This is a genomic window from Pseudodesulfovibrio sp. lm2024, from assembly GCF_051175575.1.
Classification (GTDB): Bacteria; Desulfobacterota; Desulfovibrionia; order Desulfovibrionales; family Desulfovibrionaceae; genus Pseudodesulfovibrio; species Pseudodesulfovibrio caledoniensis.
Window position 1 is genome coordinate 3,398,954 of the sequence record NZ_CP195092.1, and the last position, 56,547, is coordinate 3,455,500.

Consider the following 56,547-nt stretch of genomic DNA (forward strand, 5'->3'; position numbering starts at 1 on the left):
GCGCGACATCATCCTGCGCCAGGCCGAGGACAACTCCCGCCTGCTCGTGGCCGGGACCGCCGGGCGCATCGACTCGGTCCTGTCCGGGGTGCGGAAGGTGGCCGAAAACGTTGCCTTCTCCCTGGAGGACGCCACCCTGTCCAAGCAGGAGATCCTCGAGCTGAACCGGCGGGTGCTGGCCAACAACCCCGAGATATACGGCATGGCCATCGCCTTTGAGCCGTACACCCTGCAGCCCGACAAGCTCTATTTCGCGCCCTACTACTTCCGCTCGGGCGGGCGCATCGGCTTCACCATGCTCGGCGACGCCAAATACCGCTATTTCTACATGGACTGGTACCAGATTCCCAAGGAGCTGGGCCGCAGCGCCTGGACCGAGCCGTACTTCGACGAGGGTGGCGGCGGCGTGCCCATGGCCACCTACTCCGTGCCCTTCTACCGCACGGTGGACGGCAAGACCGCGTTCGCGGGCGTGGTCACGGCGGACATCTCCCTGGCCTGGCTCCAGGAACTGGTCGGCTCCATCAGCCTGTACGACTCGGGCTACGCCTTTCTCCTGTCGCGGCACGGCACCTTCATCACCCACCCGGACGAAAAGCTGGTCATGAACCAGACCATCTTCTCCCTGGCCGAGGAGCGCGGCTCGCGGGAACTGCGCGAACTGGGCCAGCGCATGCTCTCGGGCGAGGCCGCGTTCACGGACGTGGGCACGCTCCTGTCGCCCAAGGACAGCTACATGTTCAGCGACGGCCTCAAATACGGCGGCTGGTCCCTGGGCGTGGTCTTCCCGCGCGACGAGATGCTGGCCGACGTCTTCCGCCTGTCCCGGTCCATGATCGCCATCGGCGCGGTCGGCTTCGTGCTCCTGGTCCTGATCACCGTGGGCATCGCTAGGCGCATCACCCACCCCCTGCGCGAGCTGTCCGCGTCCGCCCGCGAGATCGCCTCGGGCAACCTGGATATCAAGCTCCCGGAAATCCGGGCCAACGACGAGGTCGGCGACCTGGCCGAATCCTTCAAATACATGAAGACCTCCCTCAAGGAATTCATCCGCGACCTGACCTCCACCACGGCGGCCAAGGAGCGCATCGAATCCGAGCTGCGCATCGCCCGCGAAATCCAGATGGGCATCCTGCCCAAGCTCTTCCCGGCCTTCCCGGACCGCCGCGAGTTCGAGGTCTTCGCCTCCATCGAGCCCGCCAAGGAGGTGGGCGGGGACCTGTACGACTTCTTCTTCGTGGACGAGACCCACTTCTGCTTCCTGGTGGGCGACGTGTCCGGCAAGGGGGTGCCCGCCGCCTTCTTCATGGCCGTGACCAAGACCCTGCTCAAGGTCGTTGCCGAGCGCGGCCTGGACCCCGGCGACATCCTCACCCGGGTCAACGCGGACCTGTCCTCGGAAAACGAGTCGTGCATGTTCGTGACCCTGTTCCTGGCCATCATCGACATCGAGACCGGCGAGACCCGCTACGCCAACGCGGGGCACAACCCGCCCGTGTTCCTGCCCTGCGGCGGCGAGCCCGAGTGGATCCCGCCCTTCGGCGAGCCTGTGGCCGGCATCATGGAGGGCATGCGGTACTCCACCAAGACCATGACGCTTAAACCGGGCGACCTGCTGTTCATCTACACCGACGGCGTGACCGAGGCCATGGACCCGGACGGCGGCCTGTTCGGCGACGACCGGCTCATGGCCATGCTCTCCGCCGAACAGGAACCCTTCGCCCCCAAGCTGGTCAAGGACGTGGGCGAAGCCATCCGCGTCTTCGCCAAGGGCGCGGAGCAGTCCGACGACATCACCATGCTGGCCATGCAGTTCATGGGGAAATGCGAGCCCTGACCGCCAAGAAGATATAAAATTATCTAAATCGACACACTTATCCCCAACAGCTTGGGAAAACACCTTTTTCCCCACCAATCATGGTCCCCGTGCAGTGATTTGAGCCCTTTTCTGGCGCACTTTTTCCAAATTCCATTGACGAAAAAGGAAAAAACGCGCTAACTTCCCCTACTAGGCAGAAAATCCAACATGTGGGGGGTAAACATGTTCGAGAAGAATCTGACCAAGAAAATGCAGGACATCGTTCTGGAAGGACACATCCCGGCAAAAGAGGTGTCACGGGTGATCAAGAAGCCGTATTCCACGCTGCTTCGCGAACTCAATCCCTTTGACGCCCACGCCAAGCTGGGGGCCGAAACCATGTTCGAGATCGTCAAGGCGACGCACAACATCTCGGTCCTCGAATTCATGGCCCGCGAGCTGGGGTACACGCTCCGGCCGCTCGACGGGCTGCAACCGGCCAGGAAGAGCGTCAAGCCGCACCGCGTGCACGAGCAGGAGGCGACCATGTAAGACGGTCGCGTTCGGCGCAACGACACACTGCCCGGAGCGTGCACGCCATGCCCCGGGCAGTGATCCCTGAAGATCCGGTCGCCCGACGACCCTTTCATTTTGACTTTGCCCATCGATTGGTTTTTACTGTCTCAAGCAATCAAACGCTCCAAGGAGGAAGGGCATGTCCCAGGATACATTCAAAAAAGCACTCGCCGTCGGCCGTCCGCCGAACGTCGTCAAGAATTTCCCCAACTCGCAGGCGCTCATCGTCAGCGGCAAGGTCGTGGACCGGGCCATGCGCGCCAAGGGCCAATGCATGACCATCGCGGCCAACGGCCGGAACATTTTCATCATCGAAGGCGCGCTCAGGGCCGCCCAAAAGGCCAACGCCGCCATCATCATCGAGATCGCGCGCAGTGAATCCACCTACTGCCCGACCACCCTGTGGAATATCGCCCGGCGCGTGGACTACCTGTGCAACAAGCTCGGCATCACTGTGCCGGTGGCCGTGCACGCCGACCACTACTTCATGAAGAAATGGGACGACGTGGCCGAGGCCAAGGCCGAGATCCCGTCCGTGTTCGACTCGGGCGTGACCTCCATCGCCATCGACGCCTCGCACATGACCGACGACCTCAACCTGCTCGGCAACCTGGCCGTGTCCCCGTCCATCCCGACCTGGGCCGGCTACGAGACCGAGATCGGCGAGATCAAGGGCGAGTTCGGCCTGTCCAGCCCGGTGGAGGCCAAGTTCCTCATCCAGGGCCTCAACGCCCACGCCCTGTGCCCGGACTGGATCGCCCTGAACAACGGCACCACCCACGGCATCGAGGCCTCGGGCGAAGGCATCCAGGTGGACCTGACCGCCAAGATCCACGAAGCCCTCAAACCCTACGGCACCTCCGGCGCACAGCACGGCACCTCGGGCAACGACTCCGCCCGCCTGCGTGAGATCGCCGCCAAGACCGCCACCACCAAGGCCAACGTGGCCACCGCCCTGCAGATGATTTCCTGGGGCGTCAAGGTCAACGACTTCGGCAACGCCATCATGGACGGCGACCAGTTCGCCAAGGTCCCCGGCCAGGGCGTGGAAGACTCCCTGTGGGACGAGATGGTCGCCTACGCCGACGCCAACGGCATCAAGGGCGGCAACTACAAGAAACTCAACCTCGTCTTCGAACGCCGCTGGCTCGGACAGAGCGAATCCGTGCGCGACCGCATGGCCGGGGCTGTCGAGGACTTCGTCTACGACCTGCTGGTCAACGTGTTCAACGCCAAGGACACAGCGCCCATTGCCAACGACCTCATCCTCGAAGCCGGCTCCTACGACCTCGGCCCCAAAGTCGAACGGTTCGAAGACCCGGCCCAGTGGACCGAAGAAAAAATCAAGGCCCAGGCAGCCGCCATCGACACCGACAAGGGCCCCCACGGCGACTTCGACGACTAGATCCAGACCCGAAACACATGAAAAGCCCGCCCGGACCGACCGGGTGGGCTTTTTTTTGAAAAGCATACCGTTGACTCCCTATATGAGTAACGCTGGTTTGGAGTCGGCCTTCGACGGAAGTACCGGATGATTTCGCCTCCGGCAGCCCCCCCCTCCCGGCCTTTTGTGGAACATACCATCAAATGCCTTCCCTCCGCGCTGAAGAATAAAATATAGTTTTCACCAAAAAATCCGTCAAAATATGCTTTTTCGTTTTCAAAAAGGGAAATATCACCGGGAAAACAGCTCCAACTTCGAAAACCGCTTGCATTTCCCCTTCAAAAAAGTACCTTGCCCCAAACGGGATATGAGGCGGCTCCCTGCGATCACCTTCACGCTCCCCCGGCAGAGCGGCACCATACCCGAACAACGATTCCACAGCACAGTTCATCCCATCCGCGGCAATGCGGATATTGTTTTCGAGATAAGCAATGACCATGCGGGAAAGCAAAAAGTTCGAACTTGTCTTCAAGGACAGGATAGGCATTGTCTTCGACATCACAAAGCTTATCCAGAAACACAACATGAATATCATCTCCATGGAGGTCGAACAGGAGGATGGCTGCGCCAAGGTTGCTCTGGAAATAGACAACGCGGGCGACAGCATAGACAACGATGCGCTGCTGCCCCTCTTTTCCTCTTTGCCCGGCATCAGGAAACAGGGGGAATTGAACCGGCTGCCTCAGGAGAAACGGGAACTGTGGTCGCGCGTTCTCTTCGACTGGATGAGCGAAGGCATTCTCTCCGTGGATGCCCGGGGCATCATCAACACAGCCAACAGCGTTGCCTGCCGATTGCTGGGCCTCCCATACGAATCCCTGGTCAACACCCATGTCCGGGAGGTCAGTCCCGGCGATAACATTCTACTGGAATGCGTGGAAAAGAAGATTCCTGTCCGAAGAAGGAAATCCGTAGTCACCAGCACGGGGCGGGTGGAGTTCTACGGGTCCGCAAAGCCGATCCACAACTCGCTGGGAGAATTTGTCGGCGCGGTCCTGCTTATGAAGGATCTCAAGGAAGTCAAAGCCATGGTCGATGCCGTCATGGCCCCCATTGAAGTCAGCTTCGACGACTTCATCGGCGACACCCCGGCCATCAAAAACCTCATCGCATTCGCCCGGAAGACCGCCGAGTTGGAAACCACCATTTCCATCACCGGAGAGAGCGGAACCGGAAAAGAACTTTTCGCCAAGGCCATCCATTTCGAGAGCGGACGGACCGGCCCGTTCATCCCCATCAATTGCGCGGCGTTGCCCGAAGCCCTCATTGAAAGCGAACTGTTCGGCTATGTGAACGGCGCGTTCACCGGCGCCAAGACAAAAGGCAAGCCGGGGTTGTTCGAGGCCGCGCACAACGGCACCATATTCCTCGACGAAATCGGCGACATGCCGCTGGGGCCGCAGGCCAAGATACTCCGCGTCCTGCAGGATGGTTTCGTCCGGCGGATCGGCGGGGTCGAACAAATCCCGGTCAACGCCCGGGTGGTCACCGCCACCAACAAGAACCTGGGGGACATGGTCGAAGCGGGCGCATTCCGGGAGGACCTGTTCTACCGAATCAATGTGCTCAACATCCAGATCCCTCCGCTGCGGGAAAGGGTGGCCGACATTCCCCTGCTGATCGAATCCTTCCTGCGGCAATTCAACCAGAAACTGCAGAAAGAGGACCAGACCATCAGCAAGGAAGCCCTGAACCAGCTGCGCTCCTACGGCTGGCCGGGCAACGTGCGGGAGTTGCGCAACGTCATTGAGCGCGCCTCCATTCTCAGCGACTCCAGCGAGATCGCATCCGAGGCGATACACTTCCATACCAAGCCGCTCTGCTGCGGGCAGCAATGCCATCCGGTACCGCAAACCGTGCGTGAACGCCCCCTGAAAGAACTGGTCGGCGACTATGAAAGGAATATCGTGCTCAATACGCTCAACTCCACTTCAAGCGTTCGCCAGGCGGCGCGTAAGCTGGCGCTTTCCCACACCGCCCTCCTCAATAAAATTCAAAAATACAGGTTGTCCCACAAAAAAACCGCCTCTTTCTGGGAGTCCGTTCAGCCGTAATTGGCTGCCGGCCGCGCTTTCCCAGACTCCCCGGCTGTCCTTTCGGCATCCGCCTTCCACATGGCGCCCCCCGGCAACAAACCGCAACAAGTGGAAATAAAACGCACCACAACAAAACAAGTCCAACATTCCGGTGAGTTCCCCCCAAAAGTCACTATCGTTGGAAAGAATACGGACCACCCGGACGGCTGCGCACATTTGCTCAGCCGCCTTTTTCTTCATTGCAACAATCCGACATAACATGCTGAAATAAAATATTTTCAACACATCATCCCCCAAAGTCATCCGGCCTTCATTTTCATTGGCATGAGGATTGCCTTTGGAGGGAAGCCGTGGGCATTGCGGTCCTTCGCCCCGGCACCGGTCAACACCAACCACCCACCTTAGGAGGTACTACAATGAAAGTTGGAATCTTGAAGGAAATCAAATCCGCGGAAAACCGTGTCGCCATGACCCCCACCGGAGTCGAGGTCATGCTGGCGAACGGGCACGAGGTCATGGTCGAAACCGCCGCCGGAACGGGAAGCGGATTCCCGGATGAGGCGTATGCCGCCGCCGGGGCCGCCATCATCGACACCCCCGCCGAAATCTATGCCGCCGCCGACATGGTCATGCACGTCAAGGAACCCCAGCCTTCGGAATACGAACTGGTGCGCGAAGGCCAAATCGTCTTCACCTATTTCCACTTCGCTCCCGACGAGCCGCTGACCCGCGCCTTCATCAAGAACAAATCCGTCGCGATCGCCTATGAAACCATTGAAGGACCCGCCGGAGACCTGCCCCTGCTCACTCCCATGAGCGAGGTCGCGGGCAGAATGTCCATCCAGGAAGCGGCCAAATACCTTGAGCGCGACTTCGGTGGACGTGGGCTGCTCATGGGCGGCGTCACCGGCGTGGCTCCCGCCAATGTCGTGGTCATCGGCGGCGGTGTCGTCGGCACCAACGCGGCCATGATGGCCTGCGGCCTCGGCGCCAAGGTATCCCTGCTCGACATGAACCTGGACAGGCTCCGCCATCTCACGGAAGTCATGCCCAAGAACTGCTTCCCCATGATGAGCAGCCCCTCCCTGCTGCGCGCACTGATCCAGGACGCCGACGTGGTCATCGGCGCCGTGCTCGTGGCCGGAGCCAAGGCGCCCAAGCTCGTGACCCGCGAGATGCTCAAGACCATGAAGCCGGGCGCGGTCATCGTTGACGTCGCCATCGACCAGGGCGGCTGTTTCGAAACCTCCAAGGCGACCACGCACAAGGACCCGGTCTTCGAAGTCGAAGGCGTGATCCATTACTGCGTCGCCAACATGCCCGGCGCCGTGCCCGTCACCTCCACCATGGCGCTGACCAACGCCACCCTGCCTTACGCTCTCGAACTCGCCAACAAGGGCTGGAAGCGGGCGGCCACCGAAAACCATGCAATCAAGACCGGCCTGAACATCGTCAACGGCCAAGTGACCTACAAAGGCGTGGCCGAGGCCTTCGACCTGGATTACGTCCCGGTCGACGACGTCCTGTAGCGGGGCGGCGGTCATTCGCCAAAAGACATTCAACAGGAGTTCACAGCTGGAAATCCAAGGTCATGAAGCCAAGGAGATTGTATGGAGTTTTTGACGATACTGGATGGACTGGTAGGTAAAATCGGGGCGTTCGCCTGGGGCCCCCCCATGCTGATACTGCTGGTGGGAACGGGCGTCTGGCTCACGTTCGCACTACGCTGCATACAACTGCGGAAGTTGATGCACGCCCTTTATCTCGCCCTGGTCAAACGCAAGGAAGAAACGGACGAACCGGGTGACATCACCCACTTCCAGGCCCTGATGACCGCCCTTTCGGCCACGGTCGGCACGGGCAACATCGCCGGGGTAGCCACGGCCATCGCCATGGGCGGCCCGGGCGCTCTGTTCTGGATGTGGGTCACCGGCCTCGTCGGCATGGCCACCAAATACGCCGAGGCCGTGCTGGCCGTGAAATACCGCGTCGTGGACGAAAACGGCGAGATGAGCGGCGGACCGATGTACTACCTCGCCAACGGCTTGAAAATGCCCTGGCTCGGGGCCGTCTTCGCCTGCTTCGCCTCGATCGCCGCCTTCGGCATCGGCAACATGGTTCAATCCAATTCCATCGCGGAAGCGGTGCAGGCGACCTACCACATCTCCCCGATGGTCACCGGAATAGTGCTCATGGTCTGCGTGGGGATGGTCATTCTGGGCGGCATCAAGAAGATCGGCCAGGTGACCGGTTTCTTCGTGCCCATCATGATCATCTTCTACATGTGCGGTGCGCTGTATATTCTGGTCACCCACATGGCGGGTATCCCCGCCGCACTGACCCTCATCGTCGAGCAGGCCTTCGAACCGACCGCCGCCGTCGGCGGATTTGCCGGAGCCTCGATAATGCTGGCGATCAGGATGGGCGTCGCCCGGGGAGTTTTCTCCAACGAATCCGGCCTCGGCAGCGCTCCCATAGCCGCAGCCGCAGCGCAGACCAAACAGCCGGTGACGCAGGCCCTGGTGTCCATGACCCAGACCTTCATCGACACCCTGGTGGTCTGTACCATGACCGGGCTCGTCCTGATCCTTACCGGAGTCTGGTCGAACGGTATGACCGGCGCGAAACTGACGACCATGGGATTCGCCGCGGGCATGCCCGCAGGGGAACACGTGGTCGCCATCGGCCTGGTCCTCTTCGCCTACTCGACCATCCTCGGATGGAGCTATTACGGAGAGAAATCCATCGAGTATCTTCTCGGCGTCAAGGCGGTGCTGCCCTACCGGCTCCTCTTCATCTGTTTTGTCGGTGCGGGCGCCGTGGCCAAACTCAGCCTGGTCTGGAACATCTCGGACACCCTGAACGGCTTGATGGCCGTTCCCAACCTGATCGGCCTCCTGCTGTTGACGCCGGTGGTCGTTTCGGAGACGAAGCGGTATTTCGAGAAGGACGGCGAGCAGACGGAAAAGGCAAGCGGATTCTCGCAATCCGCCGTGTCGCAATCCGAGGAATAACGAAACCCGATACCCCGCCCGGGACGCACTTTCCGGCGGGGACAAAACATGCGAGACGGCTCACCGTACAACACGCGCCGTCTGCGGTTCCCACCACCTGATGGGAACATCCCCCATAAAAAAAACGGCGGACCCGAGGTCCGCCGTTTCTCTTTCTTCGTTAGCCCCTACCGGGGCTGGACCGACGCCGTGCTAGACGTTGAACAGGAAATGGACCACGTCGCCGTCCTTCATGACGTATTCCTTGCCTTCGACGCGAAGCACGCCTTCGCTGCGGCATTTGGCTTCGGAGCCGTGCTTGACGAAGTTGTCGTAGGAGATGACCTCGGCGCGGATGAAGCCGCGTTCGAAGTCGGTGTGGATGACGCCCGCCGCGCGCGGGGCCTTGTCGCCGTCATGGATGGTCCAGGCGCGGACCTCCTTTTCACCGGCGGTGAAGTAGCTGATGAGGCCCAGGGTATGGAAGCCGGTGCGGATGATCTGGTCCAGGCCGGATTCGGTGATGCCGTAGGACTCCAGAAATTCCCGATAATCCTCGTCTTCCAACCCCACGAGTTCCTCTTCCATGCGCGCGGAAATCTTGACGAACTCGGCGCCGCGTTCCTCGGCCAGGTTGCGCACGGCGGTCACATAGCCGTTGTCCTCGGTCAGGCCGTCCTCGTCCACGTTGGCGCAGTAGATGACGTTCTTGGCCGTGATCAGCCGGAGCTCCTTGAGCAGCTCGGGCAGCGCTTTGGCGTCGCTCTCGAAGGTGGACGCGGGCAGCCCCTGGTCCAGGTGGGCCATGAGCTGTTTGCCGGCCTCGATCTTCGGGGCCAGGGTCTTGTCGCCCTTGAGCATCTTTTCCATGCGCTCGATGCGGTTTTCGAGCACCTGCACGTCGGCCAGGATCAGCTCGGTCTCGATGATCTCGATGTCCCGCAGCGGGTCCACGGAGTTGGCCACGTGGATGACGTCGTCATCGTCGAAACAACGGACCACGTGCAGGATGGCCTGGGTCTCGCGGATGTTGGCCAAAAACTTGTTGCCCAATCCCTCGCCCTTGCTCGCGCCCGCCACCAGGCCCGCGATGTCCACGAAATCCACGGTGGAATTCTGTACCCGCTGCGGCTTGACCAGCCCGGCCAGGACGTCCAGCCGAATGTCCGGCACCGGCACCACCGCCTTGTTGGGCTCGATGGTGCAAAACGCATAGTTCGCGCTCTCGGCGTTCTGGGCCTTGGTCAGCGCGTTGAACAACGTGGACTTGCCCACGTTGGGCAGACCGACAATACCTATACTCAGCGACATGGATACTCCCAAAAAAAAGATTGCCGGAACACAACCCCGGCGCGGCCCACTCTTTACCCGTCTTCCCGGCCTGAGGCAAGTCGAGGGAGAGAGCGCCTCCGGCGGCCGGGGGAAGGGGGAAAGGAAACCCTTTGAAAAGGGCTTTCCTTTCCCCCTTCCCCCGGACCCCCATCCTCCTTTCCTTCATAAACTTTTTATTGCCGCTTCGCGGTGTTGGGAGCGCATGCGGGAGGAGGAATCGATGTAAGGAAAACTTGTTACAGTCAGGCGAAAAAGCACTTGGACAGGGAACCCGGCAAACTCCAATAAACACCCCCGCGATTCGGGCAGAGAAAACGGCGCACCTCTTCCGAAGAAGAAGCACGCCGTTCATTCCGTTTTCTCTGCCCGAATCGCGCAACCGGCACGGCGGAAGGCGTCCGCACGGCCCCGAGCGCAGCGAGGCGATGGGGGTCCAGGGGGGGCCTTGCTCCCTGGCGGGTGCAGGGCAGCGCCCTGCCCGATCGCTGCTGTCCTCATCCGTAGGGCTCGAAGACGCCCGCCCGGCGAGGGCCCGCCGGAGGCATCCCCTACTACCTACTCCCTCGGCCGCCTGGCCTCGACCGTCTTGCCGGGCTTGAGTTCATAGGTCTTGCCGAATATTTCCACGGGAACGACCTTGTCGCCCTGGTGGAAGGCGGTCATGTTCACGCGGTCCTGTTCGATGACCAGGTCGAACCAGATGGACCGCCACAGGAAGGACAGGCGCATCTCGCCCCAGTGCGCGGGCGGGTCCGGGGCCACCTGCATGGGTGTGGACGACAGGTTGAGCCCGGCGAAGTCCTGTTTGATGACCTCCAGGGTTCCGGCCATGACGCCGGTGTGGATGCCTTCCACGGTGGTTCCGCCCTGGGTGTCGTGGATGTCCGAGTCCATGGCCTCCATGAACCAGTCCCAGGCGATGTTGCTCGGGTAGATGTACTTGGCGATGACCGCGTGGACCACCTTGGACAGGGTGGAGCCGTGGCTGGTCCGTTTCTCGTAGAAGTCGTAGTTGTCCTTGAGCAGCTTGATCGGGTCCGGGACCTCGTGGCCGAGCTTGCGCAGGATGCGGGCCACTTCGTCGGGTTCGAGGATGTACCAGGTCATCAGGGTGTCGGCCTGCTTGGCGACCTTGTAGTTGTCCGGCGAGTCGCCCTCGGCCTTGAGGATGCGGTCCATGCGGTGGATGGAGTAGAACCGTTGCCGGTAGGAATCCCAGTCCAGCTCGGGCAGGCCCATGTAGCCGTCGAACTGACTGATGATCCCGTCCTCGGTCATGATGACGTTGAGCTTGGTGGTCATGTCGCGCCACTTGTCGATGTCCTGGTCGGTCAGGCCGATATGCACGCTGATCTGCTTTGCGAGCTTGGGCGGCAGGGCCTCCAGGATGAACAGCGCCTTTTCGAGGAGCCAGACGACCATGATGTTGGTGTAGGCGTTGTCCCGCACACCAGGTTCGGTCGCGCCGGGCAGCTTCTCGTGGAACTCGTCCGGGCCCATGACCCCGTCGATATGGTATTTGCCGGCGGCCTCGTCAAAGGTGGCGATGTTGCCCCAGAACCGGGCGATGTCGAGCATCAGCTCCGCGCCGTGTTCGCGCAGGAAGGTCTGGTCGTTGGTCCAAGACACATAGCGCCAGGCGTTGACGAAGACCGCGATGGACACGTGCCGCTGACGGCGGGACAGGTCCGGCCCCCAGGACTTGGCCTCGGGGTTGTAGTGGACCTCCTGGGTCTCCTCGCTGCCGTCGTCGGCTGTCTGCCAGGGGAACATGGCCCCCTGGTAGCCGTTTTCGCGGGCGTATTCGCGGGCCGCGTCCAGGCGATTGTACCGGTACATGAGCAGCGCCTTGGATATGTCCGGGAAGTTGGCGTCGTAGAACGGCAGGATGTAGACCTCGTCCCAGAATATGTGGCCCCGGTAGGCCTCGCCGGACAGGCCCCGAGCGGGCATGCCCGCGTCGCGAAGCGCGTTATGCGGGCTGGCCGTGACCAGCAGGTGGTAGACGTGCAGCCTGAGCACCCGCTGGACGAAGCGGTCGCCCTTGACCCGGATGTCGGCCTTCTGCCACAGCCCTTTCCAGGACTTGGCGTGCGGGCCGTGCACGCCCTTGAAGGTCTTCACAAATTTGAGCCCGTCCTGGCACAACTCGCGCAGGTCGCCCGGCTCGCGGTCGAGCGAGGTGCGCACGTAGACGAATTTCTCCAGGCCGTAGCAGTGATTCTCCTTTACCTGGACGCAGATTTCCTCGGACACCCTGGACCGGCTCTGGACCACCTCCTTGCGCACCTCGAGGGGCTTGCCGTCCTCGAGCATGCGGGTCTTGGCGGCCATGACGATCTGGTAGCGCGAGTGGGAGGTCTCCATGTGCAGGTAGATGCCTTCCCCGCCCTTGCCTCCGCCCACCCGGTTCAGGTGGCGGGTGTTCAGGCTGGAGTAGCGGGCCACGCCCTCATTGCTGACGTTGCCGTCCAGCGACGAGCGGAAGGTCAGCTTGGCGGCGTAGTTGAGCGGCGTGAAGTCGAACTGCAGGGCCAGCAGGTGCGGGTCGGCCATGGAGGCCACGCGCCTGGAGGAGATACGGGTGATGCGGCCCACCTGGTCGCGGACCACCAGATGGCGCTCCATGACCGCCTCGCGCATGTTCAGCCGGTGGGTATAGCTGAGTATCTCCATGGACAGGGGCGAGACGAACTCGCCGTTGCCGATCTTGAACGACACGGGCAGCCAGTTGGGGCAGTTGACCAGGTCGTTGTTCCAGATCTCGCGCCCCTCCACGTCGCTGGGGGTCTTGTTGAAGATGCCGGAGATGTAGGTGCCGGGATAGAAGTAATAGGACGAGCACTCGCACTCGTAGGCCCCGCGCGAGCCGAGATAGCCGTTGCCCACGCAGGTCAGGGTCTCGCGCAGCTTCTCGTCGCCCGGCTCGAAGCCGTGGTAGGTCAGGTACCACTCGTCCGTGGCCATGCCGGACTCGAACCACTCCATGAGGTCGTCCACGGTGATCTCGCCCAGATCGGACACGACCATGTCGGCCCCGAACCGTTTCAGCATCTGGCCGCCGATGTTCCGGGCCACGCCGAGCGTCAGCCCGAAGTTGCCCGCGCAACCGGCCTGGACGCCGGACAGGGCGTCCTCCACCACCACGCACTCGCCGGGCACAAGGCCCATCTTTTCGGCGGCCGTGACGAAGATGTCCGGCTCGGGCTTACCCTTGAGGTCCAGCTCGGCCGAGACCACGCCGTCCACGTGGGCGTCGAACAGGTCGGTCAGCCCGGCCAGCTCCAGGACGAGCATGCCGTTGCGGCTGGAAGTGGCCAGGGCCACGAGCACGCCGTTGCGCTTGAGGTCCTTGACCAGGGACACGGAGGTGTCGAAGACCTCGGGCCCCTGCTCTTTGAGAATCTCCTGGAAGAGCGCGTTCTTCTTGTTGCCGATGGCGCAGACCGTGTCGAAGCCGGGCGCGTCCTCGGGCGTTCCGGGGTCGAGGCGGATGTTGCGGGACTTGAGGAAGCTGAGCACGCCCTCGAAGCGCGGCTTGCCGTCCACGTAATTCTGGTAGTCGCTGGTGCGGTCGAATGGCTCGAACGGGGTGTTCGTCGCCTCGGCGTGGTGTTTCAGGAATTCGTTGAACGAGGCTTCCCACGCCTGGGCATGTACCTTTGCCGTCCGGGTGATGACGCCGTCCAGGTCGAAAACGACGCCCTTGAGTGTGATTGCTGCCACGGATCACTCCTTTGAATGTTGATTCTCCGGTGTCCGGGTCACAGGGTACCCAGAATGGTCACGAGCATATCCGGCTCGGGCACGATGAGCGCCGCGCCGGTCAACCCGGTCACCCGCTGCGCCAAATCCTGCTTGCGGGTCACGAAAATCGCGCGCGTCTGCGGCGACAGGCTCAAGGCCGCCTCGAGCATGGGTACGTCCGAGCCGGTGTCGCCGCAGATCAGCCCGACCCCGTCCGCCATGCCCAGGCCGAGCTCGTCGTTGAGGAACTTCACGCCGTCGCCCTTGTCGAAATCCTTGAGCCCCTCGCCCTCGGTCTCGACCGTGAGGATGATCTCCACGTCCAGGCCGGTGTCCTCGATACGGAAGTTGCGCTCGCCCGGGTCCAGCTCGGCCACCAGGGCTTTCAGGGTGGCCAGGAACGCCTCGGATTCGGCCTTGTCGATGGACCCGCCGATGTCCTGGCGGGCCACGGTGGACTGCCCGAACTTAAACTGCAGGCCCGAGCCGATAAGGGTGAACTTCTCGTATTCCGGCCGCCCGGTCAGGTCCGTCAGCCGCATGTTGAGGGCGTCCATGGCCGCCTGCTTTTCCGGGGTGATCTCCAGCCGCCGGATCCGGCCGTCGCGGTCCAGGCACTCCCGCCCCTTGGACGCGGCGTAGTAGAACGCGCCGTCCGGGTTGACCGAAATCTCAATCAGCCCGTCCAGGGGGGCCGAGGTCAGGATGACCGGCCTGTCCACGTGGGTCCGGGCGAAGCGGGTCAGAAAGACCGCGTTGTAGATGGACTGGATGGAGGTCAGGTAGCGGGCGCAGTAGTTGTTGACCGTGCCGTCGCGGTCCGTGACCAGACTGTCCAGGTCGGCCCCGCGCAACAACTCCCGGCCGCCTTGCACGTAATCGTCGAATCCGGGATGGTAATCGGCCAGCATCTCGAGGAAGGTCTCCTCGCCCTCCTCCAGGTAGAAGAGGTCCTTGCGGGCCTCGTCGATCTCGTAGCCCATGTCCAGGGAGATGGTCCGGCCGCCGCCCAGGCCGAGGCGCTTGCCACCCTCCTCTTCGGGCACGGCTTCCAGGGATTCCAGCAGGTTGGACAGGGATGCCGGGATGTCGCCGTCGACCGATTCCCCATTAAGGATCGCGGCCACGGCCCGCTTCCGGATATTTCGGGAAGCGGCCATGAGCGCGTAGAAATCCTTCAGTGTCTTCAGTTCAACCTGGTCGATGCCGGGCATCCGCCCTCCTTTTATTAGTATTCGAAACGCACGGTGTAGTTGATCACCTTCCCTTCCTTTCCGGCGGAGGGAACCACGCCCTTCAGGTCGAATTCGATGGTGCCCGCGTCCTTGGCCGCGTACGGGGTGTCCGCGTTGAGCACGGTCCACTGACCGGACAAGGCCTCTTCGAGCCGGATGTCCCTGGGCTCGGCCGAGCCGTTGCGCACCGTGATCCGCCAGCCGACCTCGGCCGCGTTCTTGCCGATGCGTTGGAAGCTGGTCTGCACGCGCTCCACGTTGACGTCGAACGAGCGGCCGATGACCAGCCGGACGTCCTCGCCGTCGGCCACATGGCCGATGTGGGCTTCGCCCGCCAGCAGCTTGGCGCCGCTGGAGTCGGGCATGAACACGCGGACCACGCCCGCAGGCATGGGCTTGCCCAGGTTGTTCACCTGCGTGTTGGTCATGAGCAGGGCCGACTCCACGCTCTGGGATATCTTGCCCGCACGCTGGCTCGGGGTGCTGCGGAAGCGGCTGGACAACTCGGTCTTGACCGGGACGTTCGCGGCCGAGAACAGACCCACCTGCTTGGAGCCGGAGGCCGGAATGGACACGTACCGGCCCGGATCATAGACGTGGTACTGGGAGAAGGACTCCTCGGTCGCCGGGGCCGGGGCCGAGTCCATGGCCATGCCCTCGGCCATCACGGCGTTGGCCCGCATGAGCATCTTGGGTGCCGCCGCGCGCTGCACGTCCCCGGCGACGAGGCGCAGGTCCGCACCGGAAAAAGCGTGGCCCGAGTTGTTGTCCACCGTGGCCCAGGCGTCCAGGTCCGCCGCCTTGCCGGACTGGGTCACGGTCAGATTGTAGTCCGCGCGCCAGGTAAGGCCGCCCATGAGATAGCTCAGGGCCACGTTCTTGCGCCCGGCGACCGTGCTGCGCGTGGTCAGGGTCAGGGTGGGCTCGGCGTCGAGCCCCTTGGGCATCTCGGGCAGGAGCAGGGCCTCGTACGAGCCCACGTAGACCTCCTTGCCCATGGAGAAGATGGGCTGGCCCGCGTTGGACAACAGCTTGGCCTTGCGCAGGATGCGCGCGTTGGCGTCCGACGGGTCGGGCAGGACCACGGACAGTTCCTTGCCGATGTATGCGTCGAGCAGATTGCCCGCAGTGATCGGCTTGTAGGAATACTCCACGTCCTCCACGGTCATGTCCGGGGCCGTGGCCCGGATGGAGGAGGCGTCGACCGTGGTCGGGATATCGGTGAAGACCACGGCGGCGGCGCCCTGAGGCAAGGTCACCACGCGGGATTCGGTCACCTGGGCCTGGCCGGAGTTGTACACGGCCAGCACCGATCCGGCGGCATGGGCCACACCGGCAAAGGGAGCAAGAAGAAAAAGCACTGCGGCGAGCAGTTGGACGGCGGGGAAAATTGGCCGATTCATCGGTCCTCCGGGGTTGAGTCGAGATTTCGCAGGGACAAAGTACCAGTGCCTAGCCTCCAGGATACACAGCCCCGGCCGATTTTGCAAAAATATAACAAAGAATATCACTACGGCCATCACGGTCCGGAAACCACGGTAAACCGCCATGCAACAGCATCCGATATCCCCTCTCCCGGCAATCCGCGCACCTATTTCCCATCTCGCAATCAGGAATGATTTCTGTTAGAAAAAAACCACATGAAGATTCTCATTATCGATGACTCCAAGGCCACCGCCAGCCAGCTGACCAAGATGCTGCTGGGCGCGGGCCATACCGACGTGTCGGACGTGGATTCCCTGGAACGGGCCATGCGCACCATGCAGCGCTCCGTGGCCGGGGATACGCCCGTGGACCTGGTGCTCATCGATCTCGACAACCACGACACCGACGGCATCGCCGCCATCCTGACGCTCAAGTCCCACCGCGAGTTCGAGGACATTCCGATCATCGCCGTGGCCCCCAACGACGGGTCCGACACGCTGGACCGCGCCTTTGCGGCCGGGGCCTCGGACTACATCGTCAAACCCGTGGGACGCACCGAACTGCGCGCCCGCGTCCGGTCCGCCCTGCAACTGCGCCGCGAGATGCTCAAGCGCATGTTGCGCGAACGCGAACTGGAGCGGCTGGCCCGCAAACTGGAGCGCATGTCCAACCAGGACGGGCTGACCGGCCTGGCCAACCGCCGCTGCTTTGACGACACGCTCATCCGCGAATGGGTGCGCAACGGCCGCGAAGACAACTCCCTGGGACTGCTGATGATCGACATCGACCATTTCAAGGCCTACAACGACGCACTCGGGCACGTGGACGGCGACGTCTGCCTGCGCGGCGTGGCCGAGGCCATCCGCGCGGCCACCAACCGGCCCGGCGACCTGGTGGCCCGCTACGGCGGCGAGGAGTTCGCCATCATCCTGCCCGGCACCGACTTCGACGGCGCACGGGTGGTGGCCGAAAACATCCATGCCAACCTGGCCAAATCCTGCATCAGCCACCCCCAATCCCAAGTGGCCTGCAACGTGACCGTGTCCATCGGCGTGGCCGCCACCGTGCCCACCTGCGACACCACCCCGGAACACCTCATCCAGGCCGCTGACCGCGCCCTCTACCAGGCCAAACAGTCCGGCCGAAACCGCACCGAAGCCATCTGCCTCCCCGACCCGGACCTGGTCCGGCAATAAGACCCGGGGAAAGGGGAAGAGGGGACCCTCTGCAAAGGGGCCCCTCTTCCCCTTCCCCCGGCCCCCCATCCCCATCTCCTCCCGAAACTCTTTATTGCCGCTTCGCGGGGTGGGACTTGATATATTGGATGTTTCCCCAATAAAACCGCTCACCTCGTAGAGCGACTCAGGTGCGCAGCCCCCGACAGCGGCTCTCGCCTCCTCCTTCTTGGAGCTCCCCGGTTGGCCCCGCCAACCGACGGCGGCTCTTTTCCCCACGCGCCGGCACGGGCCAAGGCTTTCGAGAGTGGGTCAGCTGTGCATTTTCTTCCTGAGGGCCTTCACCGCAGTGTAGCCGTCTACATGAGGATGAAAGCCCCCTGGAAGAAATGTGCGGATGGCCCTCTATCGGAAGCCGCGCAAAAGGAAGGCCGCGCTCCGGGGAAGGGCGCGGCCTACAGGGATGTGGGCGGGCGGCTGCAAGGATCAACCGACCGCGAGGAACTATGGGGAAGGACGAAAACTAGCGAAGGAAATGAATGGACAGGTAGCTGCCGCAGCAGGGGCAGACCTTGACCGGAGTGGTCCGGCCCTCGTCGTCGCGGATGACCGCTTCCCAGGGGATGAAGCCGTCAAGAGTGTACTGAACCATCAGCCGGTGACCACACTTGCAAAAACGTTCCTGCATGACTCTCTCCTTGCCTTGTACCGCGCCGAAGCGCGTGTGTCGTATTCGTTGACTGAACGTGACTCTTTAATAAACAAACCTTGGCTTTTGTGTCAACTAATATTTTACATTTTGTTGAGTGTTTTTCTACAAAATGTTTATTCAGAGAAACAGCTTTTAATTCCAGCAGGATACCAAAAAAGCCCCCGCAGCGCGACGCGCTGCGGGGGCTGGTTTCGGCATAGCAAAAAAGACTAGCGGTATTCCCGCGACGCCCACAGGATCTGGCCGATGACGCGCACGTTGTCGAGCTCGTCGCCGGACAGATGGATGGGCGAATAGTCCACGTTGTCGCTGCGCAGGACCAGGGTGCCGGGCAACCGTTCCACACGCTTGACCATGACCGTGTCCTCCACGCCCACGGCGTAGATGCCGCCGGACAGGACGTCGGTGCGCGACTGGTCGATGAGGACCATGTCCCCTTCCTTGATCTCCGGCTCCATGGAATTGCCGATGACCTCCATGAGGACCATGTTGGCCGGGTTGCCCCTGTGGGTCAGCCAGTCGGAGCGGAAGGAATAATACCCCTCCACCTGGCCTTCGGTCTCGAACGAGCCGCCGCCCGCGCAGAGCCGGGCGCGCACTTTGGGAATCTCCTCGTAGCACGCCCCGTCCTCGGCGGCGGCCGCCAGGGCGGCTTCGGGCCGGGGAAACCCCTTGCCCTGCTCCAGCCACAGCGGATTCAAACCGAACCGGGCGGACAGGTCCAGGATCCAGCGGGCGGGCACGGCTCCCTTGCGCTTGGCCAGGGAAACCGCAGCCCGGCCCACGTCCAGCTCGCGGGCCAGCTGGGACTGGTTCTTGATCTCCGTTTCCGAACAGAGTCGCTTGAAAAAGGCTTCAAATCCGTTGCTCATCGTTGCGCCTTGGTTAATGAATGTTGCTGAACGACTGTTTACTATTGATTAACCACACTGTCAACCATGGAAGTCATTTTTGTCGCCTGATGACGGACAAAAACAAAACATGCGGAAGGCGACGCCTTCCGCATGTTGGTTGTCGGGATAACGGCGCAGGCGCGCCCGGTCCGGACCCGGCCTAGATCAGATCCTTGTAGTCCATGGACGCTGCCGCCACGGAGCGCAGGCTGAAGTTCAGCTCCAGCCGCTCCACGCTGGCTTCTTCCAGGACCACCTCCACGGTCTGGCCCAGGAAGAAGGACTGGCCGGTGCGCTCGCCCACGAGCATCTCGCGCTGGGGCCAGTAGGTGTAGTAGTCGTCGTCCATGGTGGACAGCCGGATCAGCCCCTCGGCCATGACCTCCTTGAGCTCCACGAAGAAGCCGAAGTCGGTGATGTGCGAGATGACCGCGTTGAAGGTTTCGCCGACCTTGTCGCGCATGAACAGCACGGTCACGCGCTTGAGGATCTCGCGCTCCGCGTCCATGGCCACCCGTTCGCGGCCGGACAGATGATTGGCCACGTTGAGCAGCTTCTTGTGGCCGGGCACGGGCGCGGGCCCGACCTCGCCCTCGTGCAGTGCGGCCTTGACCAGCCGGTGGACCACTAGGTCGGCGTAGCGCCGGATGGGCGAGGTGAAGTGGGCGTACTCCACAGACGCCAGGCCGAAGTGGCCCTCGTTGTCCGGCGAGTACTTGGCCTGCTTCATGGAGCGCAGGAGCATGCGGTTGACGATGTATTCCTTGTCCGTGCCCTCCATGGAGGACACCAGCATCTGGAGCTTCTTGGGGGTGATCTCCTTGGGCATGACCACGGACTTGTCCGTGCGCGACAGCAGCCTGAAGAGGTTCTTGAGCTTCTCCTCGTCCGCCGGGGGATGGATGCGGAACATGCACGGCAGATCGCGCTCCACCAGGAAATGGGCCACGGCCTCGTTGGCCGCGATCATGAATTCCTCGATGAGCTGGTTGGCGAAGTTGCGCTTCTTGGGCCGGATGTCCTCGGTCTCGCCGTGCACGTCGAAGAATATCTCCGGCTCGGGCAGGTCGAAGTCCAGCGATCCGCGCTTGGAACGCAGGACATTGATCTTGCGGGCCAGTTCCTCGGCCAGTTCGAGCATGTCGATCAGGTCCGGGGCGATGGTCTTGCGGGCCTCGGCCTGCTTCTCGATGATCGCGTCGCGCACCTGGGAGTACGTCAGCCGGGCGTGGCTGCGGATGACCGCCGGGAACAGCTCGGTCTTCACCGTGCGGCCGTCCGGGTCGGTGTCCATGCAGGCCACCATGGTCAGCCGCTGCACGTCCGGGTTGAGCGAGCACAATCCGTTGGACAGCTTCTCCGGGAACATGGGCTCCACGGACCGGGGGAAATAATAGGAGTTGCCGCGCTCGAACGCCTCGCGATCCAGCGGCGAGCCCTCGGGCACGTAGTGGGACACGTCGGCGATGGCCACCCACAGCCGGTAACCCTTCTTGCGCCGCTCCACCAGGATGGCGTCGTCGAAATCGCGGGCTGTGGACCCGTCGATGGTAACAAAAGGCTTGGCGGTCAGGTTGCGGCGGCCCGAGAAATCCTTCTTGGACGGTTCGGCGGGCAGCCCCTCGGCCTGGGTCACGGACCCGGACGGGAACCGGGTGCGGATGTTGTGGTTGGACTTGACCAGCGCCTCCTGCACGGCAATGTCGGTCTCCTCGCCCAGCCGCTTGGTGATCTCCCCTTCCCACATGGTCGGGTCGATACGCTCGCCCGGCGCGCACAGGGCGATCTCGCCCGGCTTGACCTGGATGGACTCGTCCTTGAGCGTGGCGATGATCCCGAAGTTGAGCCTCGGGTCGGACGGGCGGCAGAGCCATTCGCCGCCGGTCATCTTCTTGACCACCTTGACCGGCAGGACCTTGCGCCCGCGCTCCAGGATGCGCACGATGCGCCCCTCGGCGTTGCGCCCGGCCTTGGGCTCGCCGACCACCGAGACGACCACGCGGTCGCCGTGCCAGGCGTCGTTCAGGTCGCGCTGGTTGACGAAGACGTCCTTGCGCCGGGAGTCCTCCGGGACCACGAAGCCGTACCCCTGGCGCTGGATCTCCAGCCGCCCGGTGATGCAGTGCATGGACTCGGCCAGCCCGTAGCCGCGCCGGATGCGCACCAGCTTGCCGTTCTGGACCAGCTCCTTGAGCAGATCCTTGACCGAGGCCTTGTCCTTCTTCTTGAGCTTGAGCTGGCGGATGACCTCGGCCCGGGACATGGGCCGCTTCACTTCCTTGAACAGTTTGAGCAGCGCGGCCGTGGACAGGGCCGGGGTGGAGGGCCTGGGTTGACTGCGTTTTCTCTTAGCCATTGTCGTCTCCCTTGACGGGCGGCAGGCCCGCCTCGTGTCGCGCTCTGTAGTCCGCCGCATGTTCGGCGCGGTCCGCGCGGCGCAGCCTGAAGGAATCGTAGCGCCGGTTCCACCAGGTGGAAAATTTCGCCTTCTCGCCCAGAGTGGACGGCCCGAACTCCAGGTTCAGGTCGAACTGCCAGAAAATCTCGGTGCACATGGAACCCAGCTTGACCGCGTCCTTGGGCGTGCACAGCACCGCCACGCAGCCCAACCGGGCGGCCTCCTGGGCCAGGTCCAGGGCGTCCTGCTTGGAATAGGTATGATGATCCCGGAAGACCCGGTGGCGCTTGGGCGGATACCCGAAGTACGCCTCGGCCGTGGCCTCGACCTGGGCCGGATCGCCCACGCCCGTAACCAGCAGGTACGGCGCGCCCTCGAAGTCGCGGACCGTCTCGCCGCCGATGACGCTGCGCAATCCGGTGGGGGCCAGCCGGAAGCTGAACACCGGCTTGCCGAACCGCGACAGCCGCTCCAGGATGCGCGGCTTGAGCACCGCGAACCCCTTGGGCCCGATCTTGATCAGGAAGGCGTCGGCCCGCCTGAGCGCGCTCTCGGGCTCGCGCCAGGAGCCCGCCGGGATGACCCGGTTCCACTCCTCGCGCAGGTCGTCGGGCCGAAGCAGCACCAGGTTCACGTGCCGCTTCACCGCCATGTGCTGGAACCCGTCGTCCAGGATGATCAGCTCGGGATGCGCCTTGCACATGACCGCCTTGCCCGCCCTAGTGCGATTCGGGTCGACCATGACCAGCGCCTTCTCGTGGGCCCGGGCGAGCATCAGCGGTTCGTCCCCGGCCTCCTCGGCCAGCGCGCCCGGTTTGACCTCATAGGGCAGGTGCTTGGGCTTGGCCCGGTAGCCGCGCGTCAGCAACGCCACCGGGATGGACTTGGACTCGGCCCAGCCGAGCAGCCAGTCGGCCACCGGGGTCTTGCCCGAGCCGCCCCAGCCGATGTTGCCCACGGACACGGTCAGCGCCGACGGCTCCCAGCCGGGCAGCAATCCCCGGCGGTACAGCCCGGCGCGAAAAAGCATCATTCCGCCGTACACCCAGGAAAAAGGACGCAGCAGCGGATACAGCACGCGTTGCAGATGGGTCACGGTCTCGGACATGTCGCTCCAGGGAAAAGATTCGTCATTGAAGAAGCATACGTCCCTCCCATGCCGCTGGCAAGGGATTGTGTCGCCTGCGGCGACCGGGGGAAGGGGGCAAGGGAACCCTTTGAAAAGGGCTTTCCTTTCCTCCTTCCCCCGGCCCCCCATCCCCCTTTCCTTACTAAACTTTTGGGGCTGACATAGATCTCTCGTCGTATTAGGGGGGACTATGAGGCTAAAAAGATCGCGTTTGTCGGCTCATATATCCGGTCGTCTGATTGAGCATTTCGTTGCTGGCACCCCAGCCCGCACAGCCAGTGAACTGGTAGGTGTAAACCGCAACACCGCGATCACTTTTTATCAGAGATTACGGAAGATTATCGCAGAGCAGATGCCTTCCGTTGAGATGTTTGCCGGAGAGGTAGAAGTTGATGAGAGTTATTTTGGCGGCTATCGCCGTGGCATTCGAGGGCGGGGGGCTGCTGGTAAAGTCCCAGTATTTGGCATTCTTAAGCGCAATGGGATGGTGTACGCTGAAATAATCCCCGACACTAAAACCAAGACCTTGAAAGGGATAATCGACTTGCAGGTTCAGCCTGACAGCGTGGTGTATACGGATGGTTTGTCATCCTACAAGGTGCTCGATGTGTCTGAATTTAAACACTATCGTATTAATCATCTCAAACGCTATGTTGATGGGCATAACCATATCAACGGCATTGAGAACTTCTGGAACCAAAGTAAGCGCCATCTGAGGAAGTACAACGGTATTCCTCGCAAGTATTTTTGGCTGTATTTGAAAGAGTGCGAATTCAGGTTTAATTACGGCTCCCCAAAAGAGCAGTTATCTATCCTGAAAAAATGGATAAAAAGGCACAATGCGGCATAGTTATCTATGTCAGCCCCAAACTTTTTGTGTACGCATTCGCGTGGGCGGGAGGTGGCGGGATGGCGTGCGACTTCGCGGGGAGGAATGCGGACATGACAAGGCGGTCAGAAGGGACATAAAAAAGGCCGTACTCCGGGGAGTACGGCCTTTGATGTGGCTGTGGTGCCGGGACTATCGCCTGTCGCCCATCAAGCGGAGCAGCATGAGGAACAGGTTGTAGAAGTCCAGGTACAGGGTCAGGGCGCCCAGGATGGTGCCGCGACGCACGGCCGCGGTGTCGCCCATGGGCACGTTCTCGCCCATGGTCTTGAGCTTCTGGGTGTCGTAGGCGGTCAGCCCCACGAAGATGATCACGCCGATGACCGAGATGGCGAACGACATGCCCGGGCTCTGCAGGAACATGTTCACCACCATGGCGATGATGATGCCGATCAGCCCCATGAAGAGCAGGCTGCCCCACCCGGTCAGGTCCTTTTTGGTGACCATGCCGTAGAGGGACATGGTCCCGAACATGCCTGCGGTGGTGATGAAGGTCGAGACCACCGAGGACGTGGTGTAGGCGTAGAGGATCGGCGCCAGGGAAAATCCGTTCAGCGCGCTGAAGGCCAGGAACAGGGTGGTGGCCGTGCTCGGGTTCATGGTCCGGATCTTGAAGCTCATGAAGAAGACCATGCCGAAGGCCAGGAGCAGGGCGATCATGGGCAGCATGGTCGGCGCATACCCGCCGGTCTGGGGGTTGTACACGAACGCCAGGTTGGTCAGGGCGGGAACGGTCAGGGTGGCGAACGCGATCAGGGCGGTCAGGCCCAGGCCCGCGCTCATCCAGCCGTACACGCCGCGCATGAAGGCGTTCAGGACTTCGGCCCGGGAAGTCTCCGTCCGTTGCATGCTGGGATACTGAGTCATTTATATTCCTCCGAATTGATTACGTGCTTGCGGCCGGGAATCCCCCGGCACTGCTTCTATCTAATCAGCTTTTCGGGCCGTGGCAAGAGGATGCAGCAAATTGCACAACCCCCGCTGCACAACGGCCGCCCGGTTCAGCGGCCCGTGCGCACCCCGTACAGCCGCTCGGCCTGCTCCACCGTGACCACGGTCATGCCGATGGGGGCCAGGGTGGCCGCCGCCAGCTTGAGGTGCTGCCAGCCCCACGGGATGCCGATGATGGTGATGAAGCAGCCCAGCGCGGACAGGATGTGCCCCAGCGCCAGCCACCAGCCCGCGAACACGAACCAGAGAACGTTGCCCACCAGCCCCCAGCCCGAGGTGCCGATATCCGGCCGGCCGGTGACCATGTCGCGCCGGACCAGGGTCCGGCCGAAAGGCAGCAGCGAGAACCCCGCTATGACGAAGGCGGACCGGGCCCAGGGCAGGCCGACGATGGAGATGGCGAAGATGCAGCCGGCAAAGAGCCAGCCCAGGGCCATGAACGCCCCGCCGATGATCCACCAGATCACATTGCCGAGAAATGAAAGCATGCACACTCCTTGCGCTGGATTTTTCAGCTACCGTCTTGGCCCATCCCGCCGCGTTCGTCAATGATGCAACGAACTCTGCACGGGCTTGGCCGAGGTCATGAGCATCCCGCCCACCAGGGCCGTGAACGGGGCCACGGTGACCAGCCCGAAGCTGCCCACCAGGGTCTTGAGGACCTCGGCGGCCACATAGATGAAGTTGAAGGTGGTATCCAGCGGAATGCCCTGGGCCATGAAGGCCATGAGCAGGGTGATGAACCCGCCCGAGTAGGCCAGCAGCAAGGTGGTGGTCATGGTCCCGACCACGGCCCTGCCCACGCGGATGCCAGACCATACCGCCTCCATGCGCGAGATGCCCGGCTTCTTGTCGACCACCTCGCCCATGGCCGAGGCCACGTCCATGGCCAGGTCCATGACCGCGCCGCAGGAGGACAAAAACACCCCGGCCATGAACACCCGGGTCAGGTTCAGGTGGCCGTAGCCCGCGTAGAGCAGAGTCTCGGCGAACGGCATGACCGCGCCGTGCATGTGGAACCGGCCGGTGAAGTAGATGCCCAGCGCGCAGCTGGCCGCCACCCCGAGGAAGGCCCCGAGAAAGGCGGTCAGGCCGGTACGGTTGATCCCGGCCACCAGGAAGATGATCACCGCGCACAGCCCGGCGACCACGCACAGGGTCAGCCAGACCGGGTCGGCCCCCTTGAGCAGCATGGGCACCAGGACCTTCCACAACAACAGGCCGGTGAAGACGAACGAGAGCAGCGCCTTGAATCCGGTCAGCCCGCCGAAAAGGAGCAGCAGCGCGGCGAACAGCCCGAGCAGGAACAGCTCGAGCCCGAGGCGGTAGTGGTCCTGCGGGTTGACGTAGATGACCTTGCCGTTGCTGTTCACGGTCAGGATGACGTAGGCCGTGTCCCCGGCCTTGAACAGCTTGTCGCGGTCGAGCTGGCCCAGAAGCTGGTTGTTGGCCGTGAACGTCTCGCCTTTGAAAGGTCCGTCCAGGATATCGAGGGTGACCGCCTGCTCGCCCGCCCGGATCATGCCCAGGCTCTGGACGTGGCCGTCGTCCACGGCCGTGATCCGGGCCGTGCAGTGGACCGCGTCCCGGTCCTTGGTGGTTTCGAATCCGGTGGGCAGGAAGTAGAGCCCGGCCGAGATGAGGATGAAGATGAGGACCAGAAGCCAGTCGCGGGTCGTCTTGCTGGGTGCGTACATGGGATTCCCGAAAAGGGGGCGGGCGGACCGCAGCCGGTCCGCCCGCCGAAGGTTTGGAGGTTCGCGTCTAGTTGGCGGCCACGCGGACGTTGGCGGCGTCCGCGTACACGGCCTTGGCGGGCAGGCCCATGGAGGACATAATCTTGGTGGCCACGTCCTTGTTGTCGTAGCTGCCGTTGAAGGCCTGGGAGCCCACGCCGATGGCCGAGGTCGAGACCGGCACGCCGGTATGCTTGTAGGAGGTCCAGCCCAGGCCGGCCTTCTGGTTGAGCACGTGGGTCAGGGTCACGGACAGCGGGTCGTACTCGCCGTAGAGCAGGTATTCGCCGCCCTTGATCTTCTCGCCCGCCATGGAGCGCTTGAAGGCCTGCTCGATGTCGGCCTGCTGGTAGTCGGCCAGGACCATGGGATCGGTCTTGGCGTCGCCCTCGAACTTCAGGCCGAAGTCGGCGGTGATGATCGGCTTCATGGCGCTGAAGTCTCCGCCCTTCTTCTTGAAATCGGCCAGGGTCTCGTCGGTGAACTTCTGGAAGGAAACCTTCTGGTGGCTGAGGATGTCGTAGTGGGAGCCGTACTTGGTGCCCGCGAAGCCGAGCGTCAGGCCGCCACACTCGTGGTCGCCGGTGACCACGATCAGGGTCTCGTCCGGGTGCTTTTCGTAGAAGGCCATGGCCTTCTGCACGGCCTGGTCAAAGGAGACGGTGTTGTCGATGGAGGCGGCCGCGTCGTTGGCGTGGCAGGCCCAGTCGATCTTGCCGCCCTCGACCATCAGGAAGAACCCCTTGTCGTTGTCGAGCATCTCGATGGCCTTGCCCGTGAACTCGGGCAGGGTGATGTCCTTGTCGGTCATGTCCATGACGTAGGGCAGCGCCTTGCCGTCCTGGAGCCAGGCGTTCCAGGCGATGATCTTGCCGTCGCCGGGTTTGAGGGCCATGAAGTCCTTCTTGTCGGTGACGATCCTGTAGCCGTTGGCCTTGGCCTTTTCCAGGGCGTCGCCCATGGGGGCCTTGGACTTCTTGCCCTGGGGGTCCTTGAGCCCGCCGCCCGCGAAGAAGTCGAAGCCGGAGTCGGCCAGGGCGTGGTCGATCTCGTGGTACATGGAACGGGTCTTGACGTGGGCGTAGAACGCGGCCGGGGTGGCGTGGTCAACGGACACGGACGAGACGATGCCGACCTTCATGCCCTTGTCGCGGGCCATCTCGGCCAGCGTCTTGACCGGCTTGAAGGACGGGTCCACGCCGATGTAGTTGATGTTGGTCTTCACGCCGGTGGCCAGCGCCGTGGCCGAAGCGGCGGAACCGGTGATGAACCGGTCGTTGGCAAAGGTGGTGGTGATGCCCTGGGCGGGCATGGAATCGATGGCCAGCTTCTTGCCCAGATAGGCGGAACTGGCCGCGCGCTGGGGCAGGCCCATGCCGTCGCCGATGAAGAAAAATACGTATTTCGCGTCCTTGGCCCAGGCGGAACCGGCCATGAACACCATGGCCAGGGCCAGCGCCAGGGCGCACCTGACAAACAGTTTCTGCACTCTCAACATGTCAAAACTCCTCGGTCCGTTGGGTGTTGCTTAAGTACCCATTGTCTACGCCCGGAAGGTTACAGAAACATGAGACAAGACGAAAAACGGGTCACGGCACGGTGACAAGTATGTCACGGACGCATCATACCGATTTTCCCGATCAAACGCCAACCCCCCACAGGACTCCCCGCCCCCGCCCGTTCCGCTTTCGCCGGGAACCGCTTGAAAACAGGCCGGGATTGATGGATACTCATTCTTGATTCGAACACATCGCGTGCCATCATTTTGTCTTATTTATCCACACAAGGCCGCGTAAACCGCGCAGCGATAAACCCCGGAGCGAACAGACATGGAAACGACCCCGCAGACTCCGCCCAGGAGCAAGGAATACTGGAACAACCACGCCCGCAGCTTCCCCCGGTTCGAGGAGGGGGAGGACAACTACGAGGCGGGCGTGATGCGCATGATCAGGGAGCACGGCGTGGACTTTCGCGGCGCGTCGGTCCTGGACGTGGGCTGCGGCAGCGGCATGTACACCATCCGCATCGCCCGCGAGGCCGCCCGGGTCACGGCGCTCGACGTCTCGGACGTGATGCTCGACATCCTGCGCGGGGACGCCGAGGCGCTGGGACTCGCCAACATCGACTACGTGCGCTCGGATTGGATGGACTACGGCGACGATGCGACGTTCGACATCGTGTTCTGCTCCATGACCCCGGCCATCATGAGCGAGGAATCCCGGCTCAAGCTGCTGGGCCACGCGCACGGCAAGACCGTGTTCATGGGCTTTGCCGGGCTGATGAAATCCGACGTCATGACCGGCCTGTACGCAAAATACGGAGTGACGCCCAGGATGTTTGTCAACGGCACCGAGATGCGCGACTGGCTGGATGCAAAGGGCATCCCCTACGCAGCCTGCCCGGTGGAGGGCACCTGGACGGTGAAGAGCCCCCTGGATAAGCTGACCGACTCCTGCAACACCTTCCTGTCCCAATACGGCGTGACCGCCGACCAGGACCACCTGCGCGGCCACCTCGCCCGATTCGAAGAGGAGCCCGGCGTGTTCGTGGAGCGCACGCAATACAAGATCGACCTGCTCATCTGGGACAAGGCGTCGGTCTGATCCCGGCGCAACGGATTCGGCGCCGGAGCGGCCCGCCGCTTGACACCGCCCCGGGCGCGCCGTTAAGTGAGGGCCATGCGTTCATCGGAACACCATATGAAAACACGCCGTTGGTGGTGGCAGGCTTTACGGAGCATGCCCCCAGCATAATGCGTTAGGTATAAGAGCTGTCGGCATGCATGGCCGGCGGCATCGTCTTTTTTTCAAGGGCTGTCGGCATTTCCGGCAGCCCTTTCTTCATCCACATTCGAAGACACCGAAAAGGAGACGAACCAATGAAAAGAATTCTGACCGGGGAGCGGACCACCGGCAACCTGCACATAGGCCACTACTTCGGCTCGCTGCAATCGCGGGTCGAGCTGCAGGACGAATACGAGACCTTCATCATCCTGGCGGACATGCAGGTCCTCTACGACCACCTGGAGGACGACAAGGGCAAGGCCATCCGGGGCAACGTCTACCAGGCCCTGCTCGACAACCTGTCCGCAGGGCTGGACCCGGATAAGGCCATCTTCTTCGTGCAGAGCGAAATCCCGGAACTGGCCGAGCTGGCCATGTTCTTCTCCTTCCTGGTCTCCGTGGGCCGGGCCAAGCGGAACCCCACGGTCAAGGCCGAGATGGAACAGGCCGGAACCAGCTACGAGCACATGAACCTCGGGTTCCTCTCCTTCCCGGTGTCCCAGGCGGCCGACATCCTCCTGCCCAAGGCGGACCTGGTGCCCGTGGGCGAGGACCAGATCCCGCACGTCGAGCAGACCCGGGAGATCGCCCGCCGGTTCAACACCCTCTTTGGCGAGACCTTTCCCGTACCGGACCATCTCGTCTCGGCCTTCCCCCGCCTCCCGGGCCTTGACGGTCACAGCAAGATGTCGAAATCGCTGAACAACGTCATCAACCTCACGGACGACGCAGAGACCGTGAACCGCAAGATCAAAAAGGCGTATTCCGGCGAGGGGCACGCCCTGTTCACCTATGGCAAGCTGTTCGGCGTGGAGCCCGACGAGCGCATGGGGGCCTTCAAGCCCGCCCTGGCCGAAGGAATAAACGCCTTTCTGGAGCCCATCCGGACACGCCGCAAGGAATTGGAAAAGGAGCCCGGCTTCCTGCGCGAGGTCCTGGACAAGGGCCGGGACCGGGTCCGCGAGATCGGCGCGGAAACCCTGGCCGAGGTGAAGGCGCGGATGGGAATGGTCTATTAGCGGGGAGCCGCCACGGGTGTCCGGCGGTGACCGAGCCCGATCGGGCTATTGCATGAAGTCGTGGGCCCAGCGGACCAGGTTGATGGCGATGAGCAGCCCGCCCTCCCAGCGGCGGACCTTCCAGCCCGTGCGCAGGAGGATCAGGACCAGGCCGACCATGCCCACCAGGACGATCAGGCCGGACGAGGCCTCGGGCGAGACCGGCAGCGGTTTGAGCAGGCAGGTCAGCCCGAGCACGCCCGCGAAGTTGAAGAAATCCGAGCCGATGAGGTTGCCCAGCAGCATCTCGTTCTTGCCCCGGATGGAGGCCGCCAGACAGGTGACCAGTTCGGGCAATGACGTTCCGGCCGCCACGACGGTCACGCCGATGACCCAGGAGGACACGCCGAGCTTGGTGGCGATGGACGTGGCCGCCGTGACCATCAAGTCCCCGCCCGCGGCGATGGCGACAAATCCGGCCGCGAGCCAGATGCCGTCGCGCCAGGTGGCCGTCTTGCCCCGCGTCTCCTCCAGCTCCTCCTCGCCCACGGCCTCGCGCTTCATGCCCAGGTAGACCAGGTAGCCGATGAGCAGGGCCACGAGGCACGCCCCGAAGACGCGCCCCAGCGTGCCGGTGAAGGACACGGCCAGGATGCCCGCCGTGGTCAGGAACAGAAGCAGCCCGTCGCGGTAGACGATGGTCCGGTTGGAGACCAGCGGCTTGATCATGGCCATGAGCCCGAGGATGAAGCCGAGGTTGAAGATGTTGGACCCGACCACGTTGGACAGGGAGATGTCGTTCTGCCCCCGGAAGGCCGCGTTGATGGTCACCAGGAACTCGGGCGCGGAGGTGCCGAGCGCCACGATGGTCAACCCGATGACCAGTTCGGATACGTTGTACTTGCGGGCGATGAGCGCCGCCGAGGCGACGATCCAGTTGGCCCCGAACCAGAGCAGCAGCGCGGACGCGCTGAAGGTGACGATGTCTATGAACATTGGCGGACTGTAAGGGATGGCGCAGACGGGCGCAAGTTAAGCCTGGGCGCGGTCCTTCTTCCACTCGCGGACGATCTCGGGCTTGGGATCGGCCCAGTCGAGCGCGGTCTCGCGGGCCGGGGCCACGGCCACGGTCTCGGTGCGGCCCAGGCGGCAGACGGACACCCGTATGGGATCGCCCGTTTCCTCGAACCGCTTGCGCGCCTTGCCCGAATAGGAGCTGATCAGTGCGGCGGCGTCGCGGACGACCTCCGGGGCCCAGTCGCCCTGAAGCGGCCTGCCCACGGCCAGGGGGCCGGGGAAGTCGGCCAGCTTGAACACGTAATCGCCCTCTTCCGCATAGGCCGCGAGCGCGTCGTTGTCCTCGGCGGTCCGGCCGAAGGCCAGCCAATGCGCACCGGCCCAGACCTGGCGTCCGGTGCGGGCCAGGGTGAAATCATTGGGGGCCGGGCGGTCGCGGTGGCTCAGCAGCTTGACGAACCGGGCCGCGCCCTGGGCCTCGGTCAGGCAGCAGCCGCCCGCCGGGGTGGGAATCTCGGTGAACCCGTAGTGCTCGGCCAGGGCGTACTGCGGCTTGCGGCCGCGTCCGTGCCAGTCGTGCAGCCTTTCGCGGTCCACCAGCCCGGACTCCTCCATGGGCGTGGGCGGGAGGTTTTTGGCGCACAGGGGGCGCAGGAGCACGTCGCGCACCTCGGCCCGCTTGGTGATCAGGTTGAGCGCGTCCTCGCGCTGGCTCATGGGCCGCTGGCCGATGACCTCGCCCGAGATCAGGAACTTCGCGCCGTATTCGGCCATGAGGCCGTGGGCGTGTTCGAGCATGATGATCTTGCAGTCGATGCACGGGTTGAGCCACTTGCCGAAGCCCTGGGACGGCCCGTCCAGCACCATGTCCACGTAGGCCTGCCGGATGTCCACCTCCACGGCCTCGATGCCGTAGTGGTCCCGCCAGAACGGGATGAGGTGGGGTTTGCCGAAAAAGGGCGTGACAAAGTGCAGCCCCAGGACCGTCAGCCCCTGGTCCATGACCGTGCGCACGGCCAGGATGGAATCCAGGCCGCCGGACAGCAGCGCCAGCGCGTCGTATGTGTTTCGTTCCACCATGGAGGGGTCCCTTATGTGAGATCGGGGGCGAGGGCAACCCCGCAGTTCGGGGCCAGGGGGCGGGATGCTTCCGAAGCAGGACGTTGAAGCGGTCCGGGAATTCCTCGGGAGAGGGGCGCGGTTCTTGAGATACTTGAGGGAGACCGGGGTACGCCCCGCAGGGTGCAACCACCTGCGCGTTCAATGTTTTTTCTCCATATATATGGGTGTTGCCCGCGAAGGGCGTATCTGGTATCTGAACGTGTTGCTCGTTTGTTGCCGCCCGTAAATTCCGGAGGAGACCCCATGGCCCGTAAAGCCGTAGACCCCGAAGCCCTGCGCAAGGAAGCGCTGGGCACCGCCCTGACCACCATTGAACGCAAGTTCGGCAAAGGCTCGATCATGCGTCTGGACGGCGAGGCGTCCCATTCCATTCCCTTCATCCCCACCGGCTCCATCGGCCTGGATATCGCCCTGGGCATCGGCGGCGTGCCGCGCGGCCGGGTCATTGAAATCTATGGCCCGGAATCCTCGGGCAAGACCACCCTGGCCCTGCACATCATCGCCCAGGCCCAGAAGGCGGGCGGCGCCGCGGCTTTTGTCGACGCCGAGCATGCGCTCGATCCCGGCTACGCCAAGCGGCTGGGCGTGCACACCGACGACCTGCTCATCTCCCAGCCCGACTACGGCGAGCAGGCGCTGGAGATCGCCGACCTGCTGGTCCGCTCCGGCGCGCTCGACGTCATCGTCATCGACTCGGTGGCCGCGCTCATCCCGCAGTCCGAGCTCGAAGGCCAGATGGGCGAGACCCAGGTGGGCGGCCAGGCGCGACTCATGTCCCACGCCCTGCGCAAACTGACCGGCACCATCCACAAGTCCAACTGCGTGGTCATCTTCATCAACCAGATCCGCATGAAGATCGGCATGACCGGCTACGGCAACCCCGAGACCACCTCGGGCGGCAACGCGCTCAAGTTCTACGCCTCCTGCCGGTTGGACATCCGCCGCATCCAGACCCTCAAGGACAAGGAAGAGGCCTACGGCATCCGCGCCCGCATCAAGGTGGTCAAGAACAAGGTGGCCCCGCCCTTCCGGCAGGCCGAGGTGGACGTGCTCTACGGCCAGGGCATCTCCCGCATGGGCGAGCTCATCGACATGGGCGTGGAGAACGGCATCATAGAGAAATCCGGCTCCTGGTTCGCCTACGGCTCCGAGAAGCTCGGCCAGGGCAAGGAGAACGTCCGCGCCCTGCTGCAGGACAACCCGGACCTGGCCCATTCCATCGAAGAGGCCCTGATGACCCACCTCGGGTTCCGCGACATGCCCGAGGACGAAGCCGCGCCCGCGCCGGACGCCGGCGAATAGACCGACTTTCAGCCCGAACCGAGCGCCCCGGGCCGCAAGCCACGGGGCGCTTTTATATCGGTAATACCTTTCCCTGGAGAACAACAACACGATGAAAGCCAATGAAATCCGCCAACGCTTCCTTGAGTACTTCGAGAGAAACGGCCACACCATTGTGGAGTCCTCTCCGCTGACGCCCAAGGACGACCCGACCCTGCTCTTCACCAACGCGGGCATGGTCCAGTTCAAGAAGCTCTTCCTGGGCCAGGAAAAGCGCGACTACATCCGCGCCACCACCGCCCAGAAGTGCCTGCGCGTGGGCGGCAAGCACAACGACCTGGAAAACGTGGGCCGCACCGCCCGCCACCACACCTTTTTCGAGATGCTCGGCAACTTCTCCTTCGGCGACTACTTCAAGGAAGACGCCATCCGGTTCTGCTGGGAATTTCTGACCGAGGAGCTCAAGCTCGACAAGAGCCGCCTGTACATCACCATCTACAAGGATGACGACGAGGCGGGCGAGCTGTGGCAGAAGGTCGCCGGGGTCCCGGCCGACCGCATCTACCGGCTCGGCGAAAAGGACAATTTCTGGTCCATGGGCGACACCGGCCCCTGCGGCCCCTGCTCCGAGGTCCACTACGACCAGGGCGAGGAAGTGGGCTGCGGCCCGAGCTGCGGCATCGGCAAGTGCGACTGCGACCGCTACCTCGAGATCTGGAACCTGGTCTTCATGCAGTACGACCAGGCCGAGGACGGCACCCGCACCAACCTGCCCCGGCCTTCCATCGACACCGGCATGGGTCTGGAGCGCATCGCGGCCGTGGCCCAGGGCGTACACTCCAACTACGAGACCGACCTTTTTCAATCCATCATCCGGTACACCGCCGAGCTGGCGGGCGTGAAGTACCGCCAAAGCGAAGAGGTGGACACCGCCCTGCAGGTCATCGCCGACCACTCGCGGGCCATCGCCTTCCTCATCCCTGACCAGGTCCTGCCGTCCAACGAGGGCCGGGGCTACATCCTGCGCCGCCTGATCCGCCGCGCCTACCGCTTCGGCAAGCTCATGGGCCTTGAGGGCTCCTTCCTGTGGAAGACCGCCTCCAAGGTCATCGACGACATGGGCGGCCACTACAAGGAGCTGGAAGAGACCCGCGACTTCATGGTCGAAGTGGTCAAGGGCGAGGAGGAATCCTTTGCCAAGACCCTGGACAAGGGGCTGGAGATGCTCGAGGAGGAGCTGGCCGAGTTGAAGAAAGTAGGTTCCGCCGTCGTGCCCGGGGAGACCACCTTCAAGCTCTACGACACCTACGGATTTCCCATCGACATTGTCCGCGACATCGCCGAACAGCAGGGCATGGGCGTGGACGAGGCCGAGTTCGACAAGTTCATGCAGGAGCAGAAGCAGCGCTCCAAGGCGGCCTGGAAGGGCTCCGGCGAAAAGGACGTCGCCTCCATCTTCCAGACCCTGCTCGAACAGGACGTCACCTCCGAATTCTCCGGCTACGAGACCATGGCCGACCAGTCCGGGATCGCCTACGTGCTCACCCCCGAGGGCGAGGTCGTGGACGAGCTCAAGCAGGGCGAGTCCGGCTGGCTGGTGGCCGAGGTCACCCCGTTCTACGGCGAGTCCGGCGGCCAGGTGGGCGACACCGGGGCCATCGCGGCCTCGGGCGGCAAGGCCGACGTGCTCGACACGGTCAAGCCGTCCCAGAAGCTGACCGCTCACAAGATCGTCGTCACCGAGGGCGCGCTCAAGCCCGGCGAACAGGCGTTCTTCAACGTGGACCGCACCCAGCGGCTGGCCACCATGCGCAACCACACCACCACCCACCTGCTCCACGCCGCCCTGCAGAAGGTGCTCGGCGACCACGCCAAGCAGGCGGGCTCGCTGGTCGGCCCGGACCGGCTGCGCTTCGATTTCACCCACATCAAGGGCCTCTCCCATGAGGAGATCGCCGAGGTCGAGAAGCTGGTCAATCAGGCCATCTTCGACGCCATCCCCGTGACCCGCGAGGTCATGTCCATCGAGGCCGCCCAGGCCAAGGGCGCCACCGCCCTGTTCGGCGAGAAGTACGGCGACACGGTCTCGATCATCGAGGTGCCCGGCGTGTCCATGGAATTCTGCGGCGGTACCCACCTGGACAACACCGGCATTGCCGGGTCCTTCGTGATCACCTCCGAGTCCGGCGTGGCCGCAGGCATCCGGCGCATTGAGGCCGCCACCGGCCACAACGCCGTGGCCTGGCTGAACGAGCGCCGCGAGGCCGTGGCCGAGGCCGGGGCCATGCTCAAGGCCCAGCCCGCCGACCTGCCCGGCAAGGTCAAGGACCTCCAGCAGCAGGTCAAGGACATGCACAAGGAGATGAAATCGCTCCAGGCCAAGCTCGCTTCGGGTGCGGGCCGCGACATGATGACCGAGGTCGAGGAGATCAACGGCGTCAAGGTCCTGGCCGTGGAGCTCGAGGCCCCGAACATGGGCGTCATGCTCGAACAGATGGACGCCCTTCGCTCCAAGCTGCTCTCCGGGATCATCTGCCTCGTCGCCCCGCACGACGACGGCAAGGTCTCCGTGGCCCTGTCCGTGACCAAGGACCTGCACGGCCGATTCAAGGCCGGCGACCTGATCAAACCCGTGGCCGGCGAAGTCGGCGGCGGGGGCGGCGGCCGCCCGGACCTGGCCCGCGCCGGCGGCTCCAACCCGGCGGGCGTCAAGAACGCACTGGCCAAGCTCAAGGAACTGGTCGCCGCGTAACCGGGACGCACGCATATACCGACATATAAGCCCCCGGCGTTTTTCGCTCGGGGGCTTTTTTTGGGAGAGGGGGTGGAAACCGCCTTCGGCGGAGTTATCGGGTGATTTCGCCTCCGGCGGGCAAGGGTTCGCACCCTTGCATCCCATTTTGCGCCTGCGGCGCGTTTTTTCACTGAATACGGAGTGGGTGAAGGCGGTTGCGACGATCGGGTTTACGTAAACAAAATGCTTGTGGCCCGCTCCCATTTCAGGTAAGAACTCTCTCCCGGTCTGTACACCGGCTTAGGAGAACAACCCGTTACAACCCCGTTCTCCCGGGTCCGGCGGCCTGATCGCGCGACCACTCTTATATAGTTGAATTGGGTTGACAGGCGGGCGCAATGCCCGTAAAGGTCCCCTTCTTGAGAATTTGCAAGGAGCATTTTTATGAAGACATATAGCCCGAAGCCGGAAGACGCGAACCGCGAATGGTTCATCGTCGACGCCACGGATAAGATCCTGGGCCGCCTGGCCACCGAGATCACCACCCGTCTGCGCGGCAAGCACAAGCCTGAGTTCGCCCCCCACATGGACATGGGCGATTTCGTGGTGGTCATCAACGCCGACAAGATCAAGGTCACCGGCCAGAAGATGGACGCCAAGATGTACTACAAGCACACCAACCATCCCGGCGGCCTCAAGGAAAAGACTCTCCGCCAGATGTTGGAGATCAAGCCCGAGAACGTCATCACCGCCGCTGTCAAGGGCATGCTGCCCAAGAACAAGCTGGCCGCCCAGCAGCTGAAGAAGCTGAAGGTCTATGCCGGTCCCGAGCACCCGCACGCGGCCCAGGCTCCCAAAACTCTGGATTTCTAATCGGGGATTATCATGAGCGATTTCACCTACGCCACTGGCAAACGTAAGAATGCGATCTCCCGTACCCGCCTCTACGCCGGTACCGGTCAGATCACCGTCAACGGCCGTCCCTTCGAGGACTATTTCCCCCGCAAGACCCTGCAGATGGTTGTCCAGCAGCCCCTGAAGCTGGTCAAGATGCTCGATCGCTTCGACATCAAGGCCAACTGCTCCGGCGGCGGCGTGTCCGGACAGGCCGAGGCCCTGCGCCACGGCATCACCCGCGCCCTCTGCGCCCTGGACCCGGAACTGCGCTCCGTGCTCAAGCCCGCCGGTCTCCTGACCCGCGACGCTCGTAAGAAAGAGCGCAAAAAGTACGGTCTCCGCGGCGCCCGCGCCTCCTTCCAGTTCTCCAAGCGTTAAGCCGAGACTGGGACACCCAGACCTCACAAGGTCGGTATCCGCATGGATGCCGACCTTTTCATGTTGGAACGCGCCGATTTATCCCCGAAAGGCCCGCTCTTGCGGCTAACAGGGGAAAACTCCCATTCAATTCTTGCCCGGACTCCTATTTGTCCCTAGAATGCCCATATTATGCCATCCAAGAAAAAACCGCAGCCGCGCATGCTTTTCGCCTCTCCTGACGGAGAAATTTTCGATCACCCCGACCTGCTCCTGATGGTCCGGCGCGGCGACGAGTTCGGCCTGCCCCGGCCCGACGAGATCATGCCCCTGCCCGACGAGTCCGAATTCTTCATGCTGCCCGGACGCCACGCCATGGGCTACAGCCAGGAGGAAGGCCGGGCCGAGATCATGGAAGAGCTGGCCGTGGCCGCGTTCGTCTGCCCGGCCCACACGGTCACCGGGGTCGCGGCCTACGAGTCCGACGACGACGCGCCGGTCCTGCCCCTGCTTTCCTACGCGGCCATCGGCTACGCCAACGGCAAGTTCTGGGTCTGCGCCAAAAAGGTGGACGAGGACAAACGCCAGGTCTTCACCCATGTCCCGCCCGACCGCATCGAGGCGGGCGCGCACGAGCTGCTCTCCGCGATGCCCGAGAACCGCCTGGTCAACCACCTGGCGGGCTGCGCCCTGACCAGCGGGTGCCCGGCGGCCAAGAACCTGGCGCTGGGCCGGTTCGAATGCCCGCTGCCCACCTCCCAGGCGTGCAACGCCGAGTGCGTGGGCTGCATCTCCTACCAGCCCGAGGAGTCCGGCTTCCCATCCCCGCAATGCCGCATCTCGTTTCGGCCCACGGCGGACGAGATAGCCCAGATCATGCGCCGACACGAGTCGCGCGAACGCCGCCCCATCTTCTCCTTCGGCCAGGGGTGCGAGGGCGAGCCCCTGCTCGAGGCCGAGTTGATCTGCGAGGCGACCACCCAGTACCGCAGCGAGGGCGGCCAGGGCACGGTCAACGTGAACACCAACGGCTCGCGCCACCAGGCCATGCCCGCGCTCAAGATCGCCGGGGTCAACTCCATCCGCGTCAGCCTGAATTCCGCGCGCAAGGGTCCCTACGAGACCTACTACCGGCCCAAGGCCTACTCCTTTGACGACGTGCGCGAAACCATCTGCAAGGCCCACGACGTCGGCCTGTTCGTGTCCCTCAACCTGCTCTTCTTCCCGGGCATCACCGACACCGAAGAGGAATTCGACGCCCTGGTCGAACTGGGCGAGACCTGCCGCTACGACTTCATCCAGCTGCGCAACCTCAACCTCGACCCCGAACTCTACCTCCGCCTCATGGAACCCTTCGGCCACTCCCCGTCCATGGGCTTCAACAACTTCAAAAAGCGCCTGAAAAAAGCCCTCCCCTGGATCGAATACGGCTACTTCAACCCATATTTGGGATAGCCTGGAGGAAGAATGCCTCCGGCGGCCAGAGGGGAAACTTTTGAAAAAGTTTCCCCTCTGGACTCCCCTTCCAAACTTTTTGTGTGCCTTCGGCATGGCCGTGCGCCCACACCAACTGACTTCTTTCACTGAAAATCCTACACTCCCTCCCGTATTCCTATTCATAAGCACGACTTTTCGCGCACTATCGCACGCGCGGATGCGCAAACAAAAAGTTTAGGAAAGAAGAGGGGATGGGGGTCCGGGGGAAGGGGAGAGGGGAACCCTTTTTTCAAAGGGTTCCCCTCTCCCCTTCCCCCGGCCGCCGGAGGCGCACAAAAAAAGGGCCGCTCCTGATGGAGCGGCCCTTTTCTTGTGAACTATACCGCCCAAGCTACGGGAAGACGACCTCGACCTGTTCGGCGGCTTCCTTTCGTTTGGTGATTTCGCCGATGCGGTAGGCTTCGACATCGTCGCGGGCGTCGAGGCGTTCGAGTGCCACGTCGGCGTGTTCCGGGTCGATGATGAGGATGTAGCCGATGGAGCAATTGAAGATCTGGAGCATCTCGGGCCAGGACAGGTCGCCCTGTCCCTTGATCCATTCGAAGACCGGGAGCATGGGCCAGGAGCCGAACTGGATGGAGGCGGCCACGTTTTCGGGCAGCACGCGGGGCACGTTGTCGTAGAACCCGCCGCCGGTGACGTGGACCATGCCCTTGACGGGCAGTGAGGCCAGCAGTTCGAGGACCGGCTTGACGTAAATCTTGGTGGGCTCGATGAGCACCTCGGCCACGGTCTTGTCGGTGCCGGGGAAGGTGGCGTCATGGGCCAGGCCGGATTCGCCGAGGAGCTTGCGCACCAGGGACCAGCCGTTGGAGTGCACGCCCGAGGAGGCCAGACCGATGAGCACGTCGCCGGGAGCGATGTCCTTGCCGGTGACCAGCTTGGGGGTGTCGACCATGCCCACGGCGAAACCGGACAGATCGTATTCGCCGTCCGGGTAGAAGCCGGGCATCTCGGCGGTCTCGCCGCCGAGCAGGGCGCAGGCGGACTGGCGGCAGCCCTCGCACACGCCGGAGACCACCTGGGCGGCCACGCCGGGTTCGAGCTTGCCGGTGGCGAAGTAGTCGAGGAAGAAGAGCGGGGCCGCGCCCTGGACGAGCACGTCGTTGACCGACATGGCCACCAGGTCGATGCCCACGGTGTCGTGGCGGTCGAACATGAAGGCGAGTTTGAGCTTGGTGCCCACGCCGTCGGTTCCGGCCACCAGCATGGGGGCCTCCATGCCCGCGATTTCGGGCTTGAACAGGCCGCCGAAGCCGCCGATGTCCGTGGCCACGCCGGGCGTGAAGGTGGACTTGACCATGTCCTTGATGCGGCGGACGAATTCGTTGCCCGCTTCTATGTCCACACCGGCTTCGGTGTATGCCTGGGATCGCTTGGCGCTCTCGCTCATGGGTCTCTCCTGGTTGGCTTTGGTCGCTTATAGATGGAAGGCGGACCAAGTTCAAGCAACAAGTGCGCGGCCCGCCATTTGCATTGCCAGGGGAGTATTCCGTACCTATAGTATAAGAATGTGGCAGTATCGTAATGCCGAGGAGGAAACCATGCGCCATTTCAGCGTACTAGCCGTGCTGGTCCTGGCCGTTGCCCTTTTGACGCCGACCTTGGGCCTGGCCCAGAACAAGTTCAAGAACGAGGACACGGCCAAAAACCGGCAGACCAACACCTTCGGCACACGGCCCGTGGAGGGCGAGGCGCCGGTGACCACCTTCGGCACCAACGAGGCGGGCGACACGACCATCGACTCGCACCAGCCCAAGCAGGAAGAGGTGGACTGGTACGACAAGGTGATCATCGCCGTGGACCCGGACGTGTCCTGGCCGAACAAGAAGTCCAGCTCCTCCACCACCACGACCACGGATGGCGTGAACACCACCACGTCCACGACGACCACCACGACCACGCAGGAATGACCGGGACCGCCCGCCGGTCCGGCCCTTCTGGAACAAACCAGCCGGGAGGTACGATCATGATCGAAGCGAGACTGTGGAAACCGCTCAGGGACGGCGTGGTGCAATGCCGCCTGTGCAACCATTACTGTACAATCAAGCAGGATAAGCGCGGCCAGTGCGGCGTACGCGAGAACCGCGGCGGCACCCTCTATTCCCTGAACTACGGCAAGGTGGCGGCCATGAACCTCGACCCGGTGGAGAAGAAGCCGCTCTATCATTTCCAGCCGGGCTCCATGACCTTTTCCTTCGCCACCATGGGCTGCAACCTGGCCTGCACCTTCTGCCAGAACTGGTCCCTGTCCCAGCCGCCGCGCGACGGCGCGCCCATCCGAGGCCAGGAGGCCACGCCCGAGGAGCTGGTGGCCGAGGCCGTGCGCCTGGACGCCGCGTCCATCTCCTACACCTACTCGGAGCCGACCATCTTCTTCGAGCTGATGCAGGACACGGCCCGGCTGGCGCACCAGGCCGGACTCAAGAACATCATGGTCTCCAACGGGTTCATGAGCAACGAATGCCTGGACGCGCTGGGTCCCGACATCGACGCCATCAACGTGGACCTCAAGTGCTTCACCGAGGAGTTCTACAAGGACATCTCGGGCGCGCGGCTTGGGCCCGTGCTCGACAACCTGAAGCGGATCAAGCACGAGTTGAAATGGTGGCTCGAGGTAACCACCCTGCTGATTCCGGGCAAGAACGACTCCACCGGGGAACTGGACCGGCTGACCGATTTTCTGGCCAATGAGATCGGTACGGACACGCCGTGGCACATCTCCCGGTTCCATCCCGACTACAAACTGACCGACGCCCCGCCCACGTCCGGCTACTCGCTGGACACGGCCTACACCATGGGCAAGGCCAAGGGGCTCAAGTACGTGTACATCGGCAACATGCCCGGCTCCAACAAGCAGGACACCCTCTGCCCCGGCTGCGGCAGAGAGCTGATCACCCGGACCGGCTTCTCGGCCAGGGTGCAGGGCATCGAAGGCGGCAAATGCCGGGCGTGCGGCCACGCCATCCACGGGATCGACCTCGGCTGACGGCTTGCAAACGAACCGCTTTTTCAGTAGGTATGCACACCTTGCGCGAGCAGCCACTGGCAGCGAGCCTGGTCAGGTGATCGAGGATTTCTCCTGGCAAGGCGCAAGAGAAATTCAGGACCGCCGCGTATCTTAATACGCAAGGGTCTGAATCTCTCGCAGCAACGCAGCCAGGGGGAATCCTCGATCACCTGACGGAGTGTGGCGCAGACTGGTAGCGCGCCTGCTTTGGGAGCAGGATGCCGGGGGTTCAAATCCCTCCACTCCGACCAGCCGATTCAGGCCCCGGGCATTGTCCGGGGCCTTTTTTGCGCAACGCTTGCCATCCAAGGCGTTTCAGAATTATCCTATACATATGAAGTATCTTCTCATCCTCGCCGTGGCGATTCTGGCCGCCCTGTTCGGGCTTTCCCGCATGTCCGCCCGCACCCCGGACCGGATCGGGCCGGTGGACGGACGGCTCATGGGCTGTCCGGGACCGGACAACTGCGTGTCGTCCCGGGCCGAGAGCGCGGACCGGCGCATCGCGCCCCTGGCCGCGGGCGGGCCGGTGGACGAGGTCATGGCCCGGCTGGCCCGGGCCATCGGGGCCATGGACGGGGAGGTGGTTCAAACGCGCGGCAACTACCTGCGGGCCGTGTTCACCAGCCGGTTGTGGCGGTTCCGGGACGACCTGGAGTGCCTTTACGACCAGGAGGCCGGGCAGATCGAGGTGCGCTCCGCGTCCCGGGTCGGCTACTCGGACTTCGGGGTGAACCGCAAGCGGGTGGAACGGCTGCGAGAGATGCTGGCCGGACGGTAGGCCGCTTTCCCCAACACGGGAAATCGGCTATGGAGGCGTATATGCAAGAGATTGAATGGCATGAATCCCACTCGGTGGGCGTCCCCTCCATCGATGAGCAGCACAAGCGGCTCATGGCCCTGACCAACCGGCTCTTCCAGGCCATCATGAACGAGGCCGGAGAAGCGGCCCTGGAAGGCATCCTCAACGAATTGGCCGACTACGTCTCCTACCACTTCACCCACGAGGAGGAACTGCTGCGCAAGTACGGCTATCCCGAGGACCTCCTGACGGAGCACGAGGCCGAGCACAAGGCCCTGACCGACGAGGTACACCGGTACATCGCCCTGTACCGGAAGGATCCCGCCAACCTGGACCTGTCGGTCTACGTCTTCCTGCGCGACTGGACCACCGAACACATGAGCCGGTCCGACTCCGAATATTCCGAATTTCTCGTGGCCCACCACGCCGAATAGCTTCCCGCCCCAGCCCCGGATTGACGCCGCCACGGCCCTCCGGCTACGATCCGTAGACCTGTCCCGGGTCCGCCAATATCAAGGAGCGACCATGTACTGTCTCTACGCATTCAACGGCGAACTGATGTGTTTCGTGCACGTCCTGCTCAACGCGCTGGACATGAAGGAAAAGGGCAAGGAGGCGATCATCGTCTTCGAGGGCTCGGCCGTGACCCTCGTGCCCGCACTGGAAAAACCCGACAATCCGTTCCACGCCCTCTACCAAAAGGCCAAGGATGCCGGGCTGATCGCGGGCGCGTGCAAGGCGTGCTCGTCCAAGCTCGGCGTGCTCGACGCGGTCAAGGGCGCAAACCTGCCCCTGCTCGACGACATGTCCGGCCACCCGTCCATGGCCGCCTACATGGCAAAAAGCTACACCATCCTGACCTTCTAGCCGACCGGTCCGCGCACGCGGCAGGGCCTCCTGCCGCGTGCGGATCGCCAAACGTGTTTTTTTCGGCGATTTTCCCAAAAAACTGATAAAAACTTCACTAATTTCCCGGCAAAATCGAATTTAATCCGGCAAAAACCGGGCGTAGAAGTGGACAGCCGGGGGAAATTATCATACAGACATTTCGCTTTTGATAATTTATCCGTTCGCGGACTAAGGGAAGGGGCGCCCGAAAGGGGTCCCGTTCTCTTTTTCCGCACCCGGGCACAGGGGCGCGCCGCCCTTCCGGCCCACACGGCAAGCCGCGCCGGACCGCGCGGCCCACGCTTAAAAAACGCAGGTGAAATATGGCTCAACGTGAACAATGGGGCTCTCGCGCAGGATTCGTCCTGGCAGCGGTCGGGTCCGCCATCGGTCTGGGGAACATCTGGCGCTTCCCCTACATGGCCTACGAGAACGGCGGCGGCGCTTTTCTCATCCCGTACATCTTCGCCCTGCTGACCGCGGGCATCCCCTTCATGATCCTCGAATTCGGCATGGGCCAGAAGTTCCGGGGTTCCGCGCCCAAGGTCTTCCGCGCGCTCGGCCGGAAATGGGAATGGCTCGGCTGGATGCAGGTCATGGTAGCCCTGGTCATCTCCGTATACTACGTGGCCGTCATCGGCTGGACCATCAACTACACCGGGTTCGCCCTGAACCAGTCCTGGGGAGCCGATCCCAAGGCGTTCTTCTTCGGCGACTACCTGGGCCTGAGCAAATCGCCGCTGGCCCTGGGCGGCATCCGCTGGCCCATCCTGGCCGCCTGCACCCTGGCCTGGGGCATCACCTGGCTGGCCATCACCTCGGGCGTGCGCAAGGGCATCGAGCGGGCCTGCAAGATCCTCATCCCGCTGCTCTTCGTCCTGGTCCTGGTGCTCATCGCCCGCGTGGTCAACCTGCCCGGCGCCATGACCGGCCTGAACTACCTGTTCCACCCCGACTTCTCCAAGCTGGCCGATTTCTCTGTCTGGGCCGACGCCTACGGCCAGATATTCTTCTCCCTGTCCATCGGCTTCTCCATCATGCTCGCCTACTCCAGCTACCTGCCCAAGGACTCGGACATCAACAACAACGCGGCCATGACCGTGTTCATCAACTGCGGCTTCTCCCTGCTTGCGGGCATCATGATCTTCTCCGTGCTCGGCAACATGGCCCACGCCACCGGCCAGGACGTGTCCGACGTGGCCGGCGCGGGCGTCGGCCTGGCCTTCATCACCATCCCGGCGGCCATCAACACCATGCCCGCCCCCGTGTTCGTCGGCACCCTGTTCTTCCTCTGCCTGACCATGGCCGGGGTCAGCTCGCACATCTCCATCGTCGAGGCCGTCAGCTCGTCCTTCATCGACAAGTTCGGCCTGAGCCGCAAGCGGACCGCCACCCTGGTCTGCGGCTTCGGCTTCCTCGCCACCCTGGTCTTCACCACCGGCAGCGGGCTGCTCATCCTCGACATCGTGGACCACTTCATCAACAACCTCTGCATCCTCGGCCTGGCGCTGGCCGAAATCCTGCTCATGAGCTACATCGTCGGTCTCGACGACCTGAACCTGCACGTCAACGCGGTCTCGGACTTCAAGGTCGGGCTCGCCTGGCGGCTCTGCCTCAAGCTCGTCACTGTGGCCGTACTCGGCTACACCTTCGTCATGAACATCGTCACCGACCTGGGCACCCCCTACAGCGGCTACGCGCAGTCCGACCTCGCCCTGCTCGGCTGGTCCCTGCTGCCCGTGGCCTTCGTCCTCGCCCTGGCCCTCAGCCGCCGCGAAGCGACCTACGGCTTCGTCCGCCAAAACTAAGGAGACACCATGACCACATCCGCCATCATCATGCTCTGCATCGGCCTCGGCGTCACCTGGGGCGGCGCCGTCTACTGCATCCGCATGGCCATCAACAACAAGCGCCACTAGACGGCCTTAGGTTCGTACTGAAAAAGGGGGCGGCATCTATGATGCCGCCCCCTTTTTTCACCTCCCCCATCCCCCTTTCCCTCCGAAACTTTTTGGGCCGCTTCGCGGTAAGTGCTCAACCTCGTATCCGTCCGGTTTACGGGCGGTTGCGTTGGGGCGAAGTGTTGACAACCGGGGCGCGGCGCAGGTAGATAATGTATCTGCTCTGGCGCAAAAGGGTCCTTTTGTGCGTATTACTGCATTCCCTTCGGCTTCCGGTCCTCTGTCCGGCGCTTTGCGTCGCCCGTGGAGCTGCCCATGTACCTGAAACGGTACCTCATCACCTTGGCCTTGTACTACCTGCCCTACGCCCTGCTGGTGCGCTGGGTGGACGGCAACGGCGCGCAGGCCAACGAGGCCCATGCGGCGGCCCATGCCATCATGGGCCTGCTCTACGCCGCCATGAGCCTGAACCTGGTGGTCTTCCGGCCCCAGGCGCGGTTCGCCTTTGAGTCCTGGACCCACCGAACCCTGCGCTGGCTCATGTACCTGACCCTGTACATCGCGCTGGCCCTGCTGCCCGCCTTGTTGTTGCTGTCCCACGATTCCGGGATGTTCCGCATCCTTCTGCCGGTGCCGGGTCTGCTCTTTCTGGGCATGCTCTTTTCGCCCGAGGAAAAGAAGAAACCGGACGAGCGAGAAGTGACGAAGGTGCTGGCCGACGACGGTCCCAGGCGGTGGCTGACCTATTTCGGGCTGTATCTAACCGTGCCCTTTGCCGGAGGGCTGCTCATCGCCATGCTGGTCCCCGAGCCGTTCACCCTGCGTGCGCTGACCCTGTTCTCCCTGTCCGTGGTGGGCATGGCCCTGTGGATGCTCTACCGGCTGACCGTGTCCCGGCCCAACATCCGGTTCGCCTCCCTGACGCGCGGCCAGCGCTGGAAGCGGTTCGGGATCCATGCGGCCCTGTACCTGGCCCTGGTTTTCGTCCTGCCCCGCGCGCTCGAAACCCTGTTCGGCTACGGCCCGGCCATGGACACATGGCTCATGCTCCCGCTCCTGGCCTCGGCCGCCTACGGCCCGGACATGCTCAACGTCGCGCTCCGCATCCGCCCCCGAAAACCAAAACCCCGCCCGGAAACCAAAGACGAACGCCTGCAACGCCGCATGCGGGAATTCCGCGCCCAACACCCCCTCACCCCGGACCGCTAGGCACAAAAAAAGCGTCGGGGATACCGACGCCATCCTACCCCCCAACTCCCAAAAGCGTCGGCAGCGCAGCGCCCCGACGCCCCCAGACGCATCAAGACTTTCGAGAGTGGTGTGGCAGTGCGTTTTTCGAGGGCGCGGCTGACCGCAGCGTAGTCCCCCTACGTGAGGATCAGCCGCGCCCTCGGAAAATGTGCTGACGCGCCGCTATCGGAAGCCGCCGCCCCCCTATACGTACCAGTACATGAGGACGTAGTGGCAGGCGCTGCCGCCGATGACGAAGAGGTGGAAGATTTCGTGAAAGCCGAAGCGCCTGGGGAGCGGGTCAGGCCATTTGACGGCGTATATAACCGCGCCCAGGGAGTAGACCAGGCCGCCGGCCACGAGCCAGGCGAGGGAGGCGGGAGACATGGCCTTGGTCAGGGGGTAGATGCCCACCAGGACGAGCCAGCCCATGGCCAGGTAGATGGAGGTGGACAGCCAGCGAGGGGCCGAGAGCCAGAATATCTTCATGACGATGCCGCCGAGGGCGATCCCCCAGACGACCCCGAACAGGGACCAGCCCCAGGGGCCGCGCAACGGAATGAGGCAGATGGGCGTGTAGGTGGCCGCGATGTAGAAAAAGATCATGGAGTGGTCCACCCGGCGCAGGAGGCGGACGCCCCGTTCACCCAGGGGCAGCCAGTGATACAGGGTGGAGGCGGTGTAGAGCAGGATCATGCCCCCGCCGAAGATGGAGAAGGCCACGATGTGCCACGGCAGGGCCGGGCTGGCCGCGCGGGCGATGAGCAGGACCGTGCCGAGCACGGCCAGCGCCGCTGCGATGCAATGGGTCAATCCGCTGACCGGGTCACGAAGCGATAGGATCATAATAGCTCCCTGGCATTGGTGCCAGCTTCACTGTTACACAGTCGCCGGAAGCAAACAAGTGTTTGGCGGGCGGCTTTTCGTGCCGGGCACGAGGGCGCGGCAGCTCGGGGTCGCAGGCCGCGCCGGATCAGAATCCGCCCCGGCTCCAGGGCTCGATGGACGAGTTGGAGCACTGCTCGGCGTCGTCGATCAGGTCGGCCAGGGTGAAGGTGTTCAGCCGGTCGTACATGGCGTCGGCGGCCTCCTGCCACAACCGGCGGGTCAGACATTCCTTGATGCGGGCGCACCCCTTTTCGCCGGTCCGGCACTCCACCAGGGAGCCGTCGCCCTCCAGCGCGTGGACCACCTCGCCGATGGGAATCTCGGAGGCGGGCTTGGCCAGGGAATGGCCGCCCCGGGGCCCGCGCTTGGACTTGACGAAGCCCACGTCCTTGAGCTTGCGGATCAGCTTTTCCAGGTACTTGGCCGAGACGCCCTGGCGGTCGGCGATGTCCTGGATGCGCACCGGCCCCTCCTTCCCGTGCTGGGCGATGTCGAGCATCATGCGCGTGCCGTAGCGGCTGCGTGTGGTCAGTTTCATGAACGACTCCTTTCTGATTGCTATCTAGATACCCGAGCCCTGGTCTCAGACTCACCACTTGGTTTTCCCTGGGATTGTGTACCCGGACAATTCCGAATCTTTCCGTAGGGGAATTAACACAAAAAAAAGGCCGCGACAACAATCGCGACCTTTGGGGTCTGATTTTTTGCAAACCCGTGCGGCTTACGGCCTGCGGCGGCTCTGCATGTAGGCGGCCACGCCGAACAGGCCGAAGATCCAGCCGATGCCGCCGAAGATGTCGACCATGGTCGGGCCGGAATCGTGCAGCTCGGCGAGCATGCGCTTGATGGGCTCCACCTCGCGCTTGACGATGGCGTCCACCTCGGCGGCGGTCAGCGCGCCCGACGCCGGAGCTGCCACGGTGGCAGGCGCTGTTTCGGCCTGGGCCGGGGCAGCGGGAGCGTTTGCCGCCTGGACAGGGTTCTCCTCCACGACCATATCGGACGCGGGCCTGGGAGCATCGGCGAACTCGTCGTAGCGCACGGTCCATTCGGCCTGGTGCCCCTGCCCGGCCTTGAGCAGCAGGCGCAGGTCCATCTTCTGCTCGCGGGCCGCCTCGGGGATGACAAAGGAAAACTTGCCGTCGGTGTCGGTCTCGCCGCTGAGCAGCTTGGCCCCGGTGGCGGCGTCGTAGACCTCCACCACGCCGTCATAGACCCGCTTGGTCCGGCTGTAGCCGCTGTCGGTGACGATGCGGTCGCCGTCGACATAGGCGAAGATGTTCACCTTGTGGGCCTCGGACACGGCGGCCATGCACAGGGTCGCCGCCAGGGCCAGGCAGACGGCGATGATCAGACGATTCATGACAACTCCTCGGGTTGGTCTGGTGAAAATTGCGGGCCGGATCAGCAGCCCAGGACCTCGGGCTTGACCTTGGACAGGAACGAATAGGCGAAGCCGGTGATGACGCCCTCGATGACCATGACCGGCAGGTGGGCGACGAACAGCACCTGGGCCGCCTCCACGAACTCGTCCCCGGACAGGGCAAGGGCCGCCGCGGTCAGGGTGGCGCTGAGCAGCATGGCCAGGAAACCGCAGGCGAACGCCCCGGTGAACCGGCTGCCGACGCCGCGCTGGAGCATGGGCCGGAAGAGGTAATGGCAGAGCACGGCGGGCGCGGCCATGTTGAAGCAGTTGACCCCGAGCACGGTCAGGCCGCCGTACTGAAAGAGCACGGCCTGCAGGGCCAGCCCCACCAGGATGGCCGGGAAGGCCGCCCAGCCCAGGACCACGCCGAGCAGGCCGCCCAGGATGAGGTGGGCGCTGGACGGGCCGATGGGCACGTGGATCAGGGACGCGATGAAAAAGGTGGCGGCCAGGATGGCCACGGACATGATCCGGTCATAGTCGATCTTCTTCAGGCCGATGGCCGTACCGGCCACGGTGAGAGCCGCCCCGCCCGCGAGTACGGGCCAGGATAGAACCCCTTCCGAAATGTGCATAGGACCCGCTCTTGGTCATTGCCGGCAAAGCAACCTCCCGGATTCCGGAAGGATTTCGCTAGCGTGTTAACAATCGAAAATTTGTATACACCCACGGTCCGTTTTTTACAAGCGGTGTTTACGCCCCCTGCCCAGGGCGGGCGTATTGCCATCCCCGGCCCTTTGCGGCACTGTTGGGACGCACGGCAACCAAAGGGAGCGTCCATGTCGGTCATCATTCGAAAGAGCCTGCTCGAACTCATCTTTTCCGGCGCGTTCATGAAACGCTGGAACGACAAGCTGCGGCCCATGGAGCTGGTGGAGGTGGACAAGCAGGGACACAAGATGATCGTGGCCTGGCTGCTCTTTTTGCTCAACTCGCGCGGCATGGACGTGGCCCGCAAGCGGGCGCTCGGCGAGTCGATCATCGAGGGCGGCATCTTCGACTACCTCTACCGGCTGGTCATCACCGACATCAAGCCGCCGGTCTTCTACCGCATCAAGGAGAACGCCGAGGACTACGCCACCCTGACCAACTGGGTGCTCAAGGAGCTGAACCCGCGCATCATGCCGCTGGGCGAGGACTTCATGCGGCGCATGGGCGAGTATCTGATGCACCCCGAGGACAAGGGGCTGGCCCGGCGCATCCTGCACGCCGCCCACCTGTACGCCAGCTACTCGGAGTTCAAGCTGCTCAAGTCCATCAACCGCATGGACCACGAGCTGACCGAAATCGAACAGAGCTTCATCGACCGGCTGGAGGCCATGCGCGACCTTTCCGGCGTGTCCGAGCTGCTCGACGAAGACGGCTCGGTGCTCGGCGGGTTCGCGCGCATGTGCGGGCGGCTGCGCTTTCAGAAGCGCTGGTCCCAGACCCCGCGCGTGCCCGAGACCTCGGTGCTGGGCCACATGTTCATCGTGGCCGCCTATTCGTGGTTCTTTTCCATGGAGGTGGGCGCGTGCCGGGCCCGCAGCCAGAACAACTTCTTCTCCGGCCTGTTCCACGACCTGCCCGAGTTGCTGACCCGGGACATCATCTCCCCGGTCAAGGCGGCCTCGCACGATATCAGCGAGCTGATCCACGAGTACGAGATCCTGGAACTGCACCGGGTGGTCCTCAACCCGCTCAAGCAGGGCGGGTACACGGACATCACCGAGCGGCTGGAATATTTCCTGGGCCTTGAGGTGGGCAGCGAGTTCAAGGCCACCGTGGTCCTGGACGGCGTGATCACCGAGGCCCCGGAGGCCGACCTGGCCGGGAAGTACAACCACGACACCCTGGACCCCAAGGACGGCCCCCTGCTCAAGGTCTCGGACTCCATCGCGGCCTACATCGAGGCCCACACCGCGCTCAAGAACGGCATCTCCTCGGGCCAGCTGCACCACGCCCTGTACCGCATCCAGCAGACCTACAAGGAACGCCCGGTGGTCGCCGGGGTCCAGGTCAGCGCCCTGCTGGCGGATTTCGATTAAAAAGAGAAGACGAAAACCTCGATCGAGGAGGCTTCCTTAGACAGGATAGTAAACGCTTGCCTTAGACCAAGGGGAACTTTTCTATTATCTTGCCTTTTCGTCACGAAGAGTTGTCGAAAGTCTTTACCAGATATCGCCAACATGGTTCGCCTCAAATTATACCAGTAACCAATCTGACACAAAGACAGTATCTCACATCCCGCCAATTTCATTTAAGCTACTTCACCTGCTTAACATACTGATGAATATCATATATACTATTTTCGCCTTCAGAAAAAGCAGCTAGTCGAATACTGACACCATTACTATTTCGTGAGACAAGGAGTTTCCTCATGAACCGCTTGATAATCACAACAGCCTTCTTGATAGCACTATCGATTCCGGCTCAAGCCTATACCGTGATTCATAGTGACACTGATTTTGCCTCGTTTTACACCGCACCTTCAACGAGCCTCTCCTTTGCTACGATGAAGGACGGCACCCAATTCGGCGAAAGCGTAACAACCAGCCCACTCTCTACGGGCCAAAGCACCAACATCTTCGGCGAGCTCTCGTATTCCGTCCGAGAATATGCATTTGACGACGACTGGTGGTTTCGGAGCAACACAGGAGGTAGCGGCATGACATATACAGCCGTTGCCTGGATGGATGGAGCAATCAACGGCGAACAACCTTTCAATTCATGGGATGAACACTACATTGATGTGTTCCATTCCGGAACTAATGGAGCGGCAACACCATTTTCGATGCTCACAAACGTAGGATTCATAGGAATTATCCCTGGTCCAGGGGAAAACCTATTTAAACTACGACCGGTTGGTGTAGAGCGAATATATGATTTTTATGCCGGGTACACCACACTACCTCCCGCTCTCCCAGCCCCCGAGCCGGCTACAGTACTTCTTCTCGGCGTCGGGCTCATCGGGTTGATAAGGGTAGGCAGCAAATACTTAGGCTAACACCCAAAACGGAGCTGAAAGCCGTTTTGAGGCCAGTCGGCCCACCTCACAGTCCAGCCTCCTGCTAAACCGCTACTCGGTCTCGGGCTGCAGCTCCCCGGCGTCGGAGACGAGCTTGACCTTGGTGACGATGCGCTTGGGGACGCGCTTGCCCTCCAGGGCGTCGCAGGCCGTGGTCACGCCGAGGTAGCCTATGCGGTAGGGCTGCTGGATCATGAAGGCATCGATAAGCTTGTCGCGCAGCGCCTGACGGATCTCCGGGGTCTCGTCGAAGACCAGGACGCGCATCCTGTCCGCCAGGTTCAGTTCGCGGAGGGCCTGCACGCAGCCCAGGGATAATTTTTCGGACGAGGCGAAGACCGCCTTGACGTCCGAATGCCGCGTGAGCAGGGCCATGGCGTTGTGGTAGGCGTTGCCGACGCTGACGCCGACGAATCCGGACTGGAACAGTTCAACGTCCGGGGCGCGGGCCACCATGGTTTCGGCAAAGCCCGCTTCCCGGTCCTGGGTGGACCCGTTGTCGTCCGAGTGGCGCAGGAGCAGAACCGGGCCCTTGCCGAGGGTGAGCCCGAGCAGGTATTCCGCGGCCTCCCGACCGGCCGCCCGGTTGTCCGTGGCGATGAAGCTGGTCAGCTTCACCCCTTCCATGGACGAATCGATGCCCAGCACCAGGGTGCCGCGCTGCCGCGCCTCGTTCAGAGCGTCCGCCAGGAAGGTGGTATGGGTCGGCGCGATGACGATGGCGTCGGGCCTGTCCCGCATCTCCTCGGCCAGGATGGCCTGTTGCGCCTTGACGTCCTCATGGAGCAGCGGCCCCCTGAAGACGACCTCGACGCCCCGCTCCTCGCCCGCGTCCATGGCCCCCTGCCTGACCGCCTGCCAATAGGGGGACACTTCCGACTTGGGCACGACCAGCACCTTGAACTCCTCGGCCAGGGCGGCCACGGGGAACGAGCAAAAGAAGACACAGCACAACAGCAGGTTCAGCAGGGGCAATCCCCCGGAAGGAGCGCCGTGTGCGGCGCGGGATTGTCTCAACCTATACCGCATACGTTAACACTGCCTTTTTTTTGTCGTTAAGGCCATTATATTGAGCCCGTTACCTCCAAGCTCCGGCAAGAGAGCCGTTTCCGGCCTATTTCAATTCCAGCAGGGCCACGGTCTCGATGTGGTGGGTGTGCGGGAACATGTCCACGGCGCGGGCGCGCTTGAGCTCGTACTTGTCCGAGAGCCGCTTCACGTCGCGGGCCAGGGTGGCGGGGTCGCAGGACACGGCGATGATCTTCGGCGGGGCCAGCTCCAGAATGGCCCGGGCCGTGTTCTCGTGCAGGCCCGCGCGCGGCGGGTCGATGATCAGCACGTCGTTCTCGGGCAGCGCCTTGAGGTTGGCGACGGTGTCCAGAGTGCCCACCGCGAAGTCGCAATTCTCCAGGCCGTTGAGCTTGGCGCTGGACCACGCCTTGGCCACGGCCTCCTCGCTGATCTCGAAGCCTATGACCCGCTTGACCTTGTCCGCCAGGAAGATGCCGATGGCCCCGATGCCGCAGTAGAGGTCGAGCACGGTCTCAGCGCCGGTGAACCCGCCGAACTCGCGGACCGTGCCGAACAGCTCGCCCGCGCCCGCGGTGTTGGTCTGGAAAAAGGCGTTGGGCCCGATGTGGTAGCGCGCCTGGCGGCCGTCATGCTCGACCATCTCCTCCACCACGCGGGTGCCCAGACGGTAGACAACCTTCTCGCCCGAGGCGGCCAGGGAACGGCGGGCGCGCGAGGAATGGACGAACGAGGTCAGGTCCGGGAAACGGTCCACCAGGGCCTTGCCCAGTTCTTCGGCCCGGGCGTAGAGGCGCGTCTCCTCGTTGGTGATCAGGTGGACCATGGTCTCGTTCAGAGACGTATGGCGGACGACCAAATGCCGCCAGAAGCCGCTGTTCTCCGAGGGATCGAAGGCGGGCAGGCCCGAGGCGCGGGCGAACTCACGGGCCGCGCGCAGGATTTCCACGTCCCGTCCGGCGCAGAGGTGGCACTCCTCGATGTCCAGGACCGGGGCGAGCCCCTTTTCTCCGACCGGAAGATTGGTGCGCAGCCCCAGGTGCAACCCGTCCGGGCGCTGCTCAAAGGCGAATTCCATCTTGTTGCGGTAATTCCAGACGGCGGGCGACGGCGCGGGCGCGTCCATGGCAAACCCTTCCACTCCGCCGATGCGCTTGAGGGCGTTCTCCACCTGGGCCGCCTTCTGGGCCACCTGCTCGCCGTATTCCAAATCCTGCACGGCGCAGCCGCCGCACTGCCCGAAGTGGGGGCATTTCGGCTTCACGCGTCGGCTTGAGGGTGCGACCACCGATTCGAGCTCGGCCTCGGCAAACCGTTTCTTGGCCTTGACCACGCGGGCCGTGACCGTGTCGCCGGGCAACCCGCCCGCCACGAAAACGGCCATGCCGTCCACATGGGCCACGCCCCGGCCGCCAAAGGCCAGAGACTCGATGGAACATTCTATGATTTCGTCTTTCTGCAAGGGCATGGAAGCCTCCTGTGGTTCCGGTATGCCCGCTACAGTGGCACGCCGGGACGCCGTATACAATGATTGGTTGAGGAAAGGGGGTTTGACACGGTTTCGCCCCCCTGTCTATGTTTTACCCCATGCTCGACAAGGCCACCGCCCTGCCCGCCCTTATGCGCAGGCTTGAAAAGCTGCCCCGGGGGCACGCCCTGGACCTGCGCACGTACAAGCGCAACCGCTCGGTGCTCGTCCGGCGCACGGGGGCGGACGCATTCCACGTGGCCGAGGACGGCTTCCGCCAAGAGGACTTCCGGGTCCCGTTCTCCGGCCTGAAAAAACTGCTCAAGACCCTGCTGAAAAGGGAATTCCCCCGCTCGACCAAGATTCGGGTCTACGACCTGGGCGCGGCCGACGGCGAGGACCTGCCCACGGGGCGCAAGGTCATATGATCGACCTCGGCGCGGCCCTGCCCACGGCCCTCTCCCGGCTGGACAAGCTGCCCGACGGCGCGGTCCTGGAACTGCTGACCTTCAAGCGCGACCGGGGCGTGGCCGTGCGCAAGGTCGGCGCGGGCTTCGAGATCCGCGAGTTCGGCTTCCGGGACGAGACCCATGCCGAGGACGGTCCCGGACTCAAGAAGCGGCTCAAGGCCATCCTCAAGCGGGAGTTCCCCCGGTCCAACAAGGTCCACGTCCGGGAACGCAGGCCATAGGGGGCTACCCCCTGGCGGGCGGGTAGTATTCGCGCAGGGTCATGGAGAAGTGGCCCACCGCCACCTTGGACCGGACCTTGACCGGGATGCGCCGCTCGTCGGCCGAGAACCAGACGTACAGCTCGGCCTTCCTGGATTTCTTGAACACGCCGGACAGATGCTTGATGTCCAGGCGCACGCGAAAGGCTTCCACGTCGCCGATGCCGGTCTCCACGGTCTCCCTGTCCTCCACGAACGCCTTGCCCACCACGGACACCTTGCCGTCCGACACGTTGGCGTCGAACACCATGCCCTTGTACAGCCCCTGCTTGCGGAAGGCGAACAGGATGGACATGGGATCGAAGACGTCCACGGGCTGGTCCAGGGTGTGCTGCAGCTTGCCCCGGGCGTAGCGGTAGGACTGGTTGGTCTTCTTGTCGAAGATGAGCTCCACCTTCTTGTGGTAGGAGCCCTCGTTCTGGTCCTTCTTGTAGCGCAGGGCGTAATTCACATCCATGTCGGTCCAGGCCTCCATGGTGTCCCGGACCTTGTAGAAAGTGTCCACCCAGCCCAGGGTCCGGGCCTTGGCGAAAAAGTAGCGGGCGGGCCTGCCGTCCACCTCCGTGTCGTCCAGGCAGAGCAGCTCGGCCCGGCCCGCGTGGATCACGGTCCAGTAGATGTCATAGTAGAGCCTTTCGCCCGGCCCGAAGGGCGGGGACGGATCCTCGGCGGCCCGGACCGGAACGGCCAGGAGCAGCAGCAAAAAGGCGGTCAGGAGAATTTTACGCATACCACATAATCGCCACGAACCGCGCGCAAGTCAAGGAGACCCCGTAACCTCGCCGTTGTAATGGACAAATACCTGCACACGCGTTACGAGGGTGAGAGAAGAGGCCCTGACTCAAGCAAGTTATCGGAGGAATAGCCCCTATGATGCTCAGAAAGCGCGCCTGGGATATGATGCGCGACGAATACCCGACCGTACAGGAAGACGCCAGCCTGGCCGAGGCCATCCGCGTCATGCGCGAGGCCATGGTCGAGGCCCCGGACTCGCAGGTGGTGGTGGTCCAGAC

General features: G+C 63.2%; 51 protein-coding genes and 1 tRNA gene (2 of these 52 only partly in view). 29 read left to right on the forward strand and 23 right to left on the reverse strand.

The features are described from left to right. From ACR42D_RS15845 to ACR42D_RS15855, 3 genes are all read left to right on the forward strand, one after another. Window positions 1–1,837 carry the 3' portion of a SpoIIE family protein phosphatase gene (locus ACR42D_RS15845; protein WP_484567761.1) on the forward strand. 98 nt of this gene lie to the left of the window's left edge, so 1,837 of the gene's 1,935 nt are visible here — the last part of the coding sequence; its start codon lies beyond the left edge, outside the window; the stop codon is at window positions 1,835–1,837. Between the two features lie 204 nt (window positions 1,838–2,041). After that, the gene (locus ACR42D_RS15850; RefSeq protein WP_484567762.1) at window positions 2,042–2,350 is read left to right on the forward strand and encodes a phage regulatory CII family protein; all 309 of its coding nucleotides are present in this window, start codon (window positions 2,042–2,044) and stop codon (window positions 2,348–2,350) included. 163 nt (window positions 2,351–2,513) lie between these two features. Next, window positions 2,514–3,779, forward strand: coding sequence for a class II fructose-bisphosphate aldolase (locus ACR42D_RS15855; RefSeq protein ID WP_484567763.1), 1,266 nt, complete (start codon window positions 2,514–2,516; stop codon window positions 3,777–3,779). 178 nt (window positions 3,780–3,957) lie between these two features. On the opposite strand, the gene ACR42D_RS15860 is transcribed toward ACR42D_RS15855, so the two are convergent. Then, window positions 3,958–4,257 carry a hypothetical protein gene (locus ACR42D_RS15860; protein ID WP_484567764.1) on the reverse strand — a complete coding sequence of 100 codons (300 nt, stop codon included), beginning with the start codon at window positions 4,255–4,257 and terminating at the stop codon, window positions 3,958–3,960. Between ACR42D_RS15860 and ACR42D_RS15865 the strand changes: the two genes are divergently transcribed. The 3 genes from ACR42D_RS15865 to ACR42D_RS15875 all read left to right on the forward strand — a co-directional run bounded on the left by ACR42D_RS15865 (window position 4,250) and on the right by ACR42D_RS15875 (window position 8,868). Further along, the gene (locus tag ACR42D_RS15865) at window positions 4,250–5,872 is read left to right on the forward strand and encodes a sigma-54 interaction domain-containing protein (RefSeq protein WP_484567765.1); all 1,623 of its coding nucleotides are present in this window, start codon (window positions 4,250–4,252) and stop codon (window positions 5,870–5,872) included. The genes ACR42D_RS15860 and ACR42D_RS15865 overlap by 8 nt on opposite strands. A 398-nt stretch (window positions 5,873–6,270) precedes the next feature. After that, entirely contained in the window at window positions 6,271–7,383 is a 1,113-nt protein-coding gene (gene ald / locus ACR42D_RS15870) for an alanine dehydrogenase (RefSeq protein ID WP_484567766.1), read from the forward strand. 81 nt (window positions 7,384–7,464) lie between these two features. Next, window positions 7,465–8,868 carry an alanine/glycine:cation symporter family protein gene (locus ACR42D_RS15875; RefSeq protein WP_484567767.1) on the forward strand — a complete coding sequence of 468 codons (1,404 nt, stop codon included), beginning with the start codon at window positions 7,465–7,467 and terminating at the stop codon, window positions 8,866–8,868. A 192-nt stretch (window positions 8,869–9,060) separates the two neighbouring features. On the opposite strand, the gene ychF is transcribed toward ACR42D_RS15875, so the two are convergent. From ychF to ACR42D_RS15895, 4 genes are all read right to left on the reverse strand, one after another. Continuing rightward, entirely contained in the window at window positions 9,061–10,158 is a 1,098-nt protein-coding gene (gene ychF, locus ACR42D_RS15880) for a redox-regulated ATPase YchF (RefSeq protein WP_484567768.1), read from the reverse strand. A 576-nt stretch (window positions 10,159–10,734) separates the two neighbouring features. Continuing rightward, the gene (locus tag ACR42D_RS15885; RefSeq protein ID WP_484567769.1) at window positions 10,735–13,905 is read right to left on the reverse strand and encodes a beta-phosphoglucomutase family hydrolase; all 3,171 of its coding nucleotides are present in this window, start codon (window positions 13,903–13,905) and stop codon (window positions 10,735–10,737) included. A gap of 38 nt (window positions 13,906–13,943) precedes the next feature. Beyond that, window positions 13,944–15,140: a trehalose 6-phosphate synthase gene (locus tag ACR42D_RS15890; protein ID WP_484567770.1), complete on the reverse strand. Its 1,197-nt coding sequence runs from the start codon at window positions 15,138–15,140 to the stop codon at window positions 13,944–13,946. A gap of 14 nt (window positions 15,141–15,154) precedes the next feature. Further along, window positions 15,155–16,564, reverse strand: coding sequence for a DUF4139 domain-containing protein (locus tag ACR42D_RS15895; RefSeq protein WP_484567771.1), 1,410 nt, complete (start codon window positions 16,562–16,564; stop codon window positions 15,155–15,157). Window positions 16,565–16,801: 237 nt separating this feature from the next. Here ACR42D_RS15895 and ACR42D_RS15900 point away from each other — a divergent pair, with 237 nt between their 5' ends. Then, window positions 16,802–17,782: a diguanylate cyclase gene (locus ACR42D_RS15900; RefSeq protein WP_484567772.1), complete on the forward strand. Its 981-nt coding sequence runs from the start codon at window positions 16,802–16,804 to the stop codon at window positions 17,780–17,782. A 502-nt stretch (window positions 17,783–18,284) separates the two neighbouring features. On the opposite strand, the gene ACR42D_RS15905 is transcribed toward ACR42D_RS15900, so the two are convergent. The 4 genes from ACR42D_RS15905 to lpxK all read right to left on the reverse strand — a co-directional run bounded on the left by ACR42D_RS15905 (window position 18,285) and on the right by lpxK (window position 22,872). Then, entirely contained in the window at window positions 18,285–18,449 is a 165-nt protein-coding gene (locus tag ACR42D_RS15905; RefSeq protein ID WP_319583384.1) for a hypothetical protein, read from the reverse strand. Window positions 18,450–18,682: 233 nt separating this feature from the next. Continuing rightward, window positions 18,683–19,345, reverse strand: a complete 663-nt coding sequence (locus ACR42D_RS15910; protein ID WP_484567773.1) for a LexA family transcriptional regulator — start codon at window positions 19,343–19,345, stop codon at window positions 18,683–18,685. A 181-nt stretch (window positions 19,346–19,526) separates the two neighbouring features. Then, window positions 19,527–21,722 (reverse strand): ribonuclease R, encoded by a 2,196-nt coding sequence (rnr, locus tag ACR42D_RS15915; protein ID WP_484567774.1) that lies wholly within the window; start codon window positions 21,720–21,722, stop codon window positions 19,527–19,529. Continuing rightward, a complete protein-coding gene (gene lpxK / locus ACR42D_RS15920; RefSeq protein WP_484567775.1) occupies window positions 21,715–22,872 on the reverse strand; it encodes a tetraacyldisaccharide 4'-kinase in 1,158 nt (385 codons plus the stop codon). Before lpxK ends, rnr begins: the two co-directional genes overlap by 8 nt. Window positions 22,873–23,083: 211 nt before the next feature. On the opposite strand from lpxK, the gene ACR42D_RS15925 reads away from it, so the two are divergent. Then, window positions 23,084–23,743, forward strand: a complete 660-nt coding sequence (locus ACR42D_RS15925) for an IS1595 family transposase (protein WP_484566530.1) — start codon at window positions 23,084–23,086, stop codon at window positions 23,741–23,743. A gap of 171 nt (window positions 23,744–23,914) precedes the next feature. Here ACR42D_RS15925 and ACR42D_RS15930 read toward each other — a convergent pair whose 3' ends face one another. From ACR42D_RS15930 to ACR42D_RS15945, 4 genes are all read right to left on the reverse strand, one after another. Continuing rightward, on the reverse strand, window positions 23,915–24,649 hold the full coding sequence (locus ACR42D_RS15930; RefSeq protein WP_484567776.1) for a Bax inhibitor-1/YccA family protein: 735 nt from the start codon (window positions 24,647–24,649) through the stop codon (window positions 23,915–23,917). A gap of 134 nt (window positions 24,650–24,783) precedes the next feature. Beyond that, a complete protein-coding gene (locus tag ACR42D_RS15935) occupies window positions 24,784–25,221 on the reverse strand; it encodes a YccF domain-containing protein (protein ID WP_484567777.1) in 438 nt (145 codons plus the stop codon). A gap of 57 nt (window positions 25,222–25,278) precedes the next feature. Further along, window positions 25,279–26,430 (reverse strand): YibE/F family protein, encoded by a 1,152-nt coding sequence (locus ACR42D_RS15940; RefSeq protein WP_484567778.1) that lies wholly within the window; start codon window positions 26,428–26,430, stop codon window positions 25,279–25,281. A 67-nt stretch (window positions 26,431–26,497) separates the two neighbouring features. Further along, window positions 26,498–27,967, reverse strand: a complete 1,470-nt coding sequence (locus tag ACR42D_RS15945; protein ID WP_484567779.1) for an alkaline phosphatase — start codon at window positions 27,965–27,967, stop codon at window positions 26,498–26,500. A gap of 331 nt (window positions 27,968–28,298) precedes the next feature. On the opposite strand from ACR42D_RS15945, the gene ACR42D_RS15950 reads away from it, so the two are divergent. Continuing rightward, on the forward strand, window positions 28,299–29,072 hold the full coding sequence (locus ACR42D_RS15950; protein ID WP_484567780.1) for a class I SAM-dependent methyltransferase: 774 nt from the start codon (window positions 28,299–28,301) through the stop codon (window positions 29,070–29,072). A gap of 275 nt (window positions 29,073–29,347) precedes the next feature. Further along, entirely contained in the window at window positions 29,348–30,271 is a 924-nt protein-coding gene (gene trpS, locus ACR42D_RS15955; RefSeq protein ID WP_484567781.1) for a tryptophan--tRNA ligase, read from the forward strand. Between the two features lie 45 nt (window positions 30,272–30,316). Here the strand turns inward: trpS and ACR42D_RS15960 are convergent, their stop codons facing one another. Both ACR42D_RS15960 and ACR42D_RS15965 read right to left on the reverse strand, forming a co-directional pair. Beyond that, window positions 30,317–31,246 (reverse strand): calcium/sodium antiporter, encoded by a 930-nt coding sequence (locus ACR42D_RS15960; RefSeq protein ID WP_484567782.1) that lies wholly within the window; start codon window positions 31,244–31,246, stop codon window positions 30,317–30,319. Window positions 31,247–31,282: 36 nt separating this feature from the next. Then, window positions 31,283–32,347, reverse strand: coding sequence for a tRNA(5-methylaminomethyl-2-thiouridylate) methyltransferase (locus ACR42D_RS15965; RefSeq protein WP_484567783.1), 1,065 nt, complete (start codon window positions 32,345–32,347; stop codon window positions 31,283–31,285). 285 nt (window positions 32,348–32,632) lie between these two features. On the opposite strand from ACR42D_RS15965, the gene recA reads away from it, so the two are divergent. From recA to ACR42D_RS15990, 5 genes are all read left to right on the forward strand, one after another. Further along, window positions 32,633–33,691: a recombinase RecA gene (recA, locus tag ACR42D_RS15970; protein ID WP_484567784.1), complete on the forward strand. Its 1,059-nt coding sequence runs from the start codon at window positions 32,633–32,635 to the stop codon at window positions 33,689–33,691. 91 nt (window positions 33,692–33,782) lie between these two features. Further along, complete coding sequence (gene alaS, locus ACR42D_RS15975; RefSeq protein WP_484567785.1) at window positions 33,783–36,422, forward strand: alanine--tRNA ligase; 2,640 nt, start codon at window positions 33,783–33,785, stop codon at window positions 36,420–36,422. 426 nt (window positions 36,423–36,848) lie between these two features. Further along, on the forward strand, window positions 36,849–37,277 hold the full coding sequence (gene rplM / locus ACR42D_RS15980) for a 50S ribosomal protein L13 (RefSeq protein ID WP_484567786.1): 429 nt from the start codon (window positions 36,849–36,851) through the stop codon (window positions 37,275–37,277). Between the two features lie 12 nt (window positions 37,278–37,289). Beyond that, a complete protein-coding gene (gene rpsI, locus ACR42D_RS15985) occupies window positions 37,290–37,679 on the forward strand; it encodes a 30S ribosomal protein S9 (RefSeq protein ID WP_071544789.1) in 390 nt (129 codons plus the stop codon). A 171-nt stretch (window positions 37,680–37,850) separates the two neighbouring features. Then, window positions 37,851–39,113 carry a radical SAM family protein gene (locus ACR42D_RS15990; RefSeq protein ID WP_484567787.1) on the forward strand — a complete coding sequence of 421 codons (1,263 nt, stop codon included), beginning with the start codon at window positions 37,851–37,853 and terminating at the stop codon, window positions 39,111–39,113. Between the two features lie 373 nt (window positions 39,114–39,486). Here the strand turns inward: ACR42D_RS15990 and purM are convergent, their stop codons facing one another. Next, entirely contained in the window at window positions 39,487–40,548 is a 1,062-nt protein-coding gene (purM, locus tag ACR42D_RS15995; RefSeq protein WP_484567788.1) for a phosphoribosylformylglycinamidine cyclo-ligase, read from the reverse strand. A 151-nt stretch (window positions 40,549–40,699) separates the two neighbouring features. On the opposite strand from purM, the gene ACR42D_RS16000 reads away from it, so the two are divergent. From ACR42D_RS16000 to ACR42D_RS16040, 9 genes are all read left to right on the forward strand, one after another. Then, window positions 40,700–41,068, forward strand: a complete 369-nt coding sequence (locus tag ACR42D_RS16000; protein ID WP_484567789.1) for a hypothetical protein — start codon at window positions 40,700–40,702, stop codon at window positions 41,066–41,068. 56 nt (window positions 41,069–41,124) lie between these two features. Then, window positions 41,125–42,144, forward strand: a complete 1,020-nt coding sequence (gene amrS / locus ACR42D_RS16005) for an AmmeMemoRadiSam system radical SAM enzyme (RefSeq protein ID WP_484567790.1) — start codon at window positions 41,125–41,127, stop codon at window positions 42,142–42,144. Between the two features lie 195 nt (window positions 42,145–42,339). After that, window positions 42,340–42,416 (forward strand) — tRNA-Pro (locus tag ACR42D_RS16010). Window positions 42,417–42,499: 83 nt separating this feature from the next. Then, window positions 42,500–42,946 carry a DUF1499 domain-containing protein gene (locus tag ACR42D_RS16015; protein WP_484567791.1) on the forward strand — a complete coding sequence of 149 codons (447 nt, stop codon included), beginning with the start codon at window positions 42,500–42,502 and terminating at the stop codon, window positions 42,944–42,946. Between the two features lie 41 nt (window positions 42,947–42,987). Beyond that, a complete protein-coding gene (locus ACR42D_RS16020; RefSeq protein WP_484567792.1) occupies window positions 42,988–43,401 on the forward strand; it encodes a bacteriohemerythrin in 414 nt (137 codons plus the stop codon). Window positions 43,402–43,492: 91 nt separating this feature from the next. After that, window positions 43,493–43,834, forward strand: coding sequence for a DsrE family protein (locus ACR42D_RS16025; RefSeq protein ID WP_484567793.1), 342 nt, complete (start codon window positions 43,493–43,495; stop codon window positions 43,832–43,834). Window positions 43,835–44,178: 344 nt separating this feature from the next. Continuing rightward, on the forward strand, window positions 44,179–45,663 hold the full coding sequence (locus tag ACR42D_RS16030; protein WP_484567794.1) for a sodium-dependent transporter: 1,485 nt from the start codon (window positions 44,179–44,181) through the stop codon (window positions 45,661–45,663). Window positions 45,664–45,672: 9 nt separating this feature from the next. Next, window positions 45,673–45,774, forward strand: coding sequence for a MetS family NSS transporter small subunit (locus ACR42D_RS16035; RefSeq protein ID WP_484567795.1), 102 nt, complete (start codon window positions 45,673–45,675; stop codon window positions 45,772–45,774). Window positions 45,775–46,071: 297 nt separating this feature from the next. After that, complete coding sequence (locus tag ACR42D_RS16040) at window positions 46,072–46,965, forward strand: hypothetical protein (protein WP_484567796.1); 894 nt, start codon at window positions 46,072–46,074, stop codon at window positions 46,963–46,965. A gap of 225 nt (window positions 46,966–47,190) precedes the next feature. On the opposite strand, the gene trhA is transcribed toward ACR42D_RS16040, so the two are convergent. The 4 genes from trhA to cbiM form a co-directional block, all read right to left on the reverse strand. Then, window positions 47,191–47,832 (reverse strand): PAQR family membrane homeostasis protein TrhA, encoded by a 642-nt coding sequence (gene trhA / locus ACR42D_RS16045; RefSeq protein WP_484567797.1) that lies wholly within the window; start codon window positions 47,830–47,832, stop codon window positions 47,191–47,193. 127 nt (window positions 47,833–47,959) lie between these two features. After that, the gene (locus tag ACR42D_RS16050; RefSeq protein ID WP_484567798.1) at window positions 47,960–48,412 is read right to left on the reverse strand and encodes an RrF2 family transcriptional regulator; all 453 of its coding nucleotides are present in this window, start codon (window positions 48,410–48,412) and stop codon (window positions 47,960–47,962) included. 183 nt (window positions 48,413–48,595) lie between these two features. Further along, window positions 48,596–49,237 carry a hypothetical protein gene (locus ACR42D_RS16055; RefSeq protein ID WP_484567799.1) on the reverse strand — a complete coding sequence of 214 codons (642 nt, stop codon included), beginning with the start codon at window positions 49,235–49,237 and terminating at the stop codon, window positions 48,596–48,598. A 41-nt stretch (window positions 49,238–49,278) separates the two neighbouring features. Further along, complete coding sequence (gene cbiM / locus ACR42D_RS16060) at window positions 49,279–49,875, reverse strand: cobalt transporter CbiM (protein ID WP_484567800.1); 597 nt, start codon at window positions 49,873–49,875, stop codon at window positions 49,279–49,281. Between the two features lie 204 nt (window positions 49,876–50,079). Here cbiM and ACR42D_RS16065 point away from each other — a divergent pair, with 204 nt between their 5' ends. Next, a complete protein-coding gene (locus ACR42D_RS16065) occupies window positions 50,080–51,327 on the forward strand; it encodes an HD domain-containing protein (protein WP_484567801.1) in 1,248 nt (415 codons plus the stop codon). Window positions 51,328–51,659: 332 nt separating this feature from the next. Next, the gene (locus ACR42D_RS16070) at window positions 51,660–52,286 is read left to right on the forward strand and encodes a PEP-CTERM sorting domain-containing protein (protein WP_484567802.1); all 627 of its coding nucleotides are present in this window, start codon (window positions 51,660–51,662) and stop codon (window positions 52,284–52,286) included. A 72-nt stretch (window positions 52,287–52,358) separates the two neighbouring features. On the opposite strand, the gene ACR42D_RS16075 is transcribed toward ACR42D_RS16070, so the two are convergent. Continuing rightward, complete coding sequence (locus ACR42D_RS16075; RefSeq protein ID WP_484567803.1) at window positions 52,359–53,282, reverse strand: ABC transporter substrate-binding protein; 924 nt, start codon at window positions 53,280–53,282, stop codon at window positions 52,359–52,361. Between the two features lie 139 nt (window positions 53,283–53,421). Next, window positions 53,422–54,804: a 23S rRNA (uracil(1939)-C(5))-methyltransferase RlmD gene (gene rlmD / locus ACR42D_RS16080; RefSeq protein WP_484567804.1), complete on the reverse strand. Its 1,383-nt coding sequence runs from the start codon at window positions 54,802–54,804 to the stop codon at window positions 53,422–53,424. Between the two features lie 119 nt (window positions 54,805–54,923). On the opposite strand from rlmD, the gene ACR42D_RS16085 reads away from it, so the two are divergent. Then, window positions 54,924–55,232: a hypothetical protein gene (locus ACR42D_RS16085; protein WP_484568471.1), complete on the forward strand. Its 309-nt coding sequence runs from the start codon at window positions 54,924–54,926 to the stop codon at window positions 55,230–55,232. Continuing rightward, window positions 55,229–55,495 (forward strand): hypothetical protein, encoded by a 267-nt coding sequence (locus ACR42D_RS16090; RefSeq protein WP_484567805.1) that lies wholly within the window; start codon window positions 55,229–55,231, stop codon window positions 55,493–55,495. The genes ACR42D_RS16085 and ACR42D_RS16090 overlap by 4 nt, the downstream gene beginning before the upstream one ends. Window positions 55,496–55,499: 4 nt before the next feature. Here ACR42D_RS16090 and ACR42D_RS16095 read toward each other — a convergent pair whose 3' ends face one another. Further along, a complete protein-coding gene (locus ACR42D_RS16095) occupies window positions 55,500–56,264 on the reverse strand; it encodes a DUF3108 domain-containing protein (RefSeq protein WP_484567806.1) in 765 nt (254 codons plus the stop codon). A gap of 140 nt (window positions 56,265–56,404) precedes the next feature. Between ACR42D_RS16095 and ACR42D_RS16100 the strand changes: the two genes are divergently transcribed. Next, window positions 56,405–56,547 carry the start of a CBS domain-containing protein gene (locus ACR42D_RS16100; protein WP_484567807.1) on the forward strand. It continues 349 nt past the right edge of the window, so only the first 143 of its 492 coding nucleotides appear in the window; its start codon is at window positions 56,405–56,407; the stop codon falls past the right edge of the window.

What these genes read in the sequence shown, in the direction of transcription:
- ACR42D_RS15850 (WP_484567762.1), top strand. Translation starts at nt 2,042, where the DNA reads ATGTTCGAGAAGAATCTGACCAAGAAAATGCAGGACATCGTTCTGGAA.
- ACR42D_RS15855 (WP_484567763.1), top strand. Translation starts at nt 2,514, where the DNA reads ATGTCCCAGGATACATTCAAAAAAGCACTCGCCGTCGGCCGTCCGCCG.
- ACR42D_RS15865 (WP_484567765.1), top strand. Translation starts at nt 4,250, where the DNA reads ATGACCATGCGGGAAAGCAAAAAGTTCGAACTTGTCTTCAAGGACAGG.
- ACR42D_RS15860 (WP_484567764.1), bottom strand. Translation starts at nt 4,257, where the DNA reads ATGGTCATTGCTTATCTCGAAAACAATATCCGCATTGCCGCGGATGGG.
- ald (WP_484567766.1), top strand. Translation starts at nt 6,271, where the DNA reads ATGAAAGTTGGAATCTTGAAGGAAATCAAATCCGCGGAAAACCGTGTC.
- ACR42D_RS15875 (WP_484567767.1), top strand. Translation starts at nt 7,465, where the DNA reads ATGGAGTTTTTGACGATACTGGATGGACTGGTAGGTAAAATCGGGGCG.
- ychF (WP_484567768.1), bottom strand. Translation starts at nt 10,158, where the DNA reads ATGTCGCTGAGTATAGGTATTGTCGGTCTGCCCAACGTGGGCAAGTCC.
- ACR42D_RS15890 (WP_484567770.1), bottom strand. Translation starts at nt 15,140, where the DNA reads ATGCCCGGCATCGACCAGGTTGAACTGAAGACACTGAAGGATTTCTAC.
- ACR42D_RS15895 (WP_484567771.1), bottom strand. Translation starts at nt 16,564, where the DNA reads ATGAATCGGCCAATTTTCCCCGCCGTCCAACTGCTCGCCGCAGTGCTT.
- ACR42D_RS15900 (WP_484567772.1), top strand. Translation starts at nt 16,802, where the DNA reads ATGAAGATTCTCATTATCGATGACTCCAAGGCCACCGCCAGCCAGCTG.
- ACR42D_RS15905 (WP_319583384.1), bottom strand. Translation starts at nt 18,449, where the DNA reads ATGCAGGAACGTTTTTGCAAGTGTGGTCACCGGCTGATGGTTCAGTAC.
- ACR42D_RS15910 (WP_484567773.1), bottom strand. Translation starts at nt 19,345, where the DNA reads ATGAGCAACGGATTTGAAGCCTTTTTCAAGCGACTCTGTTCGGAAACG.
- rnr (WP_484567774.1), bottom strand. Translation starts at nt 21,722, where the DNA reads ATGGCTAAGAGAAAACGCAGTCAACCCAGGCCCTCCACCCCGGCCCTG.
- lpxK (WP_484567775.1), bottom strand. Translation starts at nt 22,872, where the DNA reads ATGTCCGAGACCGTGACCCATCTGCAACGCGTGCTGTATCCGCTGCTG.
- ACR42D_RS15925 (WP_484566530.1), top strand. Translation starts at nt 23,084, where the DNA reads ATGAGGCTAAAAAGATCGCGTTTGTCGGCTCATATATCCGGTCGTCTG.
- ACR42D_RS15930 (WP_484567776.1), bottom strand. Translation starts at nt 24,649, where the DNA reads ATGACTCAGTATCCCAGCATGCAACGGACGGAGACTTCCCGGGCCGAA.
- ACR42D_RS15935 (WP_484567777.1), bottom strand. Translation starts at nt 25,221, where the DNA reads ATGCTTTCATTTCTCGGCAATGTGATCTGGTGGATCATCGGCGGGGCG.
- ACR42D_RS15940 (WP_484567778.1), bottom strand. Translation starts at nt 26,430, where the DNA reads ATGTACGCACCCAGCAAGACGACCCGCGACTGGCTTCTGGTCCTCATC.
- ACR42D_RS15945 (WP_484567779.1), bottom strand. Translation starts at nt 27,967, where the DNA reads ATGTTGAGAGTGCAGAAACTGTTTGTCAGGTGCGCCCTGGCGCTGGCC.
- ACR42D_RS15950 (WP_484567780.1), top strand. Translation starts at nt 28,299, where the DNA reads ATGGAAACGACCCCGCAGACTCCGCCCAGGAGCAAGGAATACTGGAAC.
- trpS (WP_484567781.1), top strand. Translation starts at nt 29,348, where the DNA reads ATGAAAAGAATTCTGACCGGGGAGCGGACCACCGGCAACCTGCACATA.
- ACR42D_RS15960 (WP_484567782.1), bottom strand. Translation starts at nt 31,246, where the DNA reads ATGTTCATAGACATCGTCACCTTCAGCGCGTCCGCGCTGCTGCTCTGG.
- ACR42D_RS15965 (WP_484567783.1), bottom strand. Translation starts at nt 32,347, where the DNA reads ATGGTGGAACGAAACACATACGACGCGCTGGCGCTGCTGTCCGGCGGC.
- recA (WP_484567784.1), top strand. Translation starts at nt 32,633, where the DNA reads ATGGCCCGTAAAGCCGTAGACCCCGAAGCCCTGCGCAAGGAAGCGCTG.
- alaS (WP_484567785.1), top strand. Translation starts at nt 33,783, where the DNA reads ATGAAAGCCAATGAAATCCGCCAACGCTTCCTTGAGTACTTCGAGAGA.
- rplM (WP_484567786.1), top strand. Translation starts at nt 36,849, where the DNA reads ATGAAGACATATAGCCCGAAGCCGGAAGACGCGAACCGCGAATGGTTC.
- rpsI (WP_071544789.1), top strand. Translation starts at nt 37,290, where the DNA reads ATGAGCGATTTCACCTACGCCACTGGCAAACGTAAGAATGCGATCTCC.
- ACR42D_RS15990 (WP_484567787.1), top strand. Translation starts at nt 37,851, where the DNA reads ATGCCATCCAAGAAAAAACCGCAGCCGCGCATGCTTTTCGCCTCTCCT.
- purM (WP_484567788.1), bottom strand. Translation starts at nt 40,548, where the DNA reads ATGAGCGAGAGCGCCAAGCGATCCCAGGCATACACCGAAGCCGGTGTG.
- ACR42D_RS16000 (WP_484567789.1), top strand. Translation starts at nt 40,700, where the DNA reads ATGCGCCATTTCAGCGTACTAGCCGTGCTGGTCCTGGCCGTTGCCCTT.
- amrS (WP_484567790.1), top strand. Translation starts at nt 41,125, where the DNA reads ATGATCGAAGCGAGACTGTGGAAACCGCTCAGGGACGGCGTGGTGCAA.
- ACR42D_RS16015 (WP_484567791.1), top strand. Translation starts at nt 42,500, where the DNA reads ATGAAGTATCTTCTCATCCTCGCCGTGGCGATTCTGGCCGCCCTGTTC.
- ACR42D_RS16020 (WP_484567792.1), top strand. Translation starts at nt 42,988, where the DNA reads ATGCAAGAGATTGAATGGCATGAATCCCACTCGGTGGGCGTCCCCTCC.
- ACR42D_RS16025 (WP_484567793.1), top strand. Translation starts at nt 43,493, where the DNA reads ATGTACTGTCTCTACGCATTCAACGGCGAACTGATGTGTTTCGTGCAC.
- ACR42D_RS16030 (WP_484567794.1), top strand. Translation starts at nt 44,179, where the DNA reads ATGGCTCAACGTGAACAATGGGGCTCTCGCGCAGGATTCGTCCTGGCA.
- ACR42D_RS16035 (WP_484567795.1), top strand. Translation starts at nt 45,673, where the DNA reads ATGACCACATCCGCCATCATCATGCTCTGCATCGGCCTCGGCGTCACC.
- ACR42D_RS16040 (WP_484567796.1), top strand. Translation starts at nt 46,072, where the DNA reads ATGTACCTGAAACGGTACCTCATCACCTTGGCCTTGTACTACCTGCCC.
- trhA (WP_484567797.1), bottom strand. Translation starts at nt 47,832, where the DNA reads ATGATCCTATCGCTTCGTGACCCGGTCAGCGGATTGACCCATTGCATC.
- ACR42D_RS16050 (WP_484567798.1), bottom strand. Translation starts at nt 48,412, where the DNA reads ATGAAACTGACCACACGCAGCCGCTACGGCACGCGCATGATGCTCGAC.
- ACR42D_RS16055 (WP_484567799.1), bottom strand. Translation starts at nt 49,237, where the DNA reads ATGAATCGTCTGATCATCGCCGTCTGCCTGGCCCTGGCGGCGACCCTG.
- cbiM (WP_484567800.1), bottom strand. Translation starts at nt 49,875, where the DNA reads ATGCACATTTCGGAAGGGGTTCTATCCTGGCCCGTACTCGCGGGCGGG.
- ACR42D_RS16065 (WP_484567801.1), top strand. Translation starts at nt 50,080, where the DNA reads ATGTCGGTCATCATTCGAAAGAGCCTGCTCGAACTCATCTTTTCCGGC.
- ACR42D_RS16070 (WP_484567802.1), top strand. Translation starts at nt 51,660, where the DNA reads ATGAACCGCTTGATAATCACAACAGCCTTCTTGATAGCACTATCGATT.
- rlmD (WP_484567804.1), bottom strand. Translation starts at nt 54,804, where the DNA reads ATGCCCTTGCAGAAAGACGAAATCATAGAATGTTCCATCGAGTCTCTG.
- ACR42D_RS16085 (WP_484568471.1), top strand. Translation starts at nt 54,924, where the DNA reads ATGCTCGACAAGGCCACCGCCCTGCCCGCCCTTATGCGCAGGCTTGAA.
- ACR42D_RS16090 (WP_484567805.1), top strand. Translation starts at nt 55,229, where the DNA reads ATGATCGACCTCGGCGCGGCCCTGCCCACGGCCCTCTCCCGGCTGGAC.
- ACR42D_RS16095 (WP_484567806.1), bottom strand. Translation starts at nt 56,264, where the DNA reads ATGCGTAAAATTCTCCTGACCGCCTTTTTGCTGCTGCTCCTGGCCGTT.